The sequence below is a fragment of the Hahella sp. NS-SX17 genome (assembly GCF_057367735.1).
The window spans coordinates 4,720,730-4,778,400 of record NZ_CM170632.1 but is presented as its reverse complement, the minus strand read 5'-3'; the positions used below and the strand labels follow the sequence as shown (position 1 = coordinate 4,778,400).

The following is a 57,671-nucleotide window of genomic DNA, read 5'->3' as shown; positions in this document are numbered from 1 at the left end:
CACTGGTTTATTTTCCGGAGTTGAAGAAATCGTGCTACAAAAGCGGTAAGTATTTGATATTTACTGCTGTCTCTGGTTATGCAGATGAGGCTGGTTGGACTGGCGTTGAAGTAGAGCATGAGCTAGACAGCATAAAATGGAAGCTAGAGGCTGAAGACCAAGTTTATACTTTTGAGTTTTTAAAGAAGAATTACTGTGAAGAGGTAGAAATGGTTTGTCGTGAATTGGATCAGCAAAGTAAACTACTGGTGCCAGTCGCAACTATGTTTCCCGAAGGGTGGTAAGGACCCTGTAAATAATTCTGTATATCTGCCTGGTTAATAGTAGATATCTCCTTACAATACCGAGTCCTACGTCGCCGGCGACACCCGTTTAACCTCTTTCAGCTATGACGCCTTCGACCGTTTGCTGAAGCAGGTGGACGCATACGGCAAGGCTACCCAGTACCAATACGATAATAACGGCAACCGCACGGCGTTGACCGATCCTGACAATACGGTCACCCGTTATACCTTCGATAAGCTTAATCGCGTCAGCACGGTCACCAGTCTGCAAGGGGTGACGGCTTACCGCTACGATCACAGCAGCCGGTTGCTGGAAGTGCGTTATCCCAATAACGCGCAGATGAAGTATCAATACGACAAAGCCGGTCGCACTCGCACCCTGACGCATACGCAGAACGGGGCGCAGGTGTCGAAATACGCTTATGTCTACGATCGCCACGGCAATCGCGTCAGTCAGGAAGAAGAGAATGGCCGTGGACTGGAACTCACTCGCTACGATTATGACAATCTGGACCGTTTGACTCAGGTGGGGTATCCGGACGTCCCCGCCGGCAGCGCCACCACGGTGATCTACAGCTACGATGCGGTGTATAACCGGGTCGGCGAGACGGTGGTGGACGCCGCCGCCGCGACGGTGAAAGACCTGACCTATCGCTACAACAGCCGTAACCAGTTATATCAGGTGCAGGATAATCTCGATCCGGCGCAGAACGTGGCCTACAGGTTTGACCCCAACGGCAATCAGGTGCAGAAAAGTAAAGCGGGCGAGGTCAGCGACTTCGTCTTCGATGTCCGCGACCACCTGAGACAGGTCACCGTGGGCGGTTCCACGGTGGGGCAGTTCCTGTACGACTACCGCGGTATGCGCATAGAGAAGCAGGGCGAGCGCGGGGTGGAGCGCTACAGCTACGACGACAATTCCATACTCACCCAGTTCGATGAAAGCGGCGCCACGCTGGCCAAATATGAATACGGCGGCCGCCGCCTGATCAGTTTGAATCAATTCCGCGAAGGCGTGCAGTTCTACCACTTCGACGCCTTGGGCAGCCCGGTGACCCTGACCAAACCGGACGGCTCAATCCAGGTCCGCTACAGCTACGACGCCTGGGGCCACAGACGCTACCAGAGCGGAGAAAGCTGGAACCGCTTCGGCTTCACCGGCCACGAAGAAGACCGTGAAACCGGCCTGATCTACGCCAAAGCCAGATACTACGACCCAGACACCGGCAGTTTCCTGAGCCAGGACGCCTGGGAAGGCGACATCTCCATCGCCCCGTCATTGCATAAGTATTTGTATGCGTATGCGTATGCGAATCCGATGGTTTATGCGGACCCAGATGGGAATCAGACTGCTGTCGTCCCCACTAATCCTGCAAGCGCAGTTTTTTATGGCGCTACGACTATCTACTCCAGTGCTGAAGGAACCGCAGAAACGGTAGCGACTCATGTGACAGGCGTTGATTATTCAGGCAACCGTGCCAAGCTGATCAACCGGGCGATTAATTTTGTAAAAGGAGGTGTTACAGGTGCGGCGATAGCTTTTGATCAACTCACAGGCAGCTCTGATCAACATATCACGCAAGAGTCCTCAGTACTTCGTCGGCCGAGTCTGAGTATCAATATGTCGGGGAAACTCCTTATCTATTTGACAAGGATTCAATTTTCAATCGTGACAGAGGGCTCCGAGTTTAATCAGGGGCCATTTATTAATTTAATTGGTAAGGGAAAGTGATATATGGATTTAGGGTTTACAATATCTGTTAATTCAGATAAAAGTGAAGAGGAACTTATCGAGTTGATTTGCTCTAAGTGTGTCGGGGCGGAAAGAAATGGAGGCTATATTAAAATTATGAATAACATTCTGAAGTTTGAAAAAAACTACGATTATGATAGGGGTAGAGTGAATCAAAAGGATGGGTGGCAATACTATAAGTTCGAGTTAGATGGAACGCCTTATAATGAATCATCGATTGAAAATCAAAAAAATCTCATTTCAGTTTTATGTGATTGCTTAAATGGTGCTGGTAGTTTAACTGAATCGTTTAATGGGTTCGATGGCTAAAAAGAAAGCTGATCGCATGGATAACAGGGATAGGCCTTACTTTTACATCCAGCCGAACCCCGTTTAGGTTAAGGTCTACCCCATCATTCCAAAGGAGTGGAATGATGGCGCAGCCACCTGTGCACTGAATTTAGCGGTGCGCTTTACCATATCTTACAAAAGATGACTTGCTCCGGGCAGTTATTTTTGATTGATCTTGCCCAAGATTGAGACTGTAATTTAGTTTGTGTATCTTCAGAAATATAGGTGAGGTATATGAATGTAAAAGAAGAGATGTTGAGTGCTTTATGATTGGCGCTACTTGGTGGCGGTTTTATATTTATGCTTGGAGCACCGTCCTGATTTGGGTGTCAGTGGAGCTGCAAGTGGTGAAAATTTAGTATGGAGTATTTCCCATGTTGTTAAAGGGACGGACTATTTGGATGATTGGAACCCTCTGGGGAATTATGAAATTTTAGAGCGTATGGAATTAGTTAAAAAACCTAAATGATAATGTATTATTTGGAGTTTGTTGAGAGCTAGGAGGTAGGCAGACAAATTGCACCATATGGTATATGGTTAGTTACTCACCGCCCAGCGCGACTTCCCTGATAGCAAACGATACACATATACCTCTGCATACAGGAGGGGAAGTGGAACTGACTGAAATTATAAATGTGCTTTGTTTTGGAAAGTCATCGGATAAGATGAATGTGTTAAGCCACCTTTTTGATGTGTTTGATTCGTATTCTGGAGCATATGGGGATTCAAGAGAAATAGTACAGATGCTAGTTGATTTTCCTGTAAATGAAATCGACCGCCATCTAAAGTAGGAGTACATTAATACAATTCAGTCGGCAGCAGGAAATAGGGGTGTTTCAAGCGTAAACTTTAGTGACTTGATAGCTATTTGCTCTTCTTTGGACCGTCGAATGAAGCTTGATGTGATTGATATATTAGGCTTTAGTCATAATCCTAAGTATATTGATTTCTTGAAGTTTCAGACAAGTTCCGATGATGGTATTGTGGCTTCGGCCGCAGTTATGGCTCTGGATGAGTTGGAAGCTTTATTAAATAAGTATAATGAGGAGTGATTGATGATAAAAAGGGGGCGGATATACATTTTACACTCAACCCAGTCTGGTTTAGGATGAGTCTAATCTTTGTGGGCAGGATCATAGCTTAGCGCTTTACTATATTTCGTCCTGGGGCAATGTCCGCGAGAACATCTTTCAGGATAATCCCGAACAGGGTTGTTTTTTTGATCTTATGAACCATGTCCGCGATGGACATCATTGGCTATGTTAGGAAATTTATATTTTTCTACTTACATAATAAATAAGCAACATGGATTATACGGGGGCTGAAATATAATCTTAATGAATAGGTTATTGGGGAAGTATTATGGACAAAGCAGGTGCGGGAAATTTTAGTAAGATTGAGAAACTGTTACAGGAAAAAAGACTCTCTTCATCCAAATGATCCTTCAATTAGTAGGTGCTGGAATGATCTGACTAATATCTTGGTGGAGAATGTCGACATGACGGTTGAAATACTAAATGCCTGCTCCCTGGAGCAAATTAGGTCTTTGTCCGATGTGTTTGATGAGGTGGCGGAAAATCTACGATCAGAAAAATTAAACTATTGCTTGATGCAATTACAAGAAAAATATCCCAGCCATTATCTGGGAGCTGAAATTAAATACGCGCAAAGAATTCTGGACCCTGCTAATCACTGGCGCTTGGGTGCGGCTTCGCCATTAACCATTTCTTCGCCTGTGTGCTCGATGAGGCTCGGTCAGGATAGTATCTGGTATATAGGGAAATAGCTTGCCGATCCGATGCTTCTTAAAGTTGGTTGGTTTCACCGGTTACGAAGTTTGCGTCTCTTCTTGCGCAAACACAGACATTCCTGCCCTATACAAGGGGCGGAGTCTGATAGACACCCTCTTATTTATCAATCAATTACAGAGTTTTGGTCAGAAATTCACCTGCATTTTTCGCGCTATGGGTATTTATGACCAATACTTAATTCAGTTCAACGCTGAAGCTTAGGGATTAATCTATGCGACTTTGCCCACTCGTGCTGCTTCTTTGCCTCGGACTGCCGACGTTCTCCATGGCCGACGCCCTTGATGAACTCAGTGTGATGACATTGTCTCCCGCTGATGGGAAGGCGGTGATCCGGGCGTATGGTTCTCGCTCTCTGACCGTGGTTGGCGTGGGCGACAACATTCCTGGCTCCGACTACGTTATCAGCCAGATTCTCCCCGATAAGCTGATGGTGAAAGATAAGAACGCCAAGGGCTACAAGAATTTCATTTGGGTGTACAAGGCCAAAGGCGGGGCGAAGTCCCGCGTTCAGAGGCTGGAGGAGACAGAGCCGGAGCGACTTTTAATCCAAGCGCCGGTTATTCAGCAGTAAACCCGTAAATAATTCGATTTTGCCGTTACACCGTGAGAGCGCTCTGACTCTCACCATACTTCGCATTGAGGTAACCTTTATGCGCCGTATCCGCCGGAAGAGTAACCGCTGGTCCGCCAAGGACAGCGCGTTTCAGCTATTTTCATTCGCCATTCTTATATTAATGCTGACAGGAAAAGCGGGTGCGGATAGCTCCACTGTATTCGATCCTTTTGAGATCCCTCAGGGCGCTTATCAAGCGACGTTTATCAGGGATACTGATGACATTTCCATTATTGAGTTTACGGGTAACTACAATAGGGATTTGGCGGACGGGACTCATAACGCCGCTGCAAGAGCCGTTGTATCCAGAGAGTTTTATAAGACGCACCCTGATAACTTCGATTTTCTGGTTATCTTTACCAACTTTGAATTTGAAACGGGCGATGCCGTTGCTTTTTATAATCCAGTGCAGAATAACGTCCAAGGGATTGGCGCGCGTATCTTCGATTTGACCAGTACTTATGGTAGTTCTGGTCGACTTCAAGGATACATCGATATGGCGGCTATGAGTCGTTACGAACTTAGCCCTTTGAGCCCAAAATATGACTGGCCTTTAGGTGTGCTGGCTCACGAAACGCTACATCGATGGGCAATGAGAGCAAGCTTTTTGGATGAAAATGGACAAAAAAATGACGCCCTCATAGGGAGAGGCGGCTCGCACTGGAGTTTTTTTGTAAATACAGAGGCTTCGGTAGAGTATGGGCATAAGTGGCGAGACAATGGGGATGGTTCCTTCACGGCGATCGCCGCCAGACGTTTTTACAATCCCGCCGATCTTTATTTTATGGGCTTCTACTCTCCTCAAGAAGTGCCGCCTTTCTATTACATTGAGTCAGACGAAAGAGAAAAGTCTGAACTGCCTCAACCGGGAATTACCATTAAAGGGATAAGGAAAGACGTTACTATTGACGACATCATCGCGGCGGAAGGGCCGAGAATTCCCAGCTCTGCGGACTCTCAAAAAGTCTTTCGATTTGGATTTATATATCTAAAAAGCCCCTCTACAGACGTTACTGACGAAGATTTACTGGCCTTAAAACAATTTAGAGAAGCCTTCGCAACCCGCTTTAGCATCCTGACTGGCGGCAGAGCGATTGCGCAAATCTATCCCGAAGTTAAACCGGAAGGTGTGGTTGGCGAATCCGAGGTTATTGAGTCTGACATTGTGCGCGAGAGCGCCTCCAGTATTCCTGAGGCGCTTGTATGGCTGCAAAACCAGCAGACTGGCGCTGGATACTGGTCGGATAGAGCCGGTACAAGTTTAAGAGATACTGCGCTGGCCCTGGATGTTATGCAGCAATATCAACCTGGATTCCTGCGCGGCGCAGACGCGGCAAACTGGCTTGCAAGTCAGGTGGCGGAGGATAACGATTCGATTGCTCGCCGGCTGAACGCTACTGGTGGAACAACCCTGAATAAGGATGCGGACTTGCTGCTATCCGCCAGAAATCCAGATGGCGGTTGGGGAGTGAAAGCCGGATTCAATAGTGACGCCATGGATACGGCGCTGGCGCTGCAAGCCTTGATAAAGGTGGGTGTTGAAGCCTCTGTTCGCACCGCGGCGATAAACTTTCTGAGCAGCAAGCAAAACTCAGATGGAGGTTGGCCAACTGTCAGCGCCGGCGTCAGTCAGGTGGGGGTGACCGCCACCGTCCTTGGAGCCTTACATGCTGCTGGCGGCGCAGAGGATTCCGTCAGTAAAGCGAAGGACTATTTAAAGGCGCGGCAAAATACCGATGGCGGATTCGGCCCCGAGGTCAGTAATGTGCATGACACCGCACAGGTCGTCATCGCATTATTCAAACTCAATGCGCTGGACGCTATTAATTCCCAGGCCGCCATTCGCTACATCTCAGGGAAGCAGTCTGTCGTCGGCGGTTGGGACGGAAGCGTCTACACCACGGCGCTGGCCATCTCCGCTATCCAGTCCTCCAACTTTGGCAACTGGTCTATCAGCGCTATGCAGGCGACGCCCTCAAGCGTCAAAGATGGCGAAAGAGTCAGGCTATTCGCAACGATTACGAATGATGGATTGGAAAGAACGCCAACCACGATCTTGCGAATTTCCGCAGGAGCTTCCGTGGACTCTGGGGAGCTATTGTCGGGGGATATCCATGTGCCTGAAATCCCCCCCAAAAGTAGCGTTGTGGCGGAATACTATTGGGACTCCCTCAATAAGGCGGGAGACAACGCTTTTGTCTTCGCAGTTGATCCAGACAATCTGGTCGATGAGCGGAGCGAGACGGACAATATCGGACGATTGACGTTGTCCGTGGGCCAGGCGGTGGATGGCGTCGACCTGGAGGTGAACAACGGTTCGCTCGCTATTTCTCCCGCCTATCCCAACGTATTGCCTACCCAACTCAGCATTAGCGTCAATTTGCGCAATGCAGGAAAAACGGCGGCGGATGGCGCCGTTGTCCGACTGTCGCGTAAAACACCCGGCGCGTCGGACTGGGAGGAAATTGAGACGCAAAGCCTGAACCTGCCGGGGAGAAGCACTGGCGTCGTTAACTTCATCTCTGAGGTTGAGCAGCCGGGAGAAACCCTCTTTCGCGCAAGCGCTGATCCAGACAAAGCCATATCGGAAGCAAACGAGTCAAACAATATTGGTGAACTGGCGGTAACGCCTCTCGACACTATCGATTTTGTGGCGGATGAAACCAGCGTCTCCATGAGCCCTCTGGCGGCTTATGTCGGCGACGACGTGAACTTCACCATTGTTCTCAAGAATCAGGGCTCATTGCCTGCGCCGCCCAGTCAGGTCAAGTACAGCCTTATCAGTGAGAGCGGCGAGCAGGAGTTGCGTGTAAATAATATTGTCATGGGCGCAGGAGAAATGCTGACGCATACCTTGCCATGGCGCGTGGATACGATGGGCGAAAAGCGTTTGATTGTTGACATTGATCCCAATGGCGACGTGTCTGAAATCAGTGAAGACAACAACCGCTATGAGTTCAAGTTTGCCGCTGAAGTGCGGGATGGTGTGAATCTCGCGGTCAATCATCAGTCTATGAAAGTTAACCCGACGCCTTTGTTAGAGGGTTATGGCGCCACTCTCTCTGCTGAAGTCAGGAATAATGGTACGAAGGTAGTTAACGGAGCCATTGCGAGATTTTATAACGGTTCTCCTGAGGGCGGCGGGGCGCTGATCGGAACCAGCTCAATTGGGGAGCTAATCCCTGGAGAGAGGACGCCTGTGTCTGTGGTCTGGGACAAAGTGGCGGATGATGCCGTAAAAGTGATTTATGTAATTGTCGATCCAGACAATACATTTTCCGAATTCGATGAAACAGACAATATCGCTTTTGAAAGCTTTAAGGTCACGAAACTTCCAGACTTGTCCGTAGGGAACGGCAGCATTGCCTTGACGCCGGCGTTTCCCAAGCAGGGAGAAGAGACGAAGATTGATGTTGTCGTTGCAAACCTGGGCGCTCAGGCCGCTGAGAATATATCCGTAGCTCTCTATTTTGGCGCGCCAGAACAAGGCGGACAAATTATTGGCTCCACCATTCTTTCTTCCATTCAAGGCGGCAAAAACGGAACCGCCAGCTTTACTCATACCTTCAGCTCTACCGAGAGTGCGGCGAAACTTTACGCGTGGATAAACAAAGACGGCTCCACGCTGGAGAAGAGGCTGGATAACAACCTCGCCACCCGCGCGATCACAGTACAGAACAGAAACTTCGTCGTCAGCGAGAAGTATATTTCTCCGAATGGCGACGGGGTGAAAGACGCCAGTGTTTTTAGTTTCCGACTGACGCAAGCCTCTGATGTGGTTGTGCGGGTGGAGGATAGCAGTGGCCAGGTTGTGCGTGAGTTCGGTGGTGAAGAGTTCAATGGCGTTACCCAGGGGGAAGTGGAGTGGGATGGTCGGGATGGGAATGGGGTCATAGTTATAGATGGCGCGTACACATTCCGAATATTAAACAATGGGAGTGTGGAAATTGGTAACGCAAAAATAGAAGTGGATAACAATCGCGCTCCGACTCTAAAGGCGGATGGGACAAAATTTGCGTTGATTACCAATTTCTCGGAAAGAACTGGAGTGAGGTCCAGCTCCGGACTTTATCTACCTCCCAGTGATGATTATGTCTTGTATGAGGGAAGTTCTGTTAATGATGACTCCTATCCTCGTGAAAGTGGGATATATCGTGTTTCCCCATATGGCTCAGATATAAAGATGATCTTTAACTATTCCTCTTATCCGGAGTTTGAGAATAGATCCAGATCCGGGGATATATTATTTTCTAGCTCAGGTAAATGGATAGCGTTTAGTGGTGGAAGTGATAACTCCATTTGGACTATTTCTTCTGACGGTGGAACGGTCCGTAAGCTTGTTTCGGGTGATCATTTAAAAGTAAGGCACGAGAATAACGATTATTCTGGGAATTGGGCGAAGTACGCTTTTTCTTATGGTGATGAGTATATATATGCTGTTATATATTTGAATAGTTATTTAAGTAAGGTTATACGTGTCGGAGTTGACTCAGGGGAGGTCGAAGATCTTCTTTTTGTCAATTTTGGCGATGGGCATAATTTAGAAGACATTTTTGTTACAAATGATCAAAATGCCTTGTACCTTCATACGAGAACATACCAGCTTGAAGGGGAGTCGATAATATACCGAATTAATTCATCTTCTAAAACTTTATCTGTCATAGGGAAATACGAGGGTAAGACTGGTGTGTCAGATATTTCGGTATCTCCTTCCGGAGACAAATTTATAGTTTTTGATTCATATTCAATGAGATATTATTTGTATAGCGCAGTTGGTGGAAAGGTGAATGAATGGAATGCGCCGAAGAGCCCGCATCGCTCATTATATGAAAATATTTATATTAGTGGCGTAAAGTGGAATTGGAATGATAGCGAAGTTGCATTTGAAATCAGTGTTGATGCTTACCGTGACTGTGATAAGCTTATTTATCCAATAAGTGGTATTTATGTTTTTAATGCCGCTACGGGTGATATTGTGCGAGTAGTGGCGGTAGATGAGGTCGGGCGGTGTTGGAGTAGCCAGGCAGACGTCGATTACTCCTCAGGAAAAGGGCTCTTTGCGGATATAAACTTTGATCTAACAAAATATCCTTCACCTAATGCCGGGTATTTCGGTAGGGATATTTCAAATATGGTGGATGATAAAGGCGTATTCTGGTTAGGCTATTATCCAACGAATTGGTTTTGGGCTCCAGGAGAAAGGCGCTTAGTTGTTAATGTGAGGGCCAACTCTAGTTATAACTATGTTCCTTTTAGTATAAATATTGATGAGCCTGCTGATTATACAGAGCTCTTTTCTGATTGGGAAGAGCGCCCCAGTCTTCAGAAGATATCGAAGACTGGCAAAAGTGTTTGGCTTTCCCAAAATAATGATCTTATAAATTTTGAATCATTACTAAATCTTACCTTGGACCAAAGGCCGATACATTCTAAATCATCAGGTGGGATAAGTATTTCTGGAACCGCCACGGACACTAATTTTGAAGCCTACCGTCTGGAATATGCAGCTTCTTCTTCGCCAGACGAGTGGGCGCCCGTTGCTCCCCTCAGTTTAACGCCAATCATTGACGAAAAAATGACAGTATGGGCTCCGCCTTCCCCTGGTTCATATTACTTAAGGCTCACGGGTGAAGATAAAGCAGGTAATAGGCGAAGTAATATTAAACGAGTGAGCTGGGGAGAGCGCTCCGCTATTACGGACATCTATCGTGAGCCGGGATATATTTCTCCTAATGGTGATGGCGTACAAGATAATGTTTCGGTCAACTTTCGTGTGCTGGAGCCGGTAAACCTGGCCCTCCAGGTATCTGATGAAGAAAACCGGATTGTTCGTACAATATATCGAAGCTATGACCAAATTGGCCGGAATGAGGCGATTCAATGGGATGGTCGTGACCAAACTGGCGCCAAAGTGCGTGATGGCGTTTATCGAATGGCGTTGGGTAAGTTTGAGTACTCTGTCACTGTTGATTCCACATTGCCTGAGATTCATGTAGAAGGGGCTTCAAATGATTTGTTGGGGGCAACCCAGTGTGACGAGCAGGACCTTGGTCCCCCTTGCAGAAAGACTGTGGTAGTTGACCTTGATGCACAATATTTATACCGGGATCAAAACTACTATCGCGAGCGAGTCGAGAGAGAAGAAAGTACTGGGAATTGGACCGTGTTGCAGGAGTCTTCTCTCAGTGGCGAAGGCCAGTACCATCCGATACCGATAACTATCTCCGGTTTAGGTAAGGCCCATCGAATAATAGTTGAAGACTTGGCGGGTAATAAAAGTATCTTCACGCTTGATCTTTCTTCAAGATTAGATGAGATAGTGCTTCTTAGAGCTGGAGACCATTATGTTAAGGACGCTAAAACAAATATAAACATAGGCGTGAAAGAGCAAGAGAAGTCTTTGTACTCTCTGCCGTACTCGCCATATGGTAGATCCCCTTCTGAGTTGGCGCGTATTAACTATCGCATTACGCGAATAGAGGTCATGGAGAGTATACAAAGAAATATAAATACAGTCTCTTTGCAGTACCGTAAACATGGAGAGAAAGATTCATGGAAAGAGATGGTGCTTGACGAATATGTGTCGATGTCGTGTAAGACAAGTATATTTACAACGGGTTGTTATGACGCCATTTATAACCCTTCATCTCGACTTGATGATCGCTTTTTTGCCCTGATTGATCTTGAGCCTCTAGCCAGTCAAGGGCAACTGGATTTAAGACTTAAGGCTATCGATGACGAGCAAAAAGTGTTTTATTCTAATGAGATATACTTGTCCCAGATAATTAGCTTTAGAATAAGTAGTATTTATTTGTTAGATAGTAAGGCTAAAAGAGATAGGTCCCTGGAATACATGGGCGATAAAGTGTACAGAATAAATACTGAAGCGGAAGGGAATTTTGTAGTCAAAGGTTCTGATGAGGGAGAAGGGTCTCCTGCACCACTACCACCAGCATCAGGTGGTAGTTTAATAAAAAGTATATACTTAAGTGTGCAAAGTCGTGATGATGAAAGATACATAAATAAAGTAGATCTTCCTTCTCAAATATTTTCTCCCAGTGCTAGCTTTTATCTGGCGGATCTTGTTCCATGCGGAGCATATTATATGTCAGTGAACCTGGTGTCTTATGACGGCAGTGTTCGCTCCAATGATCCAATAGAAGTAAAGGTTTCATGTAGTGAAATTAATTATGCTATAAAACCAAAATTTCCAGATCAGTGCGGAGATGAGTCAACTCATACTTTGAATTTTGATATTGTTTTGTCTGAATTGAAGCAGAGTAGGATTGGTCATGGAAAGACATACCAGGCTTTAGTGGTCGAAGAAGCTCCTGGCGACCAGAATGAAAATGGAAAAGTGTTATATTCCGTAAATAATCCAGTAAAAGATAATCGGTATAGCTTTGAGCTCGATACTTCCGACTATGAGGAAGGTTTTCTCAGTATAAATATTGTTGCTATTTCTGAAGATGGAGAATCCATTCGTCAATCAGTACAGGCGCCGATAGACCACACACCTCCTGAACTTGAAATAAAATACCCGGAAATGGGAGGAGTGGTCTGCGCATCCCATTTTGTTAAAGATGAAAAGGTTTTTAATGCTGCAGAAGTGTCTGGCAGTATCCTAGATGAGAAAGGCTCAAATATTGAATACAGTATTGAGTTTGGGGCATCGGAGAACTCCTACGGAAATATTATAGATGTTGATCTGCAGAAACCGTACGAAGAACAAGTGAATTTGCTTGAGATAACTAACCAGACCACATTGGATAAACAGCAAGAGGACGAAGAATATAATCCTGCTTCAGAGATTAAGTACGAGGGCTCAGGGCTTTCTTTATTTAGGTCCTCAGCAAGGAAAACTATTTCAGGTAATGTCAGCGTTTTGGGGACACTGGGGTTGGCGGGTCTTAACCGCAGTAGCGATGTGTACGTCAGGCTTACCGCCCGAGATTTTGGCGCTCATATGCAGTGCGCCACGACCTCGTTTAAGCTTGATGGCGAGGTAGAGGGGTTTAGCGCCTTCAGTCCTGAAGAATACTTGTCGCCAAATGGAGATGGAGTCGGCGACAGCGTTACTTTTAACATCAACGTTGAAGAGGATGTAACCGTTGATATTGGCGTTTTTGATGCAGTGTTATTTGACAAGGTTTATCAACCAAGCGCCAACGCCAGATATTGGGCGAAGACAGACATCGTCGTGAATAGCGGGGGTACGTCGTTAGTCTGGGATTTAGGAGCAGATCCTCAATCACTGCCTGATGGTCGGTATTTCGCCAAACTGGTCGCCAAGGATGCATGTGGCAATAGCAAGGCATACTTGAAACAGATTTTTATCGATAATAATTTGCCGCTAGCCTTTTTCTCCTATCCAAAGAGCAATGATCAGACTGGCGTTAGAGTTGAGGTGACCGGCTCTGCCTATGACGAAAATCTGCAATCCTATAGTCTCAGCTATTTGGTGGGCGACACGGAAGTTGAGGCGCCGATCCGTAACGACTCCAGCGTTGTAAAGGAGAGCCTGTTGGGCGTCTGGAACACCTATGGACTGAAGGGAGAGGCCCAGCTACGTCTGACCGTGACAGACAAAGCCGGTAACAAGACGGTTGTAAATGAGAGTATTGTCCTGGCTGATCGTGCAGATCTTGTTACTTATCTTGAATCCGAAACGCCCTTTATTTCACCTGATGGAAATGGTGTTCTCGACTACGCTGTCGCCAGCGTCGGGTTGGTTAAGGACGCCTATCTCAATGTGTCTGTCTATGATGCTTCCGGCGTTCTTTTGGGACAACCTGACAGAGATTTGAGTGCGAAAGCGGGGACCTATACCTATCGCTGGAATGGAATGCTCAATGGAGGAGTCGTCACTGATGGACGTTACGTACTAAGCGTTGAGGCGCGAGCTCAGGACAATCAGAACTTCAAACAGACAGAGACCTTTACCGTAACCGTCGATACAGCGCCGCCGCTTATCAAGGTTTCTGGCATTAACAATGGCTTTGCGGAGAATGGCTCTACTATCTCGGCATCCATTACCGACTCTAATGCTGACATATACCAGTATTCGCACTCAGACACTATAAGTCCTTATTTATGGAGACTTGAAATGGAAGGGGACGGTGCGCCTCCTTCTGTTGCACTTTTTTCCGTCTCTGCGGATAGCACTCAGGAAGGCGAATACGGACTTAAAATCACTGCGTCGGATAAAGCGGGGAACAGGTCCGAGCTGGTGCAATCTTACCGCATAGATCTCACTCCTCCCAAGGTGGATATATCTGCGCCGACGCAAGGGGTAGTGAAAGGCTTGTCTGATGGGAATTTGTTGGTCAAAGGCAATATCTTTGATTTGAACTTGGAAGCCTATCGGGTGCTTTATGTGGTTTCTGGGAATTCTACAGAAACGGTTTTACTCGCCAGGAATGCCTCATCAGCGCCTAATGAAATTGCATCTATTGATGTGGCGGCTCTCCCTGAAGGACCTTTGACTCTTATTGTTGAGGCGACTGACAAGGCCAGGCGCGCAACTCGCCGCACCATTCCCGTTGTAATAGACAAAACTGCGCCTGTGGTAGCGCTAACCAAGCCCGGAGAAGGACAGTTTGTCATCAAAGCGGGGGAGATAATTGGCGCGGCGAATGACGAAAACCTGAAAGAGTATAAGGTAGAGTATGGCGCAGGCGCTCAAAACGATGCGGACATGAGCCTTATCGTTTCGGGCTCCAAAGCGGTGTCTTCCGGAGTGCTTGGATATTGGAGCAACTTGCCGAAAGATGGAGCCTATATTTTAAGAATAAGCGCAGAAGATAAGGCCGGTAATAAATCATCCGTATCCAGCCGTATTGTATTGGATACAGTCCCCCCTCCAGTTCCCAGTATTACCCAGCTGAATGCAAGTCGGGAGTCGGGAGTGGCGCTTGCCTGGGATGCAGTGTCGGCTCCGGATTTGCTTGGTTACATCGTGGCGCGAAGTGGGACGCCGCTGAATACTGAGGCGTTAAATGACACTCATTTCAATGAATCAATTGCCGAAGGACTGTTTGCGTATAGAGTCGCTTCGACAGATAAGGCAGGCAATATCAGTGAGTACTCTCCAGAAAAGCTGATCAGAGTTGATTGGACGCCGCCGTTGGCGTCTCTGACTCAGCCGCCAAAAGGCAGTGTCGTCAGTGGGTTGGTCAACATTAATGGCGTCGCATACAGCCATGACGACTTTAAGGAATACCGCGTCAGCATTGGGAGAGGCGCCAATCCAAGTGGTTGGAATCTCATTACTCAGTCGACATTAAGTCAAAACGGCGCGGAGTTATCTCAATGGAGCACTTTGGATATTGGCGTGAGCGCCCAATACTCAATCAAGCTGGAGGCGGAGGATTTAAATGGAAATATCGCAGAATCGACCGTTGTCGTTACGGTGGATAATGATCCACCCGCAGCTCCCACAGGCTTAGTCGCCAATGTCACTGGCGATACGATCGCCATAAGTTGGTCGGAGAATAATGAAACGGATCTTGCCGGCTACTACTTATACCTGAACGGCAGACTGGTGAATGCGGAGGGACCTGTCATTGGTGAAACAACGTCGTATTTGCTTCCAGGCGTTACTTATACGACGCCCGTGGCGGCTGACGGAAAATATGTCTTTGCCGCCTATGCGGCGGACCAGGCAGGCAATGTCAGCGAATCCTCGGAAGAGGCGTCAGTACAAATTGAGAGGCGTGCGCCTCATGTCGCTTTTGTTCGCCCGCAGATAAGCCAGCAGATTGAAAATAGTTTGTTTGTGGAGATGGCGTCGGAAGACTCTGACATTATCGGGGTCAGGGTGGACTATCGAAAAGTGGGCGCTGATAGCTGGTCCGAGATGGGAAGTACTACGGAATATTCTCCGTTATTGCTGACTGTCGACACGTCCGAGTTTAACTATGACGATTACGAGATCAGAGCGATTGCAACGGACTCCAATGGCAAAGTAGATCCATCCCCTGACGTGAGGCGCATACAAAAGACGGATTTAACGCCCCCTAAACCCCCAACAGGATTAGCCGCCAAAGTGACTGGACATAGGCTCGACCTCACATGGGACGTAAATCAGGAATCTGATCTTGCCGGCTATCACGTGATGGCGATAGATAAGTATGAAGGACCCGGCAGAAGGACAAACACAGTGCTTTCAGATCCTCAATACGTGACGGAAATCGGGACGCTTAACTCTCTTCCTTTTTATGTTATAGCTGTAGATTTGGCGGGTAATGAGAGTCAGCCCTCAGAACTGGTGCGAGTGTCTGCATTTGATATTTCACTCGAACCTGTGTTTACACCAACTGTCCAAAGCTCGCTATCGCTGGCGGGAAAAAGCCAGGTCTCTGGTTTAGTAACTGGCGTAATGACGAACATTCTGGGGACAAAGCAGATATTTAGCGTCGCAACCGACTCTGCAGGTCGGTTTAACGTTGGCGATATTGCGCTGACTCCGGGTGAGAATACGATATCGATGGCGCTGGTTGATGCACAGGGTAATTCAAGTATTGAAAAAAGCGTCTCTATTGTTCGCACCTCTGCGCCAGCAGCGCCTCAGAATCTACGGGCCGTTGAGGTGGTTCAGAATCAGGTTAAGTTGACCTGGGATGCGAATACAGAACTGGATATTGCAGGATACCGGACGTTTCATGACGGGGCGCCAATAAGAGCAGATGAAAAAGCATCGATTTCATTTGTGGAAGGGGCTCCGTTTGGTGGCCTATATGACTGGTACCATCCCCAATTTACCCTTGACGGAGATGTAGACTCAGGCTTTCGGCCCAAAGCGGACGGCGCTGAGAACGAAACGCTCTCTTTCAGTTTGCATGACAGACAACTGGTCAGCGGCGTAAATATTAATCCGCAAAGCTCTGCTGGAACGCCAAGGAACTTTGACATTGAAGTATGGAGCGGAGCGGACTGGTTGACGGTTGCCTCCGTGGTGGAAGAAGAAAAGAGGCTAATTCGGCTGGAACAGCCCTATTTTACTAATCGTTTGAGAATTGTTTTCACCGCGTATCAAGATGGTATTTACCTCAACGAGGTAGAAATAATGGTGAGGCCGTTGTTAACCGAAACAACTTTAAGCTTGAGTGAACCTCAAAGCGGCCAGAAAGCCTATCATGTCACTGCGATTAACAAAGCTGGCCTTGAAAGCCCAGCTTCGGATGCTGCTTCTCTATTAGTGGGCGATATAGCCCCTCCCCAGCCGGTGACGCTTAGCGGAGAGATATCTGAGAGCACCGGCGCTCGCCTGACTTGGAGTTCCGCCACAGAGAGTGACTTGCTTGGATATCGCATTTATAGAAACGATGCATTGATAAAGTCGGTAACTAGCGAGGTTAACCAATTTACAGATGCTAATCTGAAGAACGGTGTTTATCGATATTCAGTGAGAGTCATTGATACTTCCAGCAACCTGTCCGCCTACTCCAATACTGTCGCATTGGAAATTGCCGCGCCGTTGCTGCCTGCTCCTACTGATTTGACGGTAGTCAACCATCCCGAAGGAGGAATGCTGACACTGTCATGGGCGTACAGCCCGGAGGTGAGCGAAGCGAAGTTTGTAGTATTCCGCACTGTAGAGTCTTCGGCTGCGTACACTTCTCTCACCGGAGCGCTTTCAGGTTTAACGCACGATGATGAAAGTGTGATCAACGGTAATGAATATTATTACTTTGTAAAAGCAATAGATTCTTATGGCAATCTGAGTGAGCCTTCCAATATCGCCAAAGGCGTTTCATCCGACACGGTTCCTCCGGGGAAACCTGATTTGATATCCCCAGTTACTTCGGGACGACTAACGTCGACGATGAAGGAGATTGTGACTCTCTCTGGATGGGCGGAACCTGGAGCTTATGTCGCTCCTATGGTGAATGGCGTACTGTCGTCAGAGAGACAAGCCTTTAATGAAAAAATTAGTAAACCCGTCTTTAATGTTTATGGTGGGACTATTTCTCCCGAGCATACTAAAGCAATTGTTAAAGTGCGTGATGAGTATTTGTCATTAATCGATGTGGATAACGAAAGAGAGTTATGGAGTATAGGAAAAAGGACGAATAGTAGAGTGGTTTGGGCTCCAAATGGAGAAGGAGCTTATATAATCGCTTATGAAGATGAAGGTGGTTCACGCCTCTATTATGCTGATATTAATAGTCAATCTATGAGAGAGATTCAGGTATCGAACTCTCAATATTACTATGTGGAATCTATCGCGCTTGATAGAAAAGGAGAAAGGATGGCGCTGGCTATCTCTGTGAGAGATGGCGCTGATGTGTCTGGTATCTCAGTCTTAGATATCAATAGCGGATCGATTATAAATAAAAAAGAAATAAATGATATTTACCCAGAGACACTATCATTCTCTCCAGACGGAAAGTATTTGGCATGGGGGTATTCGTCAAGAATAACAGTATGGAGTATCGAGGCGGATACCCTTGAAGATGTTGTAAATGACTCAGGTATATACAGCTATCCAGTGTCCTGGGGCGCTAGTAGTGACTACTTTTTATATCACACGAATAAGAGATATTACTCGTACTTGGCGAAATATGAATTTAAGAGTAAGTCGGCGCTGCCTTTCTTAGAGGAGAGTAATGTTGAATATACTGATGTACAGTCATTATGGGATGGGCATGTCCTTTATGTCAGAATAAATAAGTCTGCGCGCCAGGTTCAGCTTGTTGGCTTAAACGTATCCACTGGCGAGAAAGTCATCTTTGACCAAGGTAATAATGAATCCTATTCAATATATCGAGATATAAATGTCGCCAGCGGTGGTACTGTCACATTCATGGGGAGGTATAATGAGTGGTATCATGTTTTTCCTCCCGGCTATTACGCCCTCCCCAATACCAAGCTGGCCGAAGGCGAAAATCAGATTACGGTTTTCTCCAGAGATGACGCGGGTAATGAAAGCGAACCTTCCGCACCTGCGACGCTCATATACACGGCGGCTGACCGTGCGGATTTGAGCCTATCGTTAAGTGTGCTTCCCGCATACCCAACTGTGAACGCCATTGCGAACCTGCGGCTGGAAATTCGCAATGATGGTGAATTGGACGCGCCTGCGACTGACCTGGCGATATCAGTGATTACTCCCGACGGCGAGTTGCTTTCTATCGGCGGGCAATTGACGACAACGCCATTATTGAGTGAATCAAGACAAGTGGTGGAGTTCCCGTGGAGTGTGCCGAATCAGGCGGGGGAATACTCATTAATTGTTTCTGTTGACGAGACGAATTCAGTAATTGAGAAGAGCGAAAGCAACAATACGATTATTCGTTCGGTAACGGTGCTTGGCGACAGTGCGCCGAGAGTTCTGGGACGTCTGGATCGTACACGTTATGAGGAGAATACGGAGCTGGTCGCCACCGCAACGATATTGAATCCGTCCGCCGCCTTTACCGGTTATTTGAATGTTCAAGTTGAGGACAAATCAGGGTATGTGGTAGACCGGCTGAATCAGCGTACGCCTGTTTCAGTGGGGACCGGCGACACGCTGGTCATTGTTGGTCGATGGAATACCGGCGTGGTTTTTGGCGGCGATTACGCGGTTGTTTTTGAGTTGCTTAGCGCTGGCGGCGCTGTGATATCCAAAGTGACGGTTCCTTTCGCCATTAACGATATTATTGACCCGGTCGTTGCCGTCATACCTGATCGATACAGTTATGGGGCGAATGCTACAGTCAATATTGCGGCGACCTTGACCAATAAAAACGCCAACAACGCTATACGAGACGCCACTGTTACGATACGGACGCTGAATGCGGATGGCGAGGCGCTGCTTGAAAGCACAGAGCAAGTGGTTGAGCTGAACCCAGGGGATAAACAGGTAGTGAGAGCGAGCTGGAATACAGGAATCAGCCCGCCGGGAGCTTACACTATTATTGCAACGTTCAATGATTCCCAAGGTCAGGAATTAGCCCTCTCCCAGAACCAGTTTGTAATTAAAGCAGGCAAGCCGACGTTTAAAGCCTCGCTAACGCTAGCGGATGGCGCGGTCGTAGCTGGCTCGGCAGTCTCGGCTTCATACAAACTGTCGAATTTAACGAACAGCGAATTGCAGGATATCCAAACGACCTTAAGTCTTTCACCTGCTCAAGGCGGCTCTGTTTTAAGTGTGGATAGCGTAGTCGCCGGGTTTGCCGTGGGCGGCGATTATACTGGGAACTCGCAGTTCCTGACGGAAGGCGCGCCAATCGGTTCTTACAAAGTGCAGCTGGCCGTGACTTACATGTACGATGGTGTCAGTTATACCGATATTTTGACGACTCAATTCGTACAACTGCTTGATGGCGAAGCGCCCAGGGTATCTATCCTTAATCCTGCTTCTGGCGCCGCTTTGAGTATCAAAACAGCCAGGGCTTTGATTTTTGCTGAGGATACTTTGTCCGGCGTCGCCTCAGTGGAGGTGAAAATAGATGATGGGACATGGTCGCCATTGACGTTGGGAGGCGTCAACTTTGCCTATGATCTGTCATGGTTGGGCGACGGTCAGCACACTCTGTTTGCGCGCGCTGCGGATAAAGCGGGCAATGTATCTAATCCGGCGATGGTTAACTTCTCCATCGATAACTCTGGCCCTGAAATTGTAATCGCCGGCGTCACCAACGGTGCTTATTACAGTAGTGGTGTGACGCCTCAGATAGTCTACACAAATGCGACGATTACCCGGGCGACGTTAGACGGCGCTGCGTACACGACCGGAAGTCCGGTTAACGCGGAAGGCGTTCATCGACTGGAAGCATTTGCTGAAGATTCGGCGGGCAACAAAGCGCAAGTTAGTGTTGGCTTCACTTTGGACTTTACTAATCCACTGATATCAATTGAGGGCGTGCAAGAGGGGGCTATCGTTAATACAGAAGTGACTCCGGTTGTTGATGTGCAGGAAGCTAATATCGACGCCATGACGATAACTCTGAACGATGAAGAATTCAGTAGTGGGCGGTCTGTGCAAGGCGACGGTGAATATGAGTTGAAAGTATCCGCCAGAGACCGCGCAGGCAATCTGGCGCAGGCGTCCATTAAGTTCGAAATTGACCGTACGTCGCCTGAAGCGCCATCTGTGACTAATTTGCGCGATGGCGATGTGATCAAGATAGAGATGCTGGCTGTGGAAGGCAAAGCTGAGCCTGGCGGAATTGTTGAGCTCTCAATGGGAGAGATCACTGAGTCTACTATCGCGGATGATGAAGGCTACTATGCCTTACGAGATATCGCAGTGGACAATGGCGCCCATACACTGCGCCTTATCGTCAAAGACAGAGCGGGCAACCAAAGTTCGGAAACCACGCTGACAGTAACCGTGAGAAAATCGCCTGTTCTGGAGGTAAGGGGAGAAGTCAGCGTTAAATCGCATGTGTTGGTTTGGATACCTGACAGTAGAGGGCGGGGGCCTCACGTCTGGGAGCTTGAGCGACTTGTCAGCCTGATCGGCGCCGCCTATGAGGAAGGCGATATCGATTACGCCTTTGTTCGAAGTGAAGCTGACTTTATTCGGGCTTTGCGTTCGCAGCGATTTAACATGCTGCTGATTGGCAGTCTGAATCCGGCGCTGGGGCGCCCTTTATTGATGTCCTATTCGACAGAACTCGAAATCAGGGGCGTTGTCGGCGCAGGCTCCGGTCTGGTATGGATCAACAATCATCCGAACCTGTTTGAACTATGGCATGATGTGATCGGCGCAAGGTCTGTGAGCATGCTGCCTCATGTCACCATGGTGCATACGGACGACAGCCCGGCGACAGAGGCGAATAATATTGAGTTTGAAGGTCGACATGCTGTCAGAGTTGTGATGACTGGCGGTGTTGGCGTAGGGCAGTTGGAAGTGGATTGTCGGCCCCATTGGCACTACTGGCATTACCACAGGTGCGGCCCTGGCTGGTGGAGAGGGGAAGAAGAGGACAGAAATCCCGCCTTGGTCATCAATAGGTACGGTGCAGGCGGTGTGGCTATGTTTACATTTAATCCTGATGACCTTGTCGAAAAGGCGAAAGCGAGAAGTCTTATTCGCCGAACTACTCAATTTGCAACCCCTGCGAACTCGGGCGCGTACCAGAACTCAACAGCGGATATCAGCTGGTTCGTGAGTAATATTGAGCGCTCTATGAATCTAGCCGCACTGCAACGTACTCCCAGGGAGCTTGTGGCGACCCAGGCGATGGACGGTGAGGTGGTGAATGAACAGACGGTTGAATGGTCGCGTCGGGTGGATGAGCGCAGTGCGGTATTTACGTCACAAGTGCAATTGGTGGGCGCAACAGGCGTCTATAAAGTTAACTTTGAATTATTCGACTCCGTCGCAGGCGGAGGCACTCAGTTGGGGCTGGCGGAAGTTAACGTATACCTCCAGGAAAGCAGGCAGAATCTGGAGGTTAATTATATGGACGCACTGGATAAAATCCGGTTCAGCCTATTTGAGTACTGGCATATGCACATGGCGGTTGTCGGCGCTCAGAGCGCGTTGACGCGTGACCTGTCCCGTCGACGTAATATAGAAGCGGCTATTGTGGATATGAAGACGTCCTTAGCGTGGTTGAGCAATATCGACAGCAGGAAGACGTCGAAAGCGATTATTCAAGGGGGCCGGCTGCTTCAGTACTATCAGAGCTTATGGTATCAGGCGTCCACACACTAGCCTGGCATAGGGGCGACCCTGGCGGTCGCCTTGGTCTCCTGCCTTTTTTGCGTTATTGCGCCCCCGCATACTGTCTTCAAGTCTGTAATCTGCTATCTTTCCAGCCCTTGTTTTATTCCGCGAAAGTACAGAGTCCATGAGCAAGCAGATTGTATTAACGGGTATCACCACTACCGGCATTCCTCACCTGGGTAACTATGCGGGCGCGATTCGTCCTGCGATTGAAGCCAGTAAGCAGGAAGGGGTGCAGTCTTATTTCTTCCTGGCGGATTATCACGCCTTGATCAAGTGCCACGAGCCGGAGCGCGTCAGGGAATCCACCAAAGCTATCGCGGCGACGTGGCTTGCTTGCGGTCTGGACCCGGAAAAAGTGACCTTCTACCGTCAGTCTGATATTCCGGAAATTCTTGAACTGAACTGGCTATTGACCAGCGTGACGGCGAAAGGCCTGATGAATCGCGCTCACGCCTATAAAGCCGCAGTGCAGGAAAACATCGAAAAAGGCGACGCCGATCCTGACAAGGGCGTGACCATGGGTCTGTTCAGCTATCCGGTGCTGATGTCGGCGGACATACTGATGTTTAATGCCCACAAGGTGCCTGTCGGTAAGGATCAGGTGCAACATTTGGAAATGTGTCGTGACATCGCGGCGCGCTTCAACCATATCTTCGGCGAAACCTTCGTGTTGCCGGAAGTGGTGGTCAGTGAGGAGTCCATGGTGTTGCCCGGCCTGGACGGGCGCAAGATGAGCAAGAGCTACAACAACACCATTCCTTTGTTCGAGCCGGAAAAGAAATTCAGAAAGCTGATCAACAAAATCGTCACTAACTCCCTGGAGCCTGGCGAGCCTAAAGAGACGGACGGCTGCAGTCTGTTCGCCATCTACTCTGCGTTCGCCAAACCAGAAGAAGTGGCGAATATGCGCAAGCAATACGCGGAAGGCGTCGGTTGGGGCGAAACCAAGAAGCAGTTGTTCGAATACCTGAACGACATCCTGGCCGATAAGCGCGAACGCTACAACGAGTTGATGCAAGATCCTGCCTATATCGAAGCCACGCTGCAGCAAGGCGCGGAAAAAGCCAGAGAAAAGGCGGCGGTGCTGCTGGCCAAAGCCAAGCAGGCGGTGGGCATCGGGCCGATTCGATAATCGGCTGCTCGACAGGCGGATGGAGACAGTCATGCGCACATTCAATTGGGGCGTCATTGCGCCGGGACGCATCGCACAGCGCTTCGCCGCCTGCTTCGAGAGCGTTGACGGCGCCAGAGTGCTGGCGGTCGCCAGCTCCAATCGCGAACGCGGCGAAGCTTTCGCCCAGCGCTATGGCTGCGGGCGGGTTTACGGGGACTACCGTGAACTCGCCCAAGACCCGGATATCGACGCCATCTATATCGCCAACCCTCATCGCTATCATTTAGAAACCGCGCTGCTGTGCATCGAAGCTGGTAAACCTGTTCTGTGTGAAAAGCCGCTGACAGTCACCGCGGAGCAAGCGCGTGTATTGATGGACGCCGCTTCCAGACGTCATGTATTTCTGATGGAAGCCTTGTGGACGCGCTTCATTCCCGTTTGGCGTCAGGTCAGACAATGGCTCGATGCCGGCGTGATAGGCGAAGTGACGTTGCTGGATTCCCGTTTCGGCTTCAAAGCGGAAAGGGTGGAGGGGGATCGGCTGTTCGAATTGAACCTTGCCGGCGGCTCATTGCTCGATATCGGTATTTATAACCTGTCTATGTCCCAGTTTGTCATGGGGCGCGACCCGGTGTCCTTTGTGTGCGACGGCGTGGTGGGCGAGACTGGCGTGGACGAGCGGGTTTCCGCTATTCTTAATTATGGCGGCCCGGCCAGTCAGTTCACTTGCAACCTGCTGGCTGACACTGACAATCGATTTCTGATTTATGGGACCCAAGGTCGGATCGAGGTTCCCGCTGACTTCTGGGAAGCGTCGACAGTGACGCTGACCACGAATGATGGCGTTTGTGAAACGTTTGAGGGGCCGCTGTCAGCGAACGGGTTTGAGTACCAGGTAATACATGCGATGGAGCGTATTCGTGCGGGAGCCTTGCAAAGCGATGTGATTCCCTGGCGCGACACTCTCGCAACTCAAACCCTGATGGACGCCATCCTGGCTCGTTTGGGCGTTAGCTATCCTTTCGTTTCCGGGCGTCAATAGACGCCAGCAACTAAACTTCCTGCAATGCATATCCTGTTACCGGTCAGGCGTATTCGGCTTTCTGTGATGGCTGGATTAATGGCGGCTGGAGTGATAAAAAGTCTATTTTCAACAACTTAGATGCTTTGTGAGAGCATTGTGGCAGGTCTGGAGTTGTTGGTTATATGAATGCTAAGGAATTATTGCGTGCTGAAGGATATTAACGCTCATTTCAAACCGAAGGACTTTTGGCTGGCGACCCTGATCATGCTGGGCGCCATGCTGGCGTCATTGGTGATCACTCAGGTGCTGGCGCATCCCAATGTATTGCTGGTGTTGTTTCTGGGCGTACTCGCAGCAGGCGTCAAAACCAGCGTCTGGCCAGCGCTTTGGAGCGCATTGTTGGGTTTTTTCGCCTACAACTACTTCTTTACTCATCCCCATTACACGTTGAAGGTGACTCACTCTGAAGATCTGTTAACGATCATATTCTTTCTGTTGGTGTCCACCATTAGCGGCAATCTCGCTGTTCGTCTGAAAGAGCAGGTCTTGGCGATCCGAGAGAGCAAGCGGGAAGTGGAGGAGCTGTTGTCTCTGAGCAGCAAATTGAGTCTGGCGCCGGATCGCAGATCCATCATGCAGGTGGCGCTCAAGGAGATGGCGAAGCTTGTCGGAGCCCCTGTCTTGGCGTTTGAGAAAGCGCAAGGAGAGCAGGGCGGGGCTCTGGATGCGCAGGGAGACCCTTTTTCTTTACCCGCGTCTGAGCTGGAGCTGGCCGGACGCATATGGGAGCGGTCAGGAGCGGGCGCCGCAGGCGCGCGCATTTCCCCTGAACCGGCTTCTCAATACAAGTGGTTACCGGTGCGCTCGGAAACAGGGGTACTGTGTCTGCTGGGCGTTCCGGACGCGGCGTACAAAGCCTTGGACTGGGAGAGTCACAGTCGCATCAGTAACCTGACGCAGCAGCTAAAACTGTCCCTGCTCAGGACCCAGCTGAACGAGGAGCTTGAGGAAGCGCGCTTTCAGGCGGAAACCGAACGCTTGCGGGCGGCGCTGCTTTCGTCTGTCTCCCATGACCTGAAAACGCCTTTGGCGGCCATGATTGGCTCCGCCGGTAGTCTGCTGCAATATCATGATCGCTTGTCCGATGAGGACCGCAAGGAACTCATGGAGACGACCCTGCAGGAGGCGGAGCGTCTGGACCGTTACATTCAAAATCTGCTGGATATGACCCGACTGGGATACGGCGCTTTGAAGCTGCATCGGGACTGGACCTCTCTGCATGACATTGTCGGCGCGGCGGTGAAGCGCCTGGTGAATGAACTCAAGCCGCTACAGGTCAACGTCGATTTAGCCTCAGATATTCCTTTGCTGTATGTGCATGCGGCTCTGCTGGAGCAGGCGCTGATCAATATTCTTGAGAACGCCGCCAAATTCTCGCCGGAAGGCGGTCGCATCGACATTCTGGCCAGAGTGGAAAATACCAGCCTGATCATTGATGTGCTCGATCAGGGACCGGGGATTCCGCCGGAAGAGCGGGAACAGGTGTTCAATATGTTCTATTCCGTCACCAAGGGCGACCGTAAGCCCAGCACGGGGTTAGGGCTCGCTATTTGTCACGGCATGATCGGCGCCCATGGCGGCTCGGTGGAGGCGCTGGATGGCAAGGACGGTCGTGGCGCGGATATTCGCATTGTCTTGCCGGTAGACCCACTGCCGGACTCCGACCTTGATGGCGATCCGGCGGGGAGTGAAGCGGAGTAAGGTTTTTTTATCCGCTATCCGCTATCCGCTATCCGCTATCCGCTATCCGCTTAGGGCTATCTGCGCCAAAAATGGGGCAGGAAGATGGCGAGAAGCGTGAAGTACTCCAAACGCCCCAGGATCATGCCGAAGGACAGCACCCAGGTGCCTGTGTCGCTGACCGGGGCGAAGTTGCCGCCCAGTTCCGCAAACGCCGGACCTAGCACATTAAGGCAGGCCGCCACAGCGGTGAAAGAGGACCAGAATTCCAAGCCCGTCGCCATTAGCGCCAGCGTCAGAATCAGCGTACTTCCTGCTGCAAAGCTCATAAAGGCGGCGGTTGCGCTGGTGACGTCCGCGCCGACGGAGCGCCCCTGATACTTCATCACGAATACGCCGTGAGGGTGCACGATACGTTTCAGTTCAAGCCCAATGGACTTGATCGAGATAATATTGCGGATAATTTTATTGCCGCCCGCCGTGGAGCCTGCACAGCCCCCTAAGTATCCCGCAAACACGAGCAGCATGGCGGCGGCTTCCGGCCAGTCCGTGAAGCCGGCGGCGCCGAAACCCGTACTAGTGATGAAAGAAACCAGGTGAAAGACGGAGTCACTCAAGGCGATGAGCGGGTCCTGATAGTTTTCCGCTTGTAACAGCAAGATGCACAAGAGCAATGACAAGCCCGCCACAATCAGCAGGAAGGCGCGGGTTTCCTCGTCTTTGAGGTACGCAAAGGGGTTGCGGGCCCGAAACACTTTAAAATGCAAGGCGAAGCTGATGGCGCCAAGCAACATGAACACATCGGAAACCGCCAGAATCAGGTGGCTTTGGAAGTGGCCCATGCTGGCGTCATGAGTAGAAAAGCCGCCGGTGGACACGGTAGTGAAGCTATGGGCGATAGCGTCATAGAAGCTCATTCCAGCCAGGAAGTAGGACAGGGCGCAAAGCACGGTGATAGCGATGTAAACGATCCACAGATAGTGGGCGGTATTCGCCACTCTGGGCGACAGCTTGTCGTCCTTGATCGGACCAGGCGTCTCCGCTTTCAGCAATTTCATGCCGCCCACGTTCAACATGGGCAACACCGCGACCACGAATATGACGACTCCCAGGCCGCCCAGCCATTGCAGGAACTGTCGATATAACAGGAAAGTTTTGGGAAGGCTGTCCAGTCCGCTTAATACAGTGGCGCCGGTGGTGGTAAGGGCGCTGATGGACTCAAAAACGCCGTCGGTGAAGCTGACGCCTGTGATCAGAATGATGGGGATCGCCCCCAATACGCCGCTGCAGATCCAGGTCAGACTGGCGAAAAGCAAGGAGTCGCGATAGCCGATTTTGGTGAGATCGGATTTGCGGTAGCGGGACCAGCATAAACAGGAAACCGCCAGCATCGCCACCGCTGGGGCCATAAAGGTCTGCTGTACGTTGTCGCGAAACAACGCCACGGACAGCGCGCCGAATATCAATTGCACGCCTCCCATCAATGCGACCGGGAAGGTTAGTAGGTAGAGGGTGGCTCGTCTGTTGATCACGCTGCGGCGAAAACTGTCTGAAATAGCTTGGGAACCCAGTATTAAAGTTTATCAAGGCGCGGATTGCCAGACCGTAAAAATTCCGTAAAAAAAAGCCGGTTAGGGCCTATAAAGGCAGGCCTGTGATGGTAATTGTCATGCGAGCATTAAATAATCGGTGACGTATTTCAGGCGAAAAAATCCTCCGGAAGTTGGCGCTAGGATTTGACCAGAACAGGCGGACAATGGGGCGACAAGGAAACAAGAGGGAGTTTATATCTATGAAGAAGAGTCATCGAAAATCAGGCCTGCGCATACTTGGCGCTGTGATGCTGAGTCTGTCATCGAGTGCGATTGCGCAGGAAGGAATGGGCGAACAGGACAACAATGCGATGCCGCATGTCGGCAAGGCCTTACGAGGAGAATACGGCTTTGTCGGCCAGTTTTCCTGCGTACAGACCCCTTTGCAACCGCCGCCTGCGGCGGGGTTTGATCCTGAGCCTCCTCACAGTCTGCTGGTGGAAGGGGAAGCGGTTTCTGTAGCGGGTTATGGCGTGATGACGTTTTCTCCGGCGGGGACCGTGGACCTGAGTGTCACCGGCTCCCTGATCGGCCTGGATAAAACCGCTGTCGGCGATGCTCCTGTCACAGCCCGCATCGCAGGGAGTTGTCCCGGAGGCCAGTATCAGGTGTTGGAAAATCATCGGCTGGCATTGGAGTTTTCCAGCTGCCAGGAGAGCGTCCCGGGCTTCAGCGCTAGTGGCGGTCCGTTGCGGTTTGAAGGATTGATCGCACGGGATCGCCGTTGGATCAAACTGGCCATGGTGGATGGCGGCGTTCAAACCTACGATATCAGTATTCCCGGGTATCCGGAGCTACAGAATCAACGCGCCTGCATCCAGACATTCGTGCTGGATAAAATGTAGCGCGCTCCCTCCCTGCAGAGTTCATGCGGAATCGTTATCGACACCGGGCGGTTCCGCATTCTTTTTGCGGATTTTATTTTTATTTCAATAATTTGAGCTAAACTCAGCGACAAAGGTTGAGTTTTACTGCGTATTTTCGAAATGCTGCGGCGGCGCCTGAAACCAAGCAAGAGGGAAGGGCCGCTGGAATAGATTCACCGCACAGTCAGCGCATAACAAAGAACAAATCTATCAATCGCTTTATGCTTTCGGGTTTAGGGAAACATTTTGGCAGGCTGTTTCTGATCCTGGCCGCTGTCCTTGGGACGTGGGAGCAGGCGTTCGCCCGTTCGGAATACGAGATCAAAGCCGCATACCTTTACAACTTCATCAAGTTCGTCACTTGGACAGACGCTGAGGCCACGGCTTCCGGCATTGATATCTGCGTATATGGGGAGGACCCCTTTAAAGAAATCCTCCACCCGCTCAAATCTCTTACCGCTCAGGGTAAACCCATCAATCTGTTGTATCCCGCCAAACCCGCGGACGCCGCTGTCTGCGAAGTGTTGTTCATCAGTCGGGAAGAGAAGCGTCAGTTGTCATCGATTCTTCCTCAGGTGGGACGGAATGTTTTGACCGTGAGCGATATGAAAGATTTCTCCAACTCCGGCGGCATGATCGGGTTTGTGACTGTCGGCAATGTGATCCGGTTCGAAATAAATTTATCCAGCGCCCGCGAGGCCGGTCTCGACATCAGCTCCAAGCTGCTCGAACTGGCCCTGGACGTGATCAAGAAGTAGGTAGGTGCAGCAGAACATGAAATGGTCTCAGATGCCGATAAAGCACAAGCTGATCATGATGACGTTGTTCACCAGCGTGGTCGGCATTGTGGTGGTCAGCCTGAGTTTCATCTGGTATGAAAACATTACCTACAAAGACCAGCTGAAACAGGAAATTAACGTCATTGGAAAAATCCTGGCGGACCGCAGCAACGCCGCTCTGGTATTCGGCGACACCGCGCAGTTGCAGGATAACGTCAACAGCCTGCAGCTGCGTCAGTCCATCGAACTGTCTTGTATTTATGATGTCATGGGGCAACCGCTGAGCAGTTTTTCCCGGCGGGAAGGGCTGCGCTGTCCGCTTGCCCCGGCGGTCAATGAGGGGGAGTTCACCAATAGCTATTTTCATCTGACCCAGTCCATTGAGCTGGATGGCGAGAGCATTGGTAAATTGTATATCCGCTCTTCATTGCAGGAATTGGTGGGACATTTGCAGAACTATATCGCCACCACGGCTATTGTATCCGCCCTGGTGGTGATGGCGCTGCTGCTGGTGTCCAGTATGTTGCAGCGAATCATCTCCACACCGCTGGTGCATCTGACGGAAACCGCGACCCGCATCGCCCGAGTGAAGGATTACGGTCTCAGAGCGGAGCAGGAAAGCGAGGACGAAATCGGGCAACTGGTGGTGGCGTTTAATTCCATGCTGGACACCATTGAAGAGCAGAACGCGCAGATTCTGCATAACTACGAGAACCTGGAAAAAATTGTGGCGCAAAGAACGGCGGAGCTGCGTTCAGCTAATAAAGAACTGGAGGCGTTCAGCTACTCCGTTTCCCACGATCTGCGTCAACCCTTGCGGGCTATTGATGGCTTCAGCGACGCCTTACTTGAGGATTGTTCAGATCAGCTTGACGAAGTCGCTATGGACTACCTCTCCCGTGTGCGCGCCGCCAGTCAGCGTATGGGGCGTCTGATCGACAGCATGCTTACCTTGTCCCGGGTGACCCGTTATAAGGTGGAGAGCAAAGAAGTGAATCTCAGCAATCTGGCGGCGAGCGTTGTCGAAGCCCTGCAGGCGGATCAACCCGAGCGCCAGGTGCAAGTGGTGATCCAGCCGGATTTGATGGCTTCGGGCGATGAAAATCTACTTGGGATCGCGTTATCCAATCTGATTGGCAATGCCTGGAAATATTCCTCGAAACTCTCTCTCGCGAGAATTGAATTCGGGGCCATTGACAAAGATGGCGAGCGGATATTTTATGTTAGAGACAACGGCGCAGGATTTGACATGAAGTATGTGGACAAGTTGTTCGTCGCTTTCAACCGGTTGCATTCTCCTGCGGAATTCGAAGGCAGCGGCATCGGACTGGCGACGGTATCCCGTGTAATCAGCCGCCATCGCGGGCGGATCTGGGCGGAGTCTCAGCCTGGAGAGGGCAGCGCTTTCTACTTCACTTTGAATAACGATGAGGCGGTTTGACGCAAACGGGACTGGGGCGCGCTGAATAGTCGGCGCGTAAATTTGTATAAAGTAAAATAATAGGCCTAGACTTGGTTAGTGGATTGAGAGAATCGCTGATGCAACAGTGCATGATATTACTGGTTGAGGACAACCCTGATGATGAGGCGTTGGCGTTAAGAGCATTAAAGAAAGCTAACCCGAAAACACAGGTGGTGGTGGCGCGGGATGGCCAGCAGGCCCTGGATTTTGTGTTTGGTGAAGGAGACTACCAGGGACGCAACGTCGCTGAGCAGCCTGTAGTGATTTTTCTCGACATGAAGTTACCCAAGCTGAATGGATTGGATGTGCTGAGAAATATTCGGAACGACCAAAGGACCTGCTTGTTGCCGGTTGTGATTCTGACCTCGTCGGACGAGTCCAGCGACATCAAGGAAGCCTACCGTCTGGGCGCGAACAGTTATATCAACAAGCCCGTTAACTTTACTGAGTTTTCCCGTCAGATGAACCTGATGGGAGAGTACTGGTTGGACATCAATCGGCCTCCGTTATGCAAGCTTCAGTGACCGGAGCGACTATGCGACAGGGTTTGCGCCTTCTGGTGGTGGACGACTCGGAAGACGACGCCATCCTGTTGATCAGGGAATTGCGCAAAGGCGGCATGCTGCCCAACTATACCCGCGTGGACAACGAGCAGGAGATGCGCAAAATGCTCGGCTCGCAACAGTGGGACATCATCATCACAGACCACAATATGCCAGGATTTTCCTCCGAGGAAGCGTTGGCGGTGGTGCGTGAGGCGGAGCTGGACATCCCTGTCATCATTGTATCCGGCACCATCGGTGAAGACGTTGCGGTACGGGCGATGAAAGCCGGCGCCCATGACTACATCATGAAGGACAATCTGGCGCGGCTGTTGCCGGCTATTCAGCGAGAGCTGAAAGAAGCTTCGGTTCGCGACGCCCGCAAGCGCGCCGAACGCACGTTGCACCATATGGCGTACCACGACAGCCTGACCGATCTGGTGAACCGTCGAGAATTCGAACGTCGTCTGAAAAGCGCCCTCAACAGCAGCAAGGAGCGTGGTCTGACCCACATGCTGCTGTATCTGGATCTGGACCAGTTCAAGATCATCAACGACACCTGCGGACATGTCGCTGGCGACGAGTTGCTCAAGCAGCTGGCCATATTGTTGTCCAAACATATTCGTGAAAGCGATACGCTGGCTCGGCTGGGCGGCGATGAGTTCGGAATACTTTTGGAGAGCTGTGCGGAGCGCCGCGCCATTCAACTGGCGCAAGAACTGAATAGCGAAGTGAGAAACTTCCGCTTCGTCTGGCAACAGAAGCCCTTCACCATCAGTTTGAGTATCGGCGTCGTCGCCGTCACCAGTGAGTATGGCTCCGGCGCGGAGATTCTCAGTCACGCGGATATCGCCTGTTACGCCGCCAAGGATAAAGGTCGCAATACAATTCAGGTTTATCAGAGCGACGATGTGGAAATGAAGCGTCGTCGAACTGAAATGCAGTGGATCAGCCGCATTCGTATCGCCTTGGAGGAAAACCGGTTTTTCCTTCACCGGCAGCCCATGGAACGACTGGGCCCGGACCGTGGAGCGGGCTTGCACACGGAATTTTTGCTGCGTCTGCAGGAGGGCGGTGAAGTGATACCTCCAGGCGCTTTTATCCCCGCCGCTGAGCGCTACAGCCTGATGCCCCTGATCGATCGCAGAGTTATTGAACTGGTTTTCCAGTATCTCGCCGAAAGCGGCAAAGGGATGGCGGACGACGGCGCCTATTTCATCAACCTGTCAGGCACTTCGTTAAGCGACGACAAGGTGTTCGAGGACATTCGCAAGAATCTCAGGAAATACAAAATCCGTCCGGAGCGCATCTGCTTTGAGATAACGGAAACCGCCGCCATCGCCCATTTGGCGGAAACCGTGGAGTTTATTCGTGAGATCAGGGAAGAGGGCTTCAAGTTCGCGCTGGACGACTTCGGTTGCGGCATGAGTTCCTTTTCCTACTTAAAAACTATTCCGGTGGATTATCTGAAAATTGATGGCAGCTTTGTGCGCAACATGCTGTCCGATCCGATTGACGTGGGGATCGTCGAAGCCTGCAACCGTATTGGACATGCGGCGGGACTAACGACCATCGCCGAGTTTGTGGAAAACGAGCAGATCAAGGAAAAACTGATCGAAATAGGCGTGGATTATGCGCAAGGCTTTGCTATCAGTAAGCCCAAGCCGTTGTAATTAATAAAATTTCTTCCGCCATCTTTTCGCACAGATCAAATCCTGATGCTATGCTTAGCTAAGACGTGCGCGGCTGGCTGTATCTTATGTTCGACGCGTCATCCTGTCCGCAGCAATCAAACGCGATACGACTCATATGATTACAACTAGAAAGGTTTGCGCGTTAAGTCTGGCTCTTGCCGCCTCGGCAGGGTACGCCGCTGACGATAATCTCTTTGAAGACAGCCTTTGGGCGCTATCCCCCGAAGAATTGGGACAAATCCGCGTCACCAGCATCGCCTCGGGCACCGTCACGCCTTTGGACAAAGCCGCCGCCGTCACTACGGTCATCACCGCGGAAGACATCGCGGCCATGGGGGCGACCGATATTGACGAAGTGTTGGAGACCGTGCCGGGTTTGCATGTCGGTAGGTCTTTTCAGGCTTATTTTCCGCTTTATACATTTCGAGGAATATCCGGGTCGGATTACAACCCGCAGGCGTTATTACTGATCAACGGCTCTCCGCTCACCACGCTGGCTTTTGGCAATCGTTACACCATATGGGGCGGAATGCCGGTTAAGTCCATCAGTCGCATCGAGGTGATCAGAGGCCCAGGCTCCGCCTTGTATGGCGCGGACGCTTTTGCGGGAGTCATTAATGTCATTACAAAAACCGCCAGTGAAATGGACGGGACGTTGGCGGGCGCGCGCGCAGGCAGCTTCGATACGTATTCCGCATGGCTGCTGCATGGCGAGCGCATCGGCGAACTTGAGCTTGGAGTTACCCTGGAGTACATGGATACAAGGGGCCAGAAAGAAGAAATCAAAGAGGATTTTATGGCGCTGCTGGCGCCTGACGATTCCCTGGCGCCAGGGGAGGTGAACCTCGGACGCCGCCAAGCGGAAGTACACGTTGATGTGGCGTATCAGGACGTGACAGTCAGGGTGGGTTATCAGGGACGATACGGCGTTGAAACAGGCGCTGGCGTCGCCCAGGCTCTGGACCCGGAAGGCGAGTACGCCAGTGATCGCCTGACGTTGGAATTTCTGCATACCAACCAGGACTGGTTTGAAGACTGGGAGATCTCCACACAACTGACATACTTCTTCGGCAGGCAGAAACCGACGGAAACATCCGTTATTTTCCCGTCTACTTTGGGCGGGGCTTTTCCAGACAGGGTGCTCGCGGAACCTGGCTATAAAGAAGAGCATGCGAGGATTCAGCTGTCCTCTATATTCAAAGGCTGGAAAAACCATCGTATCCGGTCAGGGGCAGGCTACTTTTGGGGAGACCTCTACGAAACGACGGAGAAGAAAAATTTCCTCAGCGGACTGGTTCCCAACCCGGGAGGGTTCGAAGACTTTTCAGACAGCGATGAAGTCTGGCTTCCTGAGAGAGATAGAACGAGTTACTTCGTATTCTTGCAGGATGAGTGGCAGTTCACCCAGAACTGGCAGCTGACGTCTGGCGTGAGATACGACCACTACTCCGACTTTGGCGAAACTATCAACCCCAGAATAGCTCTGGTCTGGGCGACCACGGATACGCTGACCACAAAACTGCTTTATGGTCGCGCTTTTCGCGCGCCATCCTTTGTAGAGCTTTACGCCACCTCCAATCCCGTCTCACTCGGCAATCCTGATCTGGACCCGGAAACCATCGACAGCTATGAGTTCGCCGTCAGTTACCAACCCACCGCTAATCTGCAATACAGCGGAAACTTGTTTTACTACAAGATCGACGACTTCATCGTTTTTGAAGACAGCAAGGCCGCTAACGCAGGTAACCGCAAGGGACGAGGTTGGGAGTTTGAGGTGAGTTACGCCGTTTCCGATAACCTGAAAATGACGGCGAATTACGCCTATCAGCGCGCCACGGACGAAGAAACAGGTAAAGATGTCGGCGATGCGCCTAACCATCAGACCTATGGGCGCATTGATTACAAAGCGACTCCTAACACGAGCGTTTCTACTCAGATCAACTGGATAGGTGAGCAAAAACGGGCGGAGGGCGACGATAGAGAGCCTGTTTCCGATTACGCCATAGTGGACTTCACGGTAAGGCGTAAGAGTCTGGAGGACCGGCTGGAGATTGCGCTTTCTGTCCGCAATGTGTTTGATCGGGAAGCATTCGCACCCAGCACATCCCGGCCAATGGTGGCGATCCCAGGAGACCTGCCCCTGGCGGGGCGCAGCCTGTACGGCGAGGTCTCCTATCGGTTTTAGGAACGAAGGGCTTATTGGGCGGTATAGCCGCCATCAATAGAAATTGTCTGTCCGTTTAAATAAGACGCGGAATCCGACAGCATCCAACATACCGCTTCCGCGACTTCCTGTTGCGTACCCAGGCGTCCCTGCGGGTGCAGAGATTGAGCGAAAGCCATGACTTCGGGATTGCTCAAAGCCTGCTCGTTGCCGGGGGTGGGAATCCAGCCGGGACATATCGCATTGATGCGAATATTGCGCGCGGCGTATTCCAGGGACGCCGCTTTGGTGAGGCCAATAATGGCGTGCTTGGAAGCGACATACGCCGCCAATCCCATGCCCGTGCCCACCAGGCCATAAATGGACGACATATTTACAATCGCCCCGGACTGATTGCTTAACAGGGCCGGGATCTGGTGTTTCATGCACAACCAGGCGCCTTTGGTATTGATGTTGAAGACTCTGTCCCATTCCTGTTCGGATAACTCCGTCAACGGTCCGACCGGTTCCGCCGCTCCTGCATTGTTAAACGCGCCGTCCAGCTTTCCGAACGTCTCAATAATTTGAGCAAGGGCGTTTTTGATATCGCTTTCCGAAGAAACGTCCGCGGGGATGCTGATGGCCTGCCCACCGGCTTCAGTGATGTTTTGCACCGTGTCTTCGGACTCTTTTGACCTGCGTGCGATAACCGCTACTTTGGCGCCGTATTCCGCCAGCTTGATCGCTGTGCTTCTACCAATGCCGGAACTAGCGCCCGTGACCATCACCACTTTTCCATCCAGCTTCATGGGGTAAACCTCTTAAATGTATAAATGAGTCTGTGTGCGTCCAATGGTGATTGGCCTCACCAACTACGCCTCTCCGGCCCTGAGTACTGAATCGATTCGCAGCGCATGGGGAAAACGCTGCCCTCGGGTTTGGCCGCGCCATCGAGATAGCAGGGGACCATGCCGGCGATAAAGCAGGGCGTCAGATAAAGCTGATATTCTTCCGGCGACATGCCGAAATCCGCGCCGATGGCGGCAGCCAGGGCGGCGACGTTGATCGTCAGGCGTTTGTTCTTTTTGAGATAGTGATAGATTTCCAACGCCAGAGTGAAGTGAGCGCCATCAGCGAAGCCCAGGTCGCGGGCCTTTTTGACCAGATGCAACACGCGCTCATCCAGGCGCGCCAAGGGGCGGCCGTAGCCGTAGATGACACGGTATTTTTTCAACGCCGCGTTGATCAGATCCGATAGTTCCTCCCCGGCGTCCAATGCTTTGCGAGTGCGCTGCAGAAAGTCGATGGCGCGGCGGTCCGGTCTTCTGCCGTAAATAGAGGCCTCGGAAATGGACAGTCCGCTCATCAAAGATAGCGACGGCGTACTGCGTACGTTGCCAGCCAGTTCCGCGACATGGTTTGGCCAGATGCTCGGGTCCGGGTAGCTGGTGCATACCCAGATGTAATTCAGCATGCGCATCTGTTCCGGGGTGTAGAATTTGCCGGTGATGGAGTAGAGATAAAGTGAAAACCAGTCGCGCTCACTTAACTCCTGATGCAGATCTTTACCGCGAAACACCACGCGTTCGCACAAAAACGCTTTGCCCATCGCGGTTTCGTGGGCGGTTTCCTGTTGGCGCAGATGTTTGTTGCTCATAGCCCAAGCTCCTCTGCATTGGGTAATTCGAAGGGGCCGGGGTCATCTGTCAGCTTTATGTGCTCTCCGTAGAACGGAAACATTTTCCAGCCCAGATCTCTCTGTTCAATGGCGTGTGCGGCGGCTCCGGGTAAACGCAGCATCAGGTACAACATGACTGCGGCGTGCTCGTTCATCGCCAGATCATGCAGCGCTGCGGCGGCCACGCCGGACAGTGACAGCGGCGCGTCTGCGACGGCTTCCAGTTCCTGGCGATGTTGCGCCAGCCAGCGCACGGTAATAGCGCAAGGAATTTCCGCCAGCGCTTCCAGCACCTGACGCACCGGCTTGGGACAGCTCTCGCCGTTGGGGTCGAAGCCGGGGGCGTGCTCCATGGGCCGCCAGATATCCTCCCGCGTATCGCTGACCGGGGAGGGGAGGCGGGCCCGCCATTGCTCCATATCGGTTCCGCATTCCCGCCAAAGCTGCATCAAAATGTAGACTTCATGTCCGCCGCCATACTGGCCTGCGCCGACGGCCAGGGACGCCATCAGCGAAGCGGCGTGCGGGCAGCCGCCAACGCCGCCGTTCATCGCCGCGCGCACGCTGGCCTCGCGGGGACCTGGGTTGGCCAGGGCGATAGCCAGTTTTTCCAACAGCTGCGACTGGTCCGCGTTGGGTTTTTCGCCCCTGAACAACAGATACAGGTACTCGAACCAGCTCGCCTTGGTTAGGATGTCGCCGTAGACATCGTAGCCGTAGCAAAGGGCGGAGTGCGCGGCGAAAGGGTTGTCGGCTTCAGGTTCTTCAGACCAGACTTTCGTCCGGTATCCGTACTTGCTGCTCATGATTGCCTCCTGTCAGAACTTTGGTGCGTTGGCGCATAGGGGGAACTTGTTCGCTGTCGACGACTACATCCAGAACGAATGGGCCGGGTTTGGAGAAAAGGCTGTCGACGCCGATGTCATCCAGCTCTTTAAGCCGGGTAATGCGTTGTGAGGGTAAGCCGGCTGCTTTGGCCATGGCGGCGAAATCCACTTGCGGCAGACGATTGGCGATGTCCTCCGCGCGGCCCAGGCGTTGGCCGTGTTTAATCATACCCAGGTGACTGTCGTTCAGAACGATGAACAGAATGTTCAAATCCAGCTCCCGCGCGACGGTGATCTCCTGACCGCTCATCAGCATGCTGCCGTCGCCGGTGAAACAAATGACAGGCGTATCCGGTTTGGCGAGCGCCATGCCGACTGCGGCTCCGATAGCCCAGCCCATGGTCGCGAATCCCATGCCTATGTGGAACAGTTTAGTTGAATCTGACAAGGGCGGATTGGTGCGCCAATAGTGCACGCCCCAAAGGAAACTATTGCCGGTGTCCATCAACACGGGCGTGTTGCGGGGGCAGGCCTGACTCAACGCCCAGTACAGCGCCTGCGGTTTGACCGGCGCTTCCACGTCGAGGCAGGCTTCCTTGTCTGCATAGATGACGTGTTGAGGAAATCCGTCAGCTCCCGGAGAATACTTCTGTTTACGGGGCGCCGCATATTTCAGGTATTTGGCGAAGGGCTCCAACAGCAAGCGCGGCGAACCCAGTATCGACAGTCTCGACATCACCGACCGGCTCAGATGATCCGGGTTGCCGGACAGATGTATCAGGCGGTTGGAGAAAATCGCGTTGGGGTCCCAGCCGCCGGTCGTGACTTCATCCAGCGCGGAGCCAATGACGATGACGCGCTCTGCATTGTCGGGATGTAAGGCGTCGCGGGCGCTTTCATGTCCCCCGAGGCCGAATACGCCTCTATATAAAGGGTGATACTCCGAAACTAAACCCTTGCCCATAGGCGTGGTGACGATCAACCAGTTGCGTGACTCCGCCAGAGCGAGCAGCGGCCCCATGGCCCCAGCGCAACCTTCTCCAATCACCAATGTGGCTTTCTGCACATAGGCGAGTTCTTTCAGCAATCGATGCACTGACTCGGCGCTGGGCACGACTTCATGATTGATAAAGGCGCGCATATTGAAAGTGCCCGCCGGATCGGGAGATTTGGCGCGCATGATGTCCAGGGGAACGCTCAAATGCACTGGGCCTGGCTGATTGCTTAGCGCATAGCCGATCGCCATCAGCAGTTTGTGCTCCAGCTGGGCGGAGTGCGACACCAGTGTGTTGAAGCGGGTGCAACTGTCGAAGATGCTGACGGTGTTGATGCCCGTACAGGAACCCTCCTGAAACGCGCCCAAGCCGAAGCGCTCAATAGAAGGCTGCGCGGTTATCACCAGCATGGGGATGCCGTCGGCGTAAGCGTTGGCCACGCCAGTCAGCAGGTTGGTGGCGCCAGGACCTGATGTGGAAATGCACACCCCCAGTTTGCCTGTCGCTCTCGCATATCCGTCCGCCATGAAGGCCGCTCCGGATTCGTGCCTCGCCAACACCGCCTTTGGTCCGCCCCGGCGCTCGCTACGGGCGAGGGCGTTATAAAGTGGTTCAATACTGCCTCCTGGCACACCGAATACGTACTTCACTCCCAATCGTTCCAGATAGTGGAGTATCAAATCACCATTCTCGATCATGCTTTGATACCTTTTCGGACATGTATAAATTTTGAGCGCGAATTCTTGGGTAAGATGGCCGGAAAAGATAGGGTCTAAATGTAAAGCATTGAAAAACAAGAAATTTATGGACTAGTCCTATCGGACGATTGTTGCTTTCGCCGTAGGCGTTGCGACGTGGAAGAGAAAATAGAATGACTTTTCGGTCTGAGTGATGGAGAGGCGCAGGTTGGTTTTTAGATTAACAAGAAGCGATGAATTACCCGTAGATACTGCGAACTGGCGCAAAAAATGGACTATCTGGACAGGAAATATCCATAAATTCACTTTTTCTTATTTTTCTTTAAATACATTGCAGGTTCGGCTTGACAGGTTCGGCTAAAAACGTAAACTAAGCGCCACTCCAGCAGAGAGACGCAAAAAGCTCCTGCTCAAGAGTAATATGCGGGAATAGCTCAGTTGGTAGAGCACAACCTTGCCAAGGTTGGGGTCGCGAGTTCGAGTCTCGTTTCCCGCTCCAAGATTTCAGAAACCCCGACAAGCTCGGGGTTTTTAGCTCTAGAAGTCTTGATTATAGGCGCGGTGGCAGAGTGGTCATGCAGCGGACTGCAACTCCGTGTACGCCGGTTCGATTCCGACCCGCGCCTCCATGTTTTCTCCGGCAAATGCCTCCCTCGCCTGGGTGGCGAAATTGGTAGACGCAAGGGACTTAAAATCCCTCGGTATTTGATACCGTGCCGGTTCGATTCCGGCCCCAGGCACCAATCCCTATTTTTACACATAATACTAAATCATCCCAAGCCCTTTAAATTCGAGGCTTTGCGGCGGTTTTTGGTGTTTTCGGAGATTTACTAAATACCCCCCTTACAACCACTTTTTGTCGTAGCACTACGCCAAAATTACGCCAGATTTACGCCAAGGGAGTACGAGGAAGTTTAATGGCAACTTTTCGAAAGCGCGGGAGCGCTTGGCGCGTTGAGGTCAATGTAAAAGGTCAACGTGATTCTGCAACTAAAGATACAAAAGCTGAGGCTCAGGAATGGGCCGCCAGACGAGAAATTGAACTGCGGTCTCAGTTCGATGGCAGGAGTCTGACTCATATTGTCAGGGATGTTTTTGAGAGATACGGGCAAGAAGTCAGCCCGTCAAAACGAGGTCAGGACAAGGAGTTGTTGCGGCTTGCCAGTTTCTGCCGCGATCAAATAGCGGATATAAAACTGGCGGATCTTAACGCATCCCATATCGCAGACTGGCGAAACCGTAGACTTAAGCAAGTATCATCCAGCTCAGTTAATAGGGAGCTTAACCTGATGTCTCACGCGTTTGAAATTGCGCGGAGAGAATGGCGCTGGCTCACTGAGTCACCGACACGAGATGTCACCCGTCCTAAAAATCCTCCACCGCGAGACCGGAAAATTTCAGATGATGAAATCGAGCGCGTTTGTCTGGCGCTGGGCTTTGTCGATGGCGTTACGCCTGAAACTAAAAGCCAGCGGGTGGCGATCGCCTTTTTATTTGCTATCGAGTCGGGAATGCGTGCAGGTGAGATCTGTGGTTTAACCTGGGATGCCGTAAATGGCAACGTTGCTTATCTGCCTAAAACCAAAAATGGCACGTCTAGAAATGTTCCTCTTTCATCGCGTGCCTGTGAGTTGCTTTCTTTTCTCCCTGTTGACGGAGAATCTGTGTTCAACATAACGACTGTTCAGTTGGATGCAATCTTCAGAAAGGGAAGGGATAGGGCGGGCGTAGAGAATCTGACTTTCCATGATACCCGCCACGAGGCAATTACTCGCCTCGCTAAAAAGCTTGATGTATTAGAGCTTGCGCGCATGGTGGGGCATAAGGATTTAAAACAGCTTCTTGTTTATTATAACGAGACCCCTCAGGCGTTGGCGGCAAAACTGGGGTAGTGCTATTCATAGGAGTTATAGGCAGGGATTATGGACGAGAAGAAGTTAAGTATGTTTCCGTGTGCTCATTGCAAAGAGTCCGGAACCTGTGCTCAAGGAAAAGATGGGGCTAGTTGTAATGTGTGTGTCAAAAGGAATGAACTGAGAGGAAAGGAGCACTTTGGACTGGCGTGTGGTATTTGTGGTGGCTTAGGTTTAGCTGAGCCTTTTACTGACCGTCTCATTAAGCGCGTTCCTTCCTTAATGGCCATTATGGTTGTTTTTGGTTTGTTGATCATTGTGTCATTGGCTGCCTTCACTAATAACCAGCATTTTTCAGAAATATTAGCTTTATCTGGCACTTTGATTGGAACGGTAATCAGCTATTTCTATTCAAACTCCAGCAAAGCTAAGGCTGGCTAATATTAAGCCCTCTGGCAAAGAGGGCTTTCTTGTTTTAATGCTTTCGTGGCCGACCTGTCTTGGCTTGGCCATCTTGGTGGCTGAGTGTCCACTCTATTACCTCTTTGGCTCGCCAACGTGGCTGGCTGCGGCTTTGTGCTGACTTCCCATTTGCTGTTGGAATCCGTATGGATTTAGGGAAGGTCGGCTGGCATATGACCCGCTGCATGGTGTGGCTTTCTGAGCACTTCAGATATTCGGCAATCGTGGAAACATCCCAAAGGGCGATCTCTGTGGAGATTCTAGGCTGAAGCTTTTCGATGATGGCCTCTGCCAGTTTGTTGATTGCGCGTAATTCGTTTGCTTGTTCCTGCATAGTTCTCACCAGGGGATGTCGTCGTCAAAGTCGTTATGTGTTTGGCCGTTGTTTGGCGTCTGCATTTGGTTCTGTTGTGGAGCTGCCATTGTCGCGGGCTTGTATCGGTTGGGCTCTTGTGGCGTCTGTTTCGGGCTCGCGAAATCGATCTTTATCACCCTACATTTGATCTTGGCTCCGGCTGTTCTGTCTGACTTGGTGAACTGCTCCAGCTCCAAATCATCAGCTGTCACGACCAGCTTTGTGCCTTTGGTCAGGTGCGGCTCCAGCGAGATCGCACGGTCGCCCCATAGCGCGCCGTCGATCCACTGGGTCCGCCTGTTGTCGCCGTGTCCAATGCTGTAGGCGAGGGCGAGCGTAGCCACTGCCTGTCCGCTTGGGGTGTATCTCAATTCGGCGTCACGCCCGAGGGCGCACAATTTAATAAACATGAATTCTCCTTCTCTTATGCTGCTTGCGAAGTTAATACTTCGCCCATGTTTGCGCTGACCAGTGCCTGGGCGACGGGCGGGCAGACCGCGTTTCCGCATCTGGCGACCTGGTTGGATTTGGTTATTGAGTCCCCTGTTTCGGTTCGGTCAAATACGTAATCCGCTGGAAATCCCTGAGCGGCGAATAGCTCGTGCGGTTCCAGCATGCGCATTCCTATATCTATGATTTCAAAATGCTCCCCCTTGATGGTGACGAGTCCAAACCGGTGTTTCGTCGTTACGGTCTGGAGTGGTTCGCGACAGTCGTGGCCGATGCCTGTCCCGTAGTACTTCAGAAGAAACGCACGAACCTCGCCGATATGGTTGCCGCCAGCGGATATGGTGTGGACAGGCTCGTCCGTTTTACTTCCGACATTGGTTCCGCGCAGTTTTACCAAGTGACTGGTGACAAGCTGGTTCTGGCATCCCTTGGTGGTGATGGTCGGGAATGGCTTGTCGATCTTCACCCCGGTAACCCCGCCAAAATGCTTGGCAAGAAATGCCGCTACCAATTCAGGCTTGCCTCCGCCTTCGATTTTCTGGCTCTCCGCCTCTGTTTGAGCGACGAACGGGGCGGCGTTATTTACCACGAAGCGTTCAATTCCCCGCGCAATGCGTTTCATGGTGTTTTCGGCCAACGGTTTCTTGCGGCCAAAAATCGATTTGCAGGGGATTGACCAGTCGATGATATCCGCTGCAGTACGGTAGGGTTGGCGTCCCGGTCCGTGTGTAGGTGCTGGCCATTCGATAGGCTGATTGTCTTTTCGCGCAACCAGAAACAAGCGCTTTCTGATTGTGGGCGCGCCATAGTCACAGGCGGAAAGCTCGCGCCAATCAACGGTATAACCTAACCCTTTGGTGATGCGGCTTGTGTTGAAGCCGTCGCCCAGCGCTTCTTTAATTTCTTCCATTGCTGGATGGTTTGCCGGTAGTCCCGTGGTAAGGGCGCGGATAAAAGCCCGGAAGGTTTCCCCTTTGCGTTCTGCGCAGGGCTTCCCGTTGTCGTCCAGAGGTCCCCAGGTTACGAACTCCTCTACGTTTTCCAGCATGATGACCCGCACTGGAACCATAGATGCCCAGCGCAACACCACCCAGGCGAGACCGCGTATATTCTTGTTCACTGGCGTTCCGCCTTTCGCTTTCGAGAAGTGTTTGCAATCCGGGCTGAACCACGCCAGGCCGACGGGGCGACCGGCGCAGGCTTCCACGGGGTTCACATCCCATACGGATTCACAGTAGTGTTTCGCCTTGGGGTGGTTGACCTTGTGCATGGCGATAGCGTCTGGGTCATGATTGATGGCAATGTCTACGCAACGGCCAAGGCCCAGCTCCATTCCTGTTGAAGCTCCGCCGCCGCCGGCGAAGTTATCAACGACTATTTCTCCTGGTAGTAACATCTGTTTTCCTTTCTGGCTGTCCCTTTCGTCTTGCTTCAGGCAAAGGGAGGGCATTGCGGCCAGTAATAGCCGCTGTTCAATATTCGGTTTCGTTGTTTGAGCTACTTGATTCGGATGTAACTCTTGCCAAGCTCCAGGCGGGCGCCGGGGATGTCTTTACCGGCTTTCAGGTCCTGGGTGATGGCCTGCTTGTTGGGTTTTATCGTCACGTCTACGGCGACGTAATCTTGGGGAAGGGCGGCTTCGTCTTCGATATGAGCCACCTCTCGACCTGCTACGCATGAGATTGTGTGTAGCGGGGTGCTGACGGTTTTAATGTGTGTCAGCTCCATATGGTTCCGCAGGTATTCGCTGATGGATTCTTCTTTGCGCTCTATGCTTTTCTCGCGCTTGTTTAGTCGGTCCACTTCGGACTTGATGGCGGAGCGATCGGCCTCAAGGTTTTGAAGTAGCCGAGCGATCTGCGCGGCCTTGTCCTTAAACTCTCCCTCTACGGCTTCCAATGTGTCAGCAATGGCTTGCTGTAGGGTTTCGTCGTTGTCGGCGTCAATGTTGTGTAGTTCGGCAAGCTTGCCGGTGATCTCGTATAGCTTCGGCACTTATGCTGGCTCCGCGTGCTCCAGGGTGTTTTTCTTGGCGGCGTACAGGATGGTCAGGCGGCGTAATCCGGCGTCGTCCCATCTTGATTTCAGGCGAATGGCGGCGCCTTTAAAAAGCGCTTCCAGGTCGCTGAGTGTGTCCGCTTCGTCTATCAGTCTCGCTTGATCGTCCAGCCATGCTTTATCGACGGCCTCTTGGCGTTTCCGTTCTGCGCTGTGGTCGGCGCTGGGTTCAGGTGATAGGCGCTTGTGCATCCCGGTCGTAACGTCTCCGGCAAAGCCCAGCATGTATAAGCACTTCTTGATGGCGTCCGTCAGCGTCTTTTTGGGCGCGTCCGCGTCGTACTGAATGCCAAAGGCGTCCTTATAGACGTAGGGTGTGTGTCCGTAGTGGATAAACTCGGCGATCTCGTTTTCGTAGGCATACCAGAAGCGGAGCTTGATAGTGTGCGCCTTCCCCATAATCATCTGCTGGCCTTCTGCGTCCAGGTTAAGCGGCGCGCCTTCGTCGATGCGCTCCTCTAAAATCTCATAACCCCAGCCAGTCCCAAGCGGGCCGAACTGTTCAGTGGCTCGCTTGATCAGGTAAGAGGCGTTTACGCTGGTTCCAACAAAACCCGAGGGTAGGGTGTAAGCTTCGGTGTATTCGGGAGCGGTCTTTTCGACCGCCTCCCATAGTTGTAAGTTAGTGGTGGGCATACGCTTGGTGTTCCTCGTAGCGGTCTATCGCTATGTCTTCCTGCTCTTGTTTGTATGCCGCGTCCGCGAGGTATTTCCCGATGCTATAAGCGGCGTTATCGATCATCTGCTTGCAGGAGGTAACCGCGGTTTGACGGCCTTTCTTGTCGTCCCTGCTCTGGTAAAGCAGGGATAAAACAGAGTCGATGTCGTCGCCTTGTTTGACCTCGTCCAATACATCCTGAAAGCCCCACTTCTGGCCGTTCACATGGACGCGGCGACCTTCCAATAAATCCTCCGCGATGGACTTAGCCGTGCTCTCCAGAATGCGCTCTTTGATCTCTTGTCTTTCCATGTAGTCCATGTATTTCATTGCTCTAAGTCCTTCTGAAGTTGGGTAATGATGTTTTGTAGTTCGGCGATCTTGCGGTCACGTTCCTGAATGGCTGAGTTGGCGTCGACCAGATCGTCATGGCTGCATTCCAGATCAAATACCAAGTCGCTGTTCTTATCTCGTAGGTCGTCCAGTCTGTAGAGGATGGCTTCAGCCTCGACCGCGCACTTGATCATGAGGGCGTTTAGAAGCTCTCTGTCTGTCATGTGGGTGAGTAGAGTTCCGTTCATGTGTGGTCCTTATTGGTAGATAGCGACTGGAAACTTGGCGTTAGGGTTAACAGCCTTGATGGCTCGTTTGCTCTTGTATTGGGCCAGTCTGGATAGGTTGCTGATTGGGCTTGTGTGTGGAGACACTGACAGATGAATAGTTGGTTTAGGTTTTCTATTGTTTGACTCTAGGGGGCTAAACATTTCTCTATCCTTGTTGGCGATAACTTGGGATAGAGTTTAGAGCTATGAACTTTTGAGGTCAACCAGAAAGTTCAATATTAAGTACTCAATTCGTCGAGGCGAAAAAAAACCTGCTTTTGCAGGTTTTATGTACAAAACGAATGCCTTCTGGGTTTTGTTTGTTGGTTTGGAGATGTAAGGGGATGATTATTTTTTCAACAAATCCATTGTTCCCACATAGACTAAATCTGGATTACAGTACTACTGAATACCAAATTATTCGTCCAAGAATGCGCACATTCTTCAGGCTTTCGCCGACAACTATTTCATCCGGGTAATCAGCGCCGTTATAGCACTTGAGCCTCAGCCCCCCGCCGGGGACACGAAATACTTGCCGCACGATTATCATGCCGCTGTGATCAATGCCATACAGTTTTCCGTCTTTTATTGACGTATCGCCTCGGTCGGCGACTGTAGTGCTTCCATCTGGTAATACTGGGTCCATGCTGGAACCATTTACCACAATACAAGCTGCGTTTTCTGGCTCAACACCTTGCATCTCAAGCAAGGGCGCCGAAAAACGAAACTTGGCTCCATGGTTATCCAAATTGACAACGCTGCCGTTACCGTTAGACAACTTAACTTCGGTATAAAAAGGCAACTCTACCTCATCCTCCTTTAGTGGGTCTCCTTCATTCCACACCTCGACACTGCCGCTCCAGCCAGAATTTAATTCAGGCTTGTCTCTTTCTTTCCCAGAAAGAAGCCAATCAGGATCACATTTAAGCACTTGGCTCAAGGCCACTAGATTCCCGCCGCTTGGCTTGCTAACAGCATTAACCCATTGGCTGACAGTCCCTTTTGAGACGCCCATTAGTTTAGAAATTTGTACAGCTTTCAGACCTAGGGTCTGCATGCGCTGTTTGATGCGGTTTGAAGTATCCATAGGTTTAGTATGCTAAACAATATAGAGTTCATAGTCTTGACTTCTAAAGTTCAGCACTCTAGATTAGTTCTAAACTATGATCTTTAGGAAGTCAACTATGAAAAAAGCTGAGGTAGTCCAGTACTTTGGAAGCCAGCAGGCATTAGCAAACGTTTTGAAGCTTCATAAGTCCGCCATTTCACAATGGGGCGACACGATCCCGGAGCTACGCGCCTTTCAGTTAGAGAGGCTGACAAACGGCAAGTTAAAGCATGACCCGAATGTAGCCGCCGAAACGACACGGTCAGTTTAAGAGCAGGGAGGCTTTTAATTCATGAAACAGCAATCACGCCTAAAACTACTTATGTCCGCCGTTAATCGCTGGTTGGAACAACCCAAAGCGAGCCGGGCGATTATCTGCGGAGAAATCGTTCAAGCCGCTAACGACTGCGGGTTGTCTGAAATCCTTAAAAACGAAGGGATTACGTTCAACCGGTCGGACGATCTTTATAACGACATGCGCGTCAACGCCCAAAAGATTTTCCGCTGGCTGGGTCAGTACGACGGGATACACGCCTTCCTTGATCGGTTGTGGTGTCTGGAGCCCGCCATCGTTGCGGCCATGCCTGAAGCTTTGCGCCTGTCTTATTTGAATGACGTGTTCAGCGTTGCGGGTGTCGTGGTGTGCAGCCGGCAGGTGAGTTGCGAGCACATCGACGCCAACCGTATGGCGGCATGCCTAACCAAAGAGCAGATGGAAGCCCAGGTGTCCGTCATTGAGTTGGGCATACACCCGGACCTCGAATCCGCCCGTCGCGCCTATCAGGAAGTGTCCGAAGCGGTCGCCACTGGGGCGGCTGTTCTGGGCGAGCTGGAAAGAACCTATCCCGAGCTGAACTATAAGGGCGCTGCAATGGCCGCCCGCTCTCACGCAGTTATCAACTAGGAGGTTGATGTATGACGGCGCAAGCCAACGTCTTGGCGTTTCCTTCCGCGCCCAAAATGGAAGTGGTCAAAGCAGATATTGATAACGGTTACTTTCGCTTAGCCAATGAGCTGGCGGACAGCCTTTGCAAAGTAGAGCTGTCAGGCCGTCAGTATCGCGTCTTCATGGCCCTTATCAGGAAGACCTACGGATACGGGAAAAAGTTTGACTGGATTGTGGCTGAGCAGCTTTGCCAGCTTATGAGTTATGAGGGATGCCCGTCGCATATCCGCGCCGACATCCGCGAGCTTAAAGCCCGCCGCATGATCGTTGTCGATGGTCGGCAAATGGGGCCTAACCCGGTTATCTCCGACTGGGAAATGACGAAGCCAAGCAGGCCGAAAACGGCCCAAAAACGAGCCGAAACCGGCCCGAAAATGAGCCGAAACCAGCCTGTTAATGAGCCGAAAACGGCCTGTTCTTACACTACGGATTTAGAACAAAACAGGCCGAAACCGGCTCGTCAGCAGGCCGAAACCGGCCCGAAAAACGAGCCGAAAACGGCCTACACAAAAGACAATAAAGACAATCTTACAAAAGACATTGTTAAGAAAGCGCGTGTGAAACGCGCCACCCAAGCGCCGACCGATTTTGAAATCACCGACGAGCTGTTCGGCTGGGCATGTGACAACCGGATCACCACGGACCTTGTCACCGAAACCGACAAGTTTCTCGATTACCACCGGGCCAAGGGTTCGACGTTCAAGTGCTGGAAGTCGGCGTGGCGTAACTGGATGCGCAACAGCATGAAGTTTGCGCCGAAGCCAACCCGTCAATCGCAGCTCAACGAATACGGAGCCGCAGGCAACAGCACGGTGCCTGGGGATGTTTACGGGTTTCACGACACAAGCTGGGCGCAGGATTTAGGGATTTAACCATGGAAGCAAAGCACATCGGATCACAGCAAATACGCGGCGCAATCAGCCGAACGCTACGCCAGGGCGACACGCTAAAGCACACAGCGCAGAGCAGGGCTTACGGACAATCACAGGCCGCTATTTCCGAGCAGGCGGCGGAGATCGTCAACGCCTTGTTCACGGAGCTTAGCGGAGTATTCCCCGCCTGGAAGTACGCCTTCCCAGACCATGAAGTCATCCAGCAGGCCAAGAAAGCTTGGACCAAGGGATTTATCGAAAACGGGATTCTGAGCATGCAACAGGTTCAGGTCGGCCTAACCAGAGCGCGCAGACTGAACTCCCCGCACATTCCCAGCGTGGGCCAGTTCATCGCGTGGTGTAGACCTACAGCGGAAGACCTTGGCCTGATGCCAGTACAAGCGGCCTATCGGATGGCCTGCGGTGGACTTCAGCAGCTTGAGCGGGGGGAAAGCCTTGCCTATCTGGCGGCGCGTATCGCAGCAAGGGAAACGGGCAGCTTTGAGCTTAGAACACGCCCTGAAAGTGAAATGCTGCCGCTGTTCACACGCAATTACGACATCGTCTGTCGCCGCGTTATGAGCGGGGAAGACATCCAAGCGGACATCCCAAAGGCGCTACCAGAGCAACCAGCGAAGGCGTCTAAGCCTGTACCACGCGAGGAAGCCCGCCGACGCATGGCGGACTTGTTGAAATCAGTTTCGGCCAGCAGTTAGGCCAAGGAAAAGCAGTAATGACACAAACACATGCAAGAAGAACCGACCCAATAACCAGCCATCTGGCGGCGGCAGCCAATGAGTCGAACCGCTGGACGCAGACGCAGCTTGTCGCGCTGGAGTTAGCCAAGCGCCCTGTGCCGGATTGGGTCATAGGCTGGACCAGTTCAGAACTGGCGAGGACGGCCAAGCTAGACCGCTACATGGTCGCACGCCGTCTACCTGACGCTGAGAAAGCGGGCTTGGTGGAGCGCGTCGGAATCATGGAATGCTCGATTTCAGGACGTAAGGCGGTGGCCTGGAGGGCGGTTAAGCATGACTAAGCGCCCAAGAGAATACGCCGCCGAGATTCTACAAATGCAGGGCAGGGAGGAGCGAGCCAAAGCGCTGGCCGCCGTTCCCGCGAATTTCCGCGCCATGGTCGAAGCGCATGTGCGGACCCACTTCGCGTTGAAGACGAAACCCAAAGCGGCGCCGTCTGTGATCACGCCAGAGATGGCCAGGGCTTTGATTCGGAGGCGGGCGGCATGAGCGACGAAACCTTAGAGCAGAAGCTGCAGAACATCCGCAACAAGGCGGCGGAGTTTGCGAAAGCTAAGGCGAATCGGGTCTACCTGGAGGAGTTCCGTAAATCAAAGATCGCCATTCTGATGAGAGAGGCCGAGAGCGCGGACCCGGACCTGACGGCGGCGAACCGTCAGGAGGCATGGGCAAGGCGGCACCCGGAATACCTGGAACTTTTGAAAGGCCTGATGCAAGCGACGGAGGAAGAAGCCCGGCTGCATTGGGAGTTACGGACAGCGGAATGGGCGGTGGAGATATGGCGGACAAAGTCAGCCAACAAGCGGGCAGAGCGGATGAGGTACGGGGCGTGATCTATAGAAACCAGAAACTACTGGCGGCCATTAGGCAGCTACCGTGCGCCTCCTGTGGCTTAGAGGGTGGCTCTCAGGCTGCCCATTCCAACCTGCTGAGGCACGGCAAGGGCAGGGGGCTGAAGGCGTCAGACGCCGCCACGTTCCCATTGTGCCTGCCTTGTCACATGGAGTTTGACCAGGGTAAGGCGCTAACCAAGGCAGAGCGAGAACAACTGACCATGGATTGGCTTGCCTGGACGCACATACAACTGATTGAAAATGAACTGATAGAGGTGAAGCGATGAGACGAGCAGTAGATGAAACCGCGTGGTTGCTGGAACAGTGGGCGAGGTGGTCTAAATTGAATAGAGATAATATTAGTTTCCCATCAGCCACGCCTTTTGCGCGAATGGCTGGAAGCTCGGTGCGGTCGCCAGTGATTACGGATCAGGAGGCGGCCAAGGTTGATTTAGCTGTGTCCAAGCTGCGGGCGAGGGATGAGGAGATGGGAGAAGTTGTGCTGCTTTACTACATGGCGGGAGAAAACCTCTCATATGTAGTTCGTAAGATGCCAAAACTTGATCGGCGTAAGGCGGACCTCCTCGTAAAGTCTGGAATTGCATGGATAGATGCTGTGCTTCAGTGATTCAAGGGCTGTCATGAATTACTGGCTTAAAAATAGAGTGAACTCCTAGGGGGATCAGATGGTTCTCTTAACTATTTACAATTTAACTATCTTGTCCCCGCGGTTGAGTTAATCAATGGAGGAGTTGTGAAAATATTGTTGATTTTTTTTCTCGTTTGTTTTTCAGGTGACACTTTGTCAGATGGAAGCCTTCTGTCAGACCTGTGCTCTAACTATATTTATCTGATTGATAAAGAAGATAAAAAAGTTAACTTTATGAAGGCAGGATTTTGTGTTGGTTATATTGGCGGGATGAGAGATTTTGACAAGCTTAGCGCTGGGCTTAATGGGTTGAAAAACAGTGACTTTTGTATTCCAGATGAAGTAGATAATGATCAACTTGTTAGGGCTGTTGTTAATTTTATGGATAAAAATCCGGAAAGTATGGGTTTTCATGAGGCAAATATAGTCTTTATCGCTTTGATTGATTCATTTCCTTGTGAATAGATGCAAATTTTTTGGCTTTAATTTGGAGATTTTTCTTGCAGCAGTATGTGGGTTATGAAGTGATTTAGATAATGAGGAATGTATGGTGGATATTACTGTTATTAATGGTTCTTATAAAAAGTTTGATCTAAAGAAAAATGTGAGCTTGAATTGCGGGCTTAATATTTTGACAGGAATTAATGGTGTTGGAAAGACCAGGTTTCTTGAAGGTGTTAACCTTGGAGTTCTAAAAGTTGTTATTGACGGAAGTGAGATAAACCCAAGTGATATATTGTACTGTGACTATAGAAGTGTTGATCCTAAGATAAGTGGGAACTATCAAGATCGCGTTTACGACCAAAACATAAATTCTCTGGTAGCTTTTTATAGCATCCAGAAAGGGGGTCTTACAGAGGTTTTAAAAAGAAGAGAGAATATGCAGGCTCCGGTGCGCCCTCCTCATGGTGGAGTTGATCAGGTAAAAATATTAAGTATCTAAATAAAATTAATCTTATACTCCTGCCCAAACTTTGACAGGACATCGGTGACTGACTCTTTCAGTCTCTCGAACGTCTCATGCGAACCTAGCGGCAGCCAGTTGTACTTCACCTTTCGCCACAAGATCTCTATCAGGTTTAGCTCTGGTGAATATTTCGGCAAATAGATCGGCCAGATGCCTTTATCCGCCCAATCCAACCTATGTCGGCGAAACTCCGCAGAGCGATGCATGGAGGCGTTGTCCAGAAGCACCACGGCAGGCTTAAGCGGATCTTTACTCCCCGCCAGCTTATTAAAAAGCGCTACGACTTTGGCGGAATCCACCCGCTCCTCTGTGGCATGGAATATCAGCTTCTGGCGGCGACTCATAAACCCCAGAACGTTCAGTCTCTTATTGTGTGGATAGGATTTCATTTGCGTCGGCTTCCCCACAGGGCTCCAGCCATAAGGTAAGTTGGAACGCTGACTGAAGCCTGATTCATCAAAGTAGTAAAGCTCGATTTCGCCCGCATCCTCCCAGGATTGAAGATCTTTCACAAAGCCCAGAAATTGTCGGAAGGCGTCTTCATCCCGAAGCGCGCGCAGCGAAAAGCGGAATCGCTTGAAGCTATACTTTGATTTTTTTTAAGTTCCGTTTAACGGTCTCCAGACTAGCGCTTTTTCCAGTTTCTTTCTCCAGACGTATCTGGACGTCTCGTAGTTGTTGGGGCTGCTCGTCAATCCACTTACAAACCCTTTCTTGTTCCTGCTCCGTGTAAATGGGCGGCCTTCCCGGGGAGGCGTCGCTAATGAGGCCACATATTCCCATGCTTTCCCACTGCTCAATCCAGATCGAAATGGTGTTGCGGTGGAAGTCGATAATGTCGGCAATTTTATCGATTTTATACCCCTTATTGCTGAGCAATATGGCGTGACAGCGAATACGGAAACGGGAGCTCGGGCTGTAGCGAAATCCATCGGTAAGAGTCTTTATTTCAGCGGGCTTAAGATGATTGACGTACTTCACGGTGCAAAATATGATCAGTTCGGGTGGTCGTAAGTAGCCTATTTTATTAGAAAATTTTTATTTTGCTACTTAGTAGATATATCAGATAAGCTTGGCAAGAATATTGATGATCTTAATTCATCTGATATTCGTATGCATTATGAGGAAATTGCTTCAGATGCTTTGGGGTTTGCAGATATAGAGTATTTCTGCAATAGGTATATTAAGAGAGTTTCTGATAATCAGTATAATGAGTTTCTTAGAGTTTACAAAAGAAAAGAAGTCGATTTTTATGATGAGGATGACTTCTTGACTGTGTTCGGTCCCAAGCCTTGGGAAATATTTAACGAAATTCTGATGGATGTTTTTGATGGAAAAATAAATATTGAATTCCCTACGGAAGGGGCGGAAAACTATACCTACAAAGTTATCTTGCGGGATAAATCTAGTGGTTCGAATATTTCTGTTGCAGATCTATCTTCTGGCGAGCGTACAATTCTGTGGATGGCGGCTGCATTGTTCAATAGTCGATATGAAATAAGTGGAGCTATAAAGCGTAGCAAATTATTTATGATTGATGAGCCTGATGCATACCTTCACCCATTGACTGTAGGGAAAATGGTAAAAGTTTTTGAAATAATGGTAAGTGTTTTTAATTGTCCGATTATAATTACAACTCATTCGCCTACAACGATAGCTATGGCGCGTGAATCTAGTATATACATTGTCACTAATGGTTTTGTTAATAAGGTGGATAAAGATATTGCTGTGGCTACACTTCTTGATGGAGTTTCTCAAATATCTATTGATGTTAATAATCGAAGGCAAGTCTACGTTGAAAGTCATTATGATGCCAATATATATCAGGCTATTTTTAATTTTTTGCGTAACAATTCAGAAAAAGTGAACCCTTATGTTAGCTTGCTATTTGTTCCTGCAGGTGGGAAGATTCCTGAGGATCAAATAAAAAATGTCTGTTGTCAGTTTTTGGTTTTGATGATGATAAAAAAATTAACGAGTTTGTAGAGAAGGTGAATGGTGTCGGAAGTTGCAGTATGGTTAAAGCAACTGTGAATGACTTGTATAGTAAGGGTAATAATTCTGTTCGCGGTTTAATTGATTATGATGAAGGGAACCATGGATCGGACTGTATAGTAGTATTAGGGAGTGAGGTTGCAAGGGCAATAGAAAATGTTGTGTTTGATCCAATTTGTTTTTTATTGTTACTGAATCATGAGCGCCCTCAAGAATACCCCATTAGCGCTCATTGCGGTAAAGATATTGGATGGACGAAATGGATTGGTGATATAGAAGCAATGCAGGCTTCAGTAGATTTTTTTATTGGGAATATTCTGGACGATAAGAATAAGGAGGATGCTGTGATAGAATATAAGTGTGGAATTAGGTTGAAAACTGATAGAAGGTATTTGATGTTTAAATCTCATGAATTAGAGAGTAAGATTGTAGAAAAATATCCAATGACAAATAAAATTATGGGTAGAGATAAGGGTAATCTTAAAAGGGCTGTAGTAGAAAGAATAATGATAAATTTGACGGATGGGAAACTTATACCGTCACTATTTGTCGATGCGATGGCTAGTTTACAGCGATAAATTATATTACGTTTTGCATTACATTTTGCCTTTTTCCATTTAAGAGGTCGATAAAGGTGAATAAATGGCGAATTTTTTGCTGTTTAGTCTTCGTATGAAATCTGTTTTTCTGTTAAATTTCCCCATCTAGAAATACATATCGAAAATCGCTTAAATAGATTGAAAAAATCTTCTATATTCATCTCATGGTGAATTTTCTGAACGGGTATTGCGTCATCGGATTGATTTTCATCAGATAAGAAAATCGTAATGTCTATTATACCTTGTCTATCGACGCCATTTATCTCGCTTGACCAGAATCTAACTCCTACAACGAAATCACTTTCTTCTATTAGTCCTTGGTCTCGAAGGTAGTCGCTTAAGTTGTAGTCGTCGTGATTGTCGGCTGCGGCTGTTCCACTAAAGTCATCATATTGAGCGCTAGCACTAAAAGTTTCTTCTGACATTATATTTTCTCCATATAGAATTTATTTTGTATTGAGCATTATATAACTTTAAGTATATCTTCCCACCTAGTAGTATAAGCAGGAGAAAGCCTCCCCCTCTTCATTCCCCAGGGCTGCTGTATACCCTGTCCTGCAAACCAAACAACGCCACCTGTTCCCCTATTAAGCTTATCCAATGTCTCCATAAGCTCCACACTGCCGCGCCTCCCTTCGTCTTCTTCAAATAGATGACGCTGACAAACCCCAGGAGGGGATAAGTCACAAAGCATTACTCCGGCCTTCAAATAGCGGTAGCCATCACGATAAAGCATCCCTAGATAATATTAGTATATTTTTAGGTCGTCTCTTATTCAATGGTCAATGGCTATCTTGTCAAATTATAAGTTATATTAACACACCTTATTGCGTTTTTGATTTTATTATAAATCGCTTAAGCCAAGTCATCTGGTAAATCTGAGTGGAAGCAAAGAGGACAGAACCAAATAAAATCACTGCCATCTACATGAATAAGTGTCTTGTTTATTTGTTTATGAGTTTCACACTTTCTCGGATGGTAGTTTATTATATTCTCAGTGTAGCTTTCTTGAAAATTGGTTGAATTGTTTTCACTTGCTGGATTTGGGGCTCTTTTATTTCTCAATCTTCTTAGATCTTCTATCATGTTGGAAGTGTTGTGGCGCCCTACTGTTTGAGATAATCGATATAAAAAGTACATTTTTTTTGAGTGACTGAAGCCGGAGAAGATATGCTCAACTTCACTGCCCCACATCTTCTTTCTGGTATTAATAAAAAACATAACAATTGGCGAGAAGCTATATCTGCTTAATGGTCCAACGGTCCAGCATTCAAATGGTACATTATACCCAAGAGCCGTATGTTGAGCTGCGCAAAATAGACAAAGGAGCTTATCAATGTCAATAATATCTGGACGTTTACGATTGGCTGCATTAACTTCCGTTAGTCTCATTTCTGCATGCCTGAAATCGACATTTGTATAGTTTGATGAAGGATCAGTTCTATACTTATTTTTAAAATAAGGAATCCATTTGAATCCATTCTCGTCTATATTTTCTGAGTTTATTGCCCATATCCAAGTATTGTCATCTAGTTTTATTCTTGCAAGACAATTGCAGCGTATGAATACCCCTCCATCGTTTAAACTCCTAATATGACTTCTGCTTACACTACTATGTTGAACTTGAAATTTTACGTCAAGAGTTGTTCTTTCTACTACACTGCATATGTTGTCTATAAGTTTTGAAGCTGCGACTCTGGCTAATTCAACTACTTGTTGCGCATCAGGTTCTGAATACTCAAACTCCCCCCCTAATAGTGTATTAAAGTGTTCGGGAGGGCGAAATGGTTCATAGTTAAGTTGGTTGTATGCGATTTGTTTAAGTCTTCTGTTTACACGACAAATTTTTAAGGATTCGGCTACTGTTAGAAAGTCAAAAATTTGTTGTATAAAGTATGTTAGGCTGGGGTTGTTAAGTATGGCGTCGAATTGAGTTTCATCAATGCTATTAAAATTATTTGAAGGTAGTAACTCATTGGGGATTCTTTTTCCCGGAGGATAACCTGACATAACCCGACCTCCAATATCCTTTGTTGGTGTTACGGTTTGACTTCTCTGAGGCAACATGGCTAGCGGCCTACATGAGGGTGTTAAAGCTCGCCTCCAGAACACTCTCCATTGTCAGTATAGAATATGACCAAAATGCTGCCTGTACTTTGGCGGTAAATCTGCTCGGGAGTGGCTGACGACTACAAAGCAGCTATGTTCTAGATTGGGCTCAGCCTGTTTGGAAATGCGTTAAAGGGGGCATATGCAACGTAACTCTAGAAGAAATTGACGCAAGGGCCAGAGAGTGGTCTAGCCCTTGCTAGCAATCTTAAGGCTTCGCGAGTGGGAAGATTTACTCTACTGAGGGTCCCTTATTTGAAAGTAAGGCGCAGAGCCTTCAACGGAAGGGAAAGTAGTCATTATCCACCCCATAGTTCTTTATTCGTGGACATAGTTAGTTCCTTCTGTCCTATGAGAGACGAGTTTATCCTGGATTTTTCAGGGTGCGATTGGTCATAGTGTGAGCTATATATTTGCTCATCTATTAAGCGTCTTTATTGAGCCTGAAACCTTCTTTAACGATAAAACTGGGTTCTTTGAGGGGCTGAAGAACAAGGCGGCTAAGATTTATTATGACCTTTAGTGAAATAATTAATTGAAAAGATTATTTACTATTGCAAATTTTGAAATAATTATGTAGGCTATTTCCTATATTCTGCACTACTGCGCCCTGACAACTCTCAGGGCGTTTTCATATAAAGACTCGGTATCCGAAAGGGGCCGGGTTTTTTGCTTTCTAGAGCCTCGCTTATGCGGGGCTTCTTCATTTCTGGGTTATGCAAACATGAGCTTCTACTTAGGCAAGCGCTCCAAGTCGCGCCTGGTTGGCCTACATCCCGACATT

51 protein-coding genes and 3 tRNA genes (2 of these 54 running past the window's edge) are annotated in these 57,671 nt (G+C 50.0%); 36 read left to right on the top strand and 18 right to left on the bottom strand.

The window, feature by feature from the left end; translation table 11 throughout:
• The 12 genes from AC2IBB_RS21210 to AC2IBB_RS21155 form a co-directional block, all read left to right on the top strand.
• Nucleotides 1-284: the 3' portion of a hypothetical protein gene (locus tag AC2IBB_RS21210; RefSeq protein WP_486328740.1), read on the top strand. It extends 133 nt beyond the left edge of the window; the window shows 284 of its 417 coding nt (coding positions 134-417); the start codon falls outside the window, past its left edge; it ends in the stop codon at nt 282-284.
• 121 nt (nt 285-405) lie between these two features.
• Nucleotides 406-2,016, top strand: a complete 1,611-nt coding sequence (locus AC2IBB_RS21205) for an RHS repeat domain-containing protein (RefSeq protein ID WP_486328739.1) — start codon at nt 406-408, stop codon at nt 2,014-2,016.
• Nucleotides 2,017-2,019: 3 nt separating this feature from the next.
• Nucleotides 2,020-2,346, top strand: coding sequence for a hypothetical protein (locus AC2IBB_RS21200; protein ID WP_486328738.1), 327 nt, complete (start codon nt 2,020-2,022; stop codon nt 2,344-2,346).
• 280 nt (nt 2,347-2,626) lie between these two features.
• Nucleotides 2,627-2,836: a hypothetical protein gene (locus AC2IBB_RS21195; RefSeq protein ID WP_486328737.1), complete on the top strand. Its 210-nt coding sequence runs from the start codon at nt 2,627-2,629 to the stop codon at nt 2,834-2,836.
• A 142-nt stretch (nt 2,837-2,978) separates the two neighbouring features.
• A complete protein-coding gene (locus tag AC2IBB_RS21190; RefSeq protein WP_486328736.1) occupies nt 2,979-3,158 on the top strand; it encodes a hypothetical protein in 180 nt (59 codons plus the stop codon).
• Nucleotides 3,159-3,257: 99 nt separating this feature from the next.
• Nucleotides 3,258-3,419, top strand: a complete 162-nt coding sequence (locus AC2IBB_RS21185; RefSeq protein WP_486328735.1) for a hypothetical protein — start codon at nt 3,258-3,260, stop codon at nt 3,417-3,419.
• A 446-nt stretch (nt 3,420-3,865) separates the two neighbouring features.
• The gene (locus AC2IBB_RS21180) at nt 3,866-4,153 is read left to right on the top strand and encodes a hypothetical protein (RefSeq protein ID WP_486328734.1); all 288 of its coding nucleotides are present in this window, start codon (nt 3,866-3,868) and stop codon (nt 4,151-4,153) included.
• 236 nt (nt 4,154-4,389) lie between these two features.
• Nucleotides 4,390-4,749 (top strand): hypothetical protein, encoded by a 360-nt coding sequence (locus AC2IBB_RS21175; RefSeq protein ID WP_486328733.1) that lies wholly within the window; start codon nt 4,390-4,392, stop codon nt 4,747-4,749.
• 79 nt (nt 4,750-4,828) lie between these two features.
• Complete coding sequence (locus tag AC2IBB_RS21170) at nt 4,829-22,444, top strand: CARDB domain-containing protein (RefSeq protein WP_486328732.1); 17,616 nt, start codon at nt 4,829-4,831, stop codon at nt 22,442-22,444.
• Nucleotides 22,445-22,580: 136 nt separating this feature from the next.
• A complete protein-coding gene (locus tag AC2IBB_RS21165) occupies nt 22,581-23,591 on the top strand; it encodes a tryptophan--tRNA ligase (RefSeq protein ID WP_486328731.1) in 1,011 nt (336 codons plus the stop codon).
• A 31-nt stretch (nt 23,592-23,622) separates the two neighbouring features.
• On the top strand, nt 23,623-24,615 hold the full coding sequence (locus AC2IBB_RS21160; RefSeq protein WP_486328730.1) for a Gfo/Idh/MocA family protein: 993 nt from the start codon (nt 23,623-23,625) through the stop codon (nt 24,613-24,615).
• Nucleotides 24,616-24,801: 186 nt separating this feature from the next.
• A complete protein-coding gene (locus AC2IBB_RS21155) occupies nt 24,802-26,358 on the top strand; it encodes a sensor histidine kinase (RefSeq protein WP_486328729.1) in 1,557 nt (518 codons plus the stop codon).
• Between the two features lie 56 nt (nt 26,359-26,414).
• Here AC2IBB_RS21155 and AC2IBB_RS21150 read toward each other — a convergent pair whose 3' ends face one another.
• Complete coding sequence (locus tag AC2IBB_RS21150) at nt 26,415-27,869, bottom strand: TrkH family potassium uptake protein (protein WP_486328728.1); 1,455 nt, start codon at nt 27,867-27,869, stop codon at nt 26,415-26,417.
• A 260-nt stretch (nt 27,870-28,129) separates the two neighbouring features.
• On the opposite strand from AC2IBB_RS21150, the gene AC2IBB_RS21145 reads away from it, so the two are divergent.
• The 6 genes from AC2IBB_RS21145 (at nt 28,130) to AC2IBB_RS21120 (ending at nt 35,457) form a co-directional block, all read left to right on the top strand.
• Nucleotides 28,130-28,774 (top strand): hypothetical protein, encoded by a 645-nt coding sequence (locus tag AC2IBB_RS21145; protein WP_486328727.1) that lies wholly within the window; start codon nt 28,130-28,132, stop codon nt 28,772-28,774.
• Between the two features lie 242 nt (nt 28,775-29,016).
• A complete protein-coding gene (locus AC2IBB_RS21140; RefSeq protein ID WP_486328726.1) occupies nt 29,017-29,553 on the top strand; it encodes a YfiR family protein in 537 nt (178 codons plus the stop codon).
• 16 nt (nt 29,554-29,569) lie between these two features.
• Nucleotides 29,570-31,015, top strand: a complete 1,446-nt coding sequence (locus tag AC2IBB_RS21135) for an ATP-binding protein (RefSeq protein ID WP_486328725.1) — start codon at nt 29,570-29,572, stop codon at nt 31,013-31,015.
• A gap of 98 nt (nt 31,016-31,113) precedes the next feature.
• On the top strand, nt 31,114-31,560 hold the full coding sequence (locus tag AC2IBB_RS21130) for a response regulator (protein WP_011396428.1): 447 nt from the start codon (nt 31,114-31,116) through the stop codon (nt 31,558-31,560).
• 11 nt (nt 31,561-31,571) lie between these two features.
• Entirely contained in the window at nt 31,572-33,251 is a 1,680-nt protein-coding gene (locus AC2IBB_RS21125; protein WP_486328724.1) for a putative bifunctional diguanylate cyclase/phosphodiesterase, read from the top strand.
• A 136-nt stretch (nt 33,252-33,387) separates the two neighbouring features.
• Entirely contained in the window at nt 33,388-35,457 is a 2,070-nt protein-coding gene (locus tag AC2IBB_RS21120) for a TonB-dependent receptor plug domain-containing protein (RefSeq protein ID WP_486328723.1), read from the top strand.
• A gap of 11 nt (nt 35,458-35,468) precedes the next feature.
• Here the strand turns inward: AC2IBB_RS21120 and AC2IBB_RS21115 are convergent, their stop codons facing one another.
• The 4 genes from AC2IBB_RS21115 to AC2IBB_RS21100 are packed head-to-tail and all read right to left on the bottom strand — an operon-like array spanning nt 35,469 to nt 39,613.
• Complete coding sequence (locus AC2IBB_RS21115) at nt 35,469-36,224, bottom strand: SDR family oxidoreductase (protein WP_486328722.1); 756 nt, start codon at nt 36,222-36,224, stop codon at nt 35,469-35,471.
• A 56-nt stretch (nt 36,225-36,280) separates the two neighbouring features.
• Complete coding sequence (locus tag AC2IBB_RS21110) at nt 36,281-37,072, bottom strand: citrate/2-methylcitrate synthase (protein ID WP_127969911.1); 792 nt, start codon at nt 37,070-37,072, stop codon at nt 36,281-36,283.
• The gene (locus AC2IBB_RS21105; protein ID WP_486328721.1) at nt 37,069-37,899 is read right to left on the bottom strand and encodes a citryl-CoA lyase; all 831 of its coding nucleotides are present in this window, start codon (nt 37,897-37,899) and stop codon (nt 37,069-37,071) included. Before AC2IBB_RS21105 ends, AC2IBB_RS21110 begins: the two co-directional genes overlap by 4 nt.
• A complete protein-coding gene (locus AC2IBB_RS21100; RefSeq protein WP_486328720.1) occupies nt 37,859-39,613 on the bottom strand; it encodes a thiamine pyrophosphate-binding protein in 1,755 nt (584 codons plus the stop codon). Before AC2IBB_RS21100 ends, AC2IBB_RS21105 begins: the two co-directional genes overlap by 41 nt.
• A 423-nt stretch (nt 39,614-40,036) precedes the next feature.
• Between AC2IBB_RS21100 and AC2IBB_RS21095 the strand changes: the two genes are divergently transcribed.
• The 5 genes from AC2IBB_RS21095 to AC2IBB_RS21075 all read left to right on the top strand — a co-directional run bounded on the left by AC2IBB_RS21095 (nt 40,037) and on the right by AC2IBB_RS21075 (nt 41,907).
• Nucleotides 40,037-40,112, top strand: a tRNA-Gly gene (locus tag AC2IBB_RS21095).
• Nucleotides 40,113-40,168: 56 nt separating this feature from the next.
• Nucleotides 40,169-40,242: transfer RNA gene (locus tag AC2IBB_RS21090), tRNA-Cys, on the top strand.
• Between the two features lie 26 nt (nt 40,243-40,268).
• A tRNA-Leu gene (locus tag AC2IBB_RS21085) sits at nt 40,269-40,356 on the top strand.
• Nucleotides 40,357-40,530: 174 nt separating this feature from the next.
• Nucleotides 40,531-41,505 (top strand): tyrosine-type recombinase/integrase, encoded by a 975-nt coding sequence (locus tag AC2IBB_RS21080; RefSeq protein ID WP_486328719.1) that lies wholly within the window; start codon nt 40,531-40,533, stop codon nt 41,503-41,505.
• A gap of 30 nt (nt 41,506-41,535) precedes the next feature.
• Nucleotides 41,536-41,907, top strand: coding sequence for a molecular chaperone DnaJ (locus tag AC2IBB_RS21075; RefSeq protein WP_486328718.1), 372 nt, complete (start codon nt 41,536-41,538; stop codon nt 41,905-41,907).
• Between the two features lie 34 nt (nt 41,908-41,941).
• Here AC2IBB_RS21075 and AC2IBB_RS21070 read toward each other — a convergent pair whose 3' ends face one another.
• The 8 genes from AC2IBB_RS21070 to AC2IBB_RS21035 form a co-directional block, all read right to left on the bottom strand.
• Nucleotides 41,942-42,262 (bottom strand): helix-turn-helix transcriptional regulator, encoded by a 321-nt coding sequence (locus AC2IBB_RS21070; protein ID WP_486328717.1) that lies wholly within the window; start codon nt 42,260-42,262, stop codon nt 41,942-41,944.
• A gap of 5 nt (nt 42,263-42,267) precedes the next feature.
• On the bottom strand, nt 42,268-42,693 hold the full coding sequence (locus tag AC2IBB_RS21065) for a single-stranded DNA-binding protein (RefSeq protein ID WP_486328716.1): 426 nt from the start codon (nt 42,691-42,693) through the stop codon (nt 42,268-42,270).
• Nucleotides 42,694-42,707: 14 nt separating this feature from the next.
• Nucleotides 42,708-44,129 (bottom strand): DNA cytosine methyltransferase, encoded by a 1,422-nt coding sequence (locus AC2IBB_RS21060; RefSeq protein WP_486328715.1) that lies wholly within the window; start codon nt 44,127-44,129, stop codon nt 42,708-42,710.
• A gap of 101 nt (nt 44,130-44,230) precedes the next feature.
• Nucleotides 44,231-44,728: a siphovirus Gp157 family protein gene (locus AC2IBB_RS21055; RefSeq protein ID WP_486328714.1), complete on the bottom strand. Its 498-nt coding sequence runs from the start codon at nt 44,726-44,728 to the stop codon at nt 44,231-44,233.
• The gene (locus AC2IBB_RS21050; RefSeq protein WP_486328713.1) at nt 44,729-45,427 is read right to left on the bottom strand and encodes a hypothetical protein; all 699 of its coding nucleotides are present in this window, start codon (nt 45,425-45,427) and stop codon (nt 44,729-44,731) included.
• Nucleotides 45,414-45,779: a hypothetical protein gene (locus AC2IBB_RS21045; protein WP_486328712.1), complete on the bottom strand. Its 366-nt coding sequence runs from the start codon at nt 45,777-45,779 to the stop codon at nt 45,414-45,416. The genes AC2IBB_RS21050 and AC2IBB_RS21045 overlap by 14 nt, the downstream gene beginning before the upstream one ends.
• A complete protein-coding gene (locus AC2IBB_RS21040; RefSeq protein WP_216740566.1) occupies nt 45,776-46,030 on the bottom strand; it encodes a hypothetical protein in 255 nt (84 codons plus the stop codon). The genes AC2IBB_RS21045 and AC2IBB_RS21040 overlap by 4 nt, the downstream gene beginning before the upstream one ends.
• Nucleotides 46,031-46,445: 415 nt before the next feature.
• Nucleotides 46,446-47,138: a S24 family peptidase gene (locus tag AC2IBB_RS21035; RefSeq protein WP_486328711.1), complete on the bottom strand. Its 693-nt coding sequence runs from the start codon at nt 47,136-47,138 to the stop codon at nt 46,446-46,448.
• Nucleotides 47,139-47,235: 97 nt separating this feature from the next.
• Between AC2IBB_RS21035 and AC2IBB_RS21030 the strand changes: the two genes are divergently transcribed.
• The 10 genes from AC2IBB_RS21030 (at nt 47,236) to AC2IBB_RS20985 (ending at nt 52,160) form a co-directional block, all read left to right on the top strand.
• Entirely contained in the window at nt 47,236-47,430 is a 195-nt protein-coding gene (locus tag AC2IBB_RS21030) for a Cro/CI family transcriptional regulator (RefSeq protein ID WP_486328710.1), read from the top strand.
• 21 nt (nt 47,431-47,451) lie between these two features.
• Entirely contained in the window at nt 47,452-48,063 is a 612-nt protein-coding gene (locus tag AC2IBB_RS21025) for a hypothetical protein (RefSeq protein ID WP_486328709.1), read from the top strand.
• Nucleotides 48,064-48,074: 11 nt separating this feature from the next.
• Nucleotides 48,075-48,977, top strand: a complete 903-nt coding sequence (locus AC2IBB_RS21020; protein WP_486328708.1) for a replication protein — start codon at nt 48,075-48,077, stop codon at nt 48,975-48,977.
• A gap of 2 nt (nt 48,978-48,979) precedes the next feature.
• Nucleotides 48,980-49,693 (top strand): replication protein P, encoded by a 714-nt coding sequence (locus AC2IBB_RS21015; protein ID WP_486328707.1) that lies wholly within the window; start codon nt 48,980-48,982, stop codon nt 49,691-49,693.
• 17 nt (nt 49,694-49,710) lie between these two features.
• Nucleotides 49,711-50,016: a hypothetical protein gene (locus AC2IBB_RS21010; RefSeq protein ID WP_431688939.1), complete on the top strand. Its 306-nt coding sequence runs from the start codon at nt 49,711-49,713 to the stop codon at nt 50,014-50,016.
• The gene (locus tag AC2IBB_RS21005) at nt 50,009-50,224 is read left to right on the top strand and encodes a hypothetical protein (protein ID WP_486328706.1); all 216 of its coding nucleotides are present in this window, start codon (nt 50,009-50,011) and stop codon (nt 50,222-50,224) included. Before AC2IBB_RS21010 ends, AC2IBB_RS21005 begins: the two co-directional genes overlap by 8 nt.
• Complete coding sequence (locus tag AC2IBB_RS21000; protein ID WP_216740476.1) at nt 50,221-50,568, top strand: hypothetical protein; 348 nt, start codon at nt 50,221-50,223, stop codon at nt 50,566-50,568. Before AC2IBB_RS21005 ends, AC2IBB_RS21000 begins: the two co-directional genes overlap by 4 nt.
• 283 nt (nt 50,569-50,851) lie before the next feature.
• Nucleotides 50,852-51,196: an antiterminator Q family protein gene (locus AC2IBB_RS20995; RefSeq protein WP_486328705.1), complete on the top strand. Its 345-nt coding sequence runs from the start codon at nt 50,852-50,854 to the stop codon at nt 51,194-51,196.
• 126 nt (nt 51,197-51,322) lie between these two features.
• Nucleotides 51,323-51,682 carry a Rap1a/Tai family immunity protein gene (locus AC2IBB_RS20990; RefSeq protein WP_486328704.1) on the top strand — a complete coding sequence of 120 codons (360 nt, stop codon included), beginning with the start codon at nt 51,323-51,325 and terminating at the stop codon, nt 51,680-51,682.
• Between the two features lie 82 nt (nt 51,683-51,764).
• Nucleotides 51,765-52,160: a hypothetical protein gene (locus AC2IBB_RS20985; RefSeq protein ID WP_486328703.1), complete on the top strand. Its 396-nt coding sequence runs from the start codon at nt 51,765-51,767 to the stop codon at nt 52,158-52,160.
• Here the strand turns inward: AC2IBB_RS20985 and AC2IBB_RS20980 are convergent.
• Together AC2IBB_RS20980 and AC2IBB_RS20975 are read right to left on the bottom strand one after the other, a co-directional pair.
• Nucleotides 52,157-52,744 carry an IS630 family transposase gene (locus tag AC2IBB_RS20980; RefSeq protein ID WP_486333932.1) on the bottom strand — a complete coding sequence of 196 codons (588 nt, stop codon included), beginning with the start codon at nt 52,742-52,744 and terminating at the stop codon, nt 52,157-52,159. The two genes, AC2IBB_RS20985 and AC2IBB_RS20980, sit on opposite strands and share 4 nt — an antisense overlap.
• A gap of 22 nt (nt 52,745-52,766) precedes the next feature.
• The gene (locus AC2IBB_RS20975) at nt 52,767-53,165 is read right to left on the bottom strand and encodes a helix-turn-helix domain-containing protein (protein WP_486328239.1); all 399 of its coding nucleotides are present in this window, start codon (nt 53,163-53,165) and stop codon (nt 52,767-52,769) included.
• 132 nt (nt 53,166-53,297) lie between these two features.
• Between AC2IBB_RS20975 and AC2IBB_RS20970 the strand changes: the two genes are divergently transcribed.
• The gene (locus AC2IBB_RS20970; protein ID WP_486328702.1) at nt 53,298-54,170 is read left to right on the top strand and encodes an AAA family ATPase; all 873 of its coding nucleotides are present in this window, start codon (nt 53,298-53,300) and stop codon (nt 54,168-54,170) included.
• Between the two features lie 29 nt (nt 54,171-54,199).
• Complete coding sequence (locus AC2IBB_RS20965; protein WP_486328701.1) at nt 54,200-54,757, top strand: hypothetical protein; 558 nt, start codon at nt 54,200-54,202, stop codon at nt 54,755-54,757.
• An 83-nt stretch (nt 54,758-54,840) separates the two neighbouring features.
• Here the strand turns inward: AC2IBB_RS20965 and AC2IBB_RS20960 are convergent, their stop codons facing one another.
• From AC2IBB_RS20960 to AC2IBB_RS20950, 3 genes are all read right to left on the bottom strand, one after another.
• A complete protein-coding gene (locus AC2IBB_RS20960) occupies nt 54,841-55,203 on the bottom strand; it encodes a hypothetical protein (RefSeq protein ID WP_486328700.1) in 363 nt (120 codons plus the stop codon).
• A 38-nt stretch (nt 55,204-55,241) separates the two neighbouring features.
• Nucleotides 55,242-55,388: a DUF4113 domain-containing protein gene (locus AC2IBB_RS20955; protein WP_486333983.1), complete on the bottom strand. Its 147-nt coding sequence runs from the start codon at nt 55,386-55,388 to the stop codon at nt 55,242-55,244.
• A gap of 245 nt (nt 55,389-55,633) precedes the next feature.
• Nucleotides 55,634-56,788: a hypothetical protein gene (locus tag AC2IBB_RS20950; protein WP_486328699.1), complete on the bottom strand. Its 1,155-nt coding sequence runs from the start codon at nt 56,786-56,788 to the stop codon at nt 55,634-55,636.
• Between the two features lie 823 nt (nt 56,789-57,611).
• Between AC2IBB_RS20950 and AC2IBB_RS20945 the strand changes: the two genes are divergently transcribed.
• Nucleotides 57,612-57,671: the 5' end (the start) of a M15 family metallopeptidase gene (locus tag AC2IBB_RS20945; protein ID WP_486328698.1), read on the top strand. 324 nt of this gene lie beyond the right edge of the window; only the first 60 of its 384 coding nucleotides appear in the window; its start codon is at nt 57,612-57,614; its stop codon lies beyond the right edge, outside the window.

What these genes read in the sequence shown, in the direction of transcription:
- AC2IBB_RS21060 (WP_486328715.1), bottom strand. Translation starts at nt 44,129, where the DNA reads ATGTTACTACCAGGAGAAATAGTCGTTGATAACTTCGCCGGCGGCGGC.
- AC2IBB_RS21180 (WP_486328734.1), top strand. Translation starts at nt 3,866, where the DNA reads ATGACGGTTGAAATACTAAATGCCTGCTCCCTGGAGCAAATTAGGTCT.
- AC2IBB_RS21000 (WP_216740476.1), top strand. Translation starts at nt 50,221, where the DNA reads ATGAGCGACGAAACCTTAGAGCAGAAGCTGCAGAACATCCGCAACAAG.
- AC2IBB_RS20950 (WP_486328699.1), bottom strand. Translation starts at nt 56,788, where the DNA reads ATGTCAGGTTATCCTCCGGGAAAAAGAATCCCCAATGAGTTACTACCT.
- AC2IBB_RS21115 (WP_486328722.1), bottom strand. Translation starts at nt 36,224, where the DNA reads ATGAAGCTGGATGGAAAAGTGGTGATGGTCACGGGCGCTAGTTCCGGC.
- AC2IBB_RS21130 (WP_011396428.1), top strand. Translation starts at nt 31,114, where the DNA reads ATGCAACAGTGCATGATATTACTGGTTGAGGACAACCCTGATGATGAG.
- AC2IBB_RS21070 (WP_486328717.1), bottom strand. Translation starts at nt 42,262, where the DNA reads ATGCAGGAACAAGCAAACGAATTACGCGCAATCAACAAACTGGCAGAG.
- AC2IBB_RS21110 (WP_127969911.1), bottom strand. Translation starts at nt 37,072, where the DNA reads ATGAGCAACAAACATCTGCGCCAACAGGAAACCGCCCACGAAACCGCG.
- AC2IBB_RS21170 (WP_486328732.1), top strand. Translation starts at nt 4,829, where the DNA reads ATGCGCCGTATCCGCCGGAAGAGTAACCGCTGGTCCGCCAAGGACAGC.
- AC2IBB_RS20970 (WP_486328702.1), top strand. Translation starts at nt 53,298, where the DNA reads ATGCATTATGAGGAAATTGCTTCAGATGCTTTGGGGTTTGCAGATATA.
- AC2IBB_RS21080 (WP_486328719.1), top strand. Translation starts at nt 40,531, where the DNA reads ATGGCAACTTTTCGAAAGCGCGGGAGCGCTTGGCGCGTTGAGGTCAAT.
- AC2IBB_RS21045 (WP_486328712.1), bottom strand. Translation starts at nt 45,779, where the DNA reads ATGAAATACATGGACTACATGGAAAGACAAGAGATCAAAGAGCGCATT.
- AC2IBB_RS21125 (WP_486328724.1), top strand. Translation starts at nt 31,572, where the DNA reads ATGCGACAGGGTTTGCGCCTTCTGGTGGTGGACGACTCGGAAGACGAC.
- AC2IBB_RS21035 (WP_486328711.1), bottom strand. Translation starts at nt 47,138, where the DNA reads ATGGATACTTCAAACCGCATCAAACAGCGCATGCAGACCCTAGGTCTG.
- AC2IBB_RS20955 (WP_486333983.1), bottom strand. Translation starts at nt 55,388, where the DNA reads ATGGAGACATTGGATAAGCTTAATAGGGGAACAGGTGGCGTTGTTTGG.
- AC2IBB_RS21120 (WP_486328723.1), top strand. Translation starts at nt 33,388, where the DNA reads ATGATTACAACTAGAAAGGTTTGCGCGTTAAGTCTGGCTCTTGCCGCC.
- AC2IBB_RS21075 (WP_486328718.1), top strand. Translation starts at nt 41,536, where the DNA reads ATGGACGAGAAGAAGTTAAGTATGTTTCCGTGTGCTCATTGCAAAGAG.
- AC2IBB_RS20985 (WP_486328703.1), top strand. Translation starts at nt 51,765, where the DNA reads ATGGTGGATATTACTGTTATTAATGGTTCTTATAAAAAGTTTGATCTA.
- AC2IBB_RS21160 (WP_486328730.1), top strand. Translation starts at nt 23,623, where the DNA reads ATGCGCACATTCAATTGGGGCGTCATTGCGCCGGGACGCATCGCACAG.
- AC2IBB_RS21100 (WP_486328720.1), bottom strand. Translation starts at nt 39,613, where the DNA reads ATGATCGAGAATGGTGATTTGATACTCCACTATCTGGAACGATTGGGA.
- AC2IBB_RS21065 (WP_486328716.1), bottom strand. Translation starts at nt 42,693, where the DNA reads ATGTTTATTAAATTGTGCGCCCTCGGGCGTGACGCCGAATTGAGATAC.
- AC2IBB_RS21140 (WP_486328726.1), top strand. Translation starts at nt 29,017, where the DNA reads ATGCTTTCGGGTTTAGGGAAACATTTTGGCAGGCTGTTTCTGATCCTG.
- AC2IBB_RS21030 (WP_486328710.1), top strand. Translation starts at nt 47,236, where the DNA reads ATGAAAAAAGCTGAGGTAGTCCAGTACTTTGGAAGCCAGCAGGCATTA.
- AC2IBB_RS21200 (WP_486328738.1), top strand. Translation starts at nt 2,020, where the DNA reads ATGGATTTAGGGTTTACAATATCTGTTAATTCAGATAAAAGTGAAGAG.
- AC2IBB_RS21050 (WP_486328713.1), bottom strand. Translation starts at nt 45,427, where the DNA reads ATGCCCACCACTAACTTACAACTATGGGAGGCGGTCGAAAAGACCGCT.
- AC2IBB_RS20960 (WP_486328700.1), bottom strand. Translation starts at nt 55,203, where the DNA reads ATGTCAGAAGAAACTTTTAGTGCTAGCGCTCAATATGATGACTTTAGT.
- AC2IBB_RS21020 (WP_486328708.1), top strand. Translation starts at nt 48,075, where the DNA reads ATGACGGCGCAAGCCAACGTCTTGGCGTTTCCTTCCGCGCCCAAAATG.
- AC2IBB_RS21175 (WP_486328733.1), top strand. Translation starts at nt 4,390, where the DNA reads ATGCGACTTTGCCCACTCGTGCTGCTTCTTTGCCTCGGACTGCCGACG.
- AC2IBB_RS21040 (WP_216740566.1), bottom strand. Translation starts at nt 46,030, where the DNA reads ATGAACGGAACTCTACTCACCCACATGACAGACAGAGAGCTTCTAAAC.
- AC2IBB_RS21135 (WP_486328725.1), top strand. Translation starts at nt 29,570, where the DNA reads ATGAAATGGTCTCAGATGCCGATAAAGCACAAGCTGATCATGATGACG.
- AC2IBB_RS21165 (WP_486328731.1), top strand. Translation starts at nt 22,581, where the DNA reads ATGAGCAAGCAGATTGTATTAACGGGTATCACCACTACCGGCATTCCT.
- AC2IBB_RS20995 (WP_486328705.1), top strand. Translation starts at nt 50,852, where the DNA reads ATGAGACGAGCAGTAGATGAAACCGCGTGGTTGCTGGAACAGTGGGCG.
- AC2IBB_RS20965 (WP_486328701.1), top strand. Translation starts at nt 54,200, where the DNA reads ATGGTTAAAGCAACTGTGAATGACTTGTATAGTAAGGGTAATAATTCT.
- AC2IBB_RS21145 (WP_486328727.1), top strand. Translation starts at nt 28,130, where the DNA reads ATGAAGAAGAGTCATCGAAAATCAGGCCTGCGCATACTTGGCGCTGTG.
- AC2IBB_RS21005 (WP_486328706.1), top strand. Translation starts at nt 50,009, where the DNA reads ATGACTAAGCGCCCAAGAGAATACGCCGCCGAGATTCTACAAATGCAG.
- AC2IBB_RS21010 (WP_431688939.1), top strand. Translation starts at nt 49,711, where the DNA reads ATGACACAAACACATGCAAGAAGAACCGACCCAATAACCAGCCATCTG.
- AC2IBB_RS21105 (WP_486328721.1), bottom strand. Translation starts at nt 37,899, where the DNA reads ATGAGCAGCAAGTACGGATACCGGACGAAAGTCTGGTCTGAAGAACCT.
- AC2IBB_RS21025 (WP_486328709.1), top strand. Translation starts at nt 47,452, where the DNA reads ATGAAACAGCAATCACGCCTAAAACTACTTATGTCCGCCGTTAATCGC.
- AC2IBB_RS21185 (WP_486328735.1), top strand. Translation starts at nt 3,258, where the DNA reads ATGAAGCTTGATGTGATTGATATATTAGGCTTTAGTCATAATCCTAAG.
- AC2IBB_RS21015 (WP_486328707.1), top strand. Translation starts at nt 48,980, where the DNA reads ATGGAAGCAAAGCACATCGGATCACAGCAAATACGCGGCGCAATCAGC.